The following is a 50,151-nucleotide window of genomic DNA, read 5'->3' on the forward strand; positions in this document are numbered from 1 at the left end:
ATGCGATGGCGCTTCTGTTCCTGGTACGTCATCCGGACATTGATCTCATCGGCATCACCACGACGTTCGGCAATGCCTCAATCAACACCACGACACGCAATGCCCAGTTCCTGAAGCGCGAGTGGCGCATTTCCGCGCCGATCGCCAAGGGCAACGGCCACAAATATTCGCTCGGCCACGAAGTCGAACGCTATCCGACCTACGTCCATGGCGATGACGGGCTTGGCAATATCGGTCTGCCGGCGACGATCGATGGCGTGCCGCTCGATCCCCGTTCCGGCCACCAGTTCATCATCGACACGGTTCGGGCAAATCCCGGTGAGGTCACCATCGTCGCCGTCGGTCGGATGACCAATCTCGCCAATGCCCTGAATGAGGCGCCGGAGATCACCGATCTCGTCAAGGAAGTGGTGATCATGGGCGGCGCTTTCGACGTGCCCGGCAACGTCACGCCGGCCGCCGAGGCCAATATCCATGGCGATGCACTGGCCGCCGATGTGGTGATGACCGCGCCGTGGAAAGTGGTGATGATCGGCCTCGACGTCACGCTCAAGACGACCATGTCGCGTTCGAAGTTGGCGGAACTTGCGGCCAAGGGCGGCCCGGAGATGCAGCTGCTTGACCGGATCTCGCAGTTCTACATTGACTTCTACGACAACCAGGCACCCGACAGCATGGTCGTGCATGACACCTGCGCCTGCGTCTATGTCGTGGCACCCGAACTGTTCACCACACGCTCCGGCTCGATCCGCGTGGTGACGGAAGGGGTTGGCGAGGGCAAGACGATCCAGAAGCCGGACGGCATGGTGTTCGGCAAGAGCGTCTGGGACGATGCACCCAGCCAGAAGGCCTGCACCGATGTTGAAGCAGAAAAGCTGATGGCGCTGGTCGAGGAGACATTGCTGCGGCAATGAATGCCGACTTCGCCGGCGGATCAGGTCATGCCGTTTTGAGGCTCAGGCCAGGCGACGGCATGCCTTAGCCTGGTTTGCATTTTCCCCTTTGCCGGCTTAGGAACGGGCATGGACGACATTTTTTCCGATCTTCCGGCATTCCTGCCCGGAACCGTGTGGCTGACGGGGGCAGGTCCCGGCGATCCCGGCCTGTTGACGCTGCTCGCGGTCAAGGCTTTGCGGGAAGCCGACATTATCGTCTATGACGCGCTGGTCGACGAATCCTGCCTGAAAATGGCGCGCCAGGGTGCGATCCTCGAATATGCGGGCAAGCGTGGCGGCAAGCCGTCGGCGCGGCAGCGCGACATCTCGCTCAGGCTGGTGGAACTGGCGCGCGCGGGAAAACGTGTCCTCCGGCTCAAAGGCGGTGATCCGCTGGTGTTCGGGCGCGGCGGCGAAGAGGCATTGACGCTGGTCGATCACGGCGTTGCCTTCCGCATCGTGCCCGGCATTACAGCAGGTATCGGCGGGCTCGCTTATGCCGGCATTCCCGTGACGCATCGCGAGATCAATCACACGGTGACTTTCCTCACCGGCCACGATTCCTCTGGCCTCATGCCGGATCGTATCGACTGGCAGGCGGTGAGCCGCGGCTCGCCTGTCATCGTCATGTATATGGCGATGAAGCATATGGGCGAGATCGCGCGACAGCTGATTGCCGCCGGACGTTCCTTGTCGGAGCCGGTCGCTTTTGTCTGCAATGCCGCGACCGAGGCGCAGCGGGTGCTGGAGACGACGCTCAGCCGCGCCGAGGAAGATATCGCAGCCTCCGGATTGGAACCGCCGGCGATCGTCGTGGTTGGCGAAGTGGTGCGGCTGCGACAAGGGCTCGACTGGCTCGGCGCGCTGTCCGGCAAGGTGCTGGTCGGCGATCCCTTTGGATCGCGCGGGCTCAAGGATCCCGCATGAGCGGGCTCCTGATTGCGGCGCCGACATCGGGTTCGGGCAAGACGACCGTGACGCTCGGCCTGCTCAGGGCACTTCGCAACCAGGGCATCGCCGTCAAGCCAGGCAAGGCAGGCCCCGATTATATCGATCCGGCCTTCCACAAGATCGCTTGTGGCCGCGCGTGCCTGAATTTCGATCCCTGGGCGATGCGGCCCGAACTGCTGGCTACTCAGGCGGCAGCGGATGGACCGATGATCGTCGAGGCGATGATGGGCCTCTACGACGCCGCTGCCGACCATACCGGTTCCCCGGCCAGCCTGGCGAAAATGCTAGGCCTCTCCGTCGTGCTGGTGGTCGACTGCGCGCGCATGTCGCATTCGGTGGGTGCCGTCGTGCGCGGCTATACGGCCTATGACCTGGATGTCGAAATCGCCGGGCTGATCCTCAATCGCGTCGGCAGTGCGCGGCATGAATCGATGCTGCGGGCAGGGCTTGCGGGCGCAGGCATTCCCATTCTCGGCGTGATCGGCCAGGACAAGCAACTCGGCCTTCCCGAACGGCATCTCGGCCTGGTCCAGGCCGGCGAGATTGCCGGCATCGAAGCCTTCATGGACTATGCGGCGGATGCGGTCACCAGGACCTGCGATGTGGCAAGGCTCGCCGAATTGGCAGAGCGTCATGCATCCGACCCGCGCAATCTCCTCTGCCGCGTGCCGCCGCTTGGCCAGCGGATCGCGATTGCGCGGGGCGAGGCCTTTGCCTTCGCCTATCCGCATCTGGTCGATGGCTGGCGTGCGGAAGGGGCGGAGATTTCGTGGTTCTCGCCGCTTGGCGACGAGGCGCCGGACAATACCGCAGATGCTGTCCTCCTGCCGGGCGGCTATCCGGAACTGCATGCCGGCAGACTGAGTGGTGCCGAGAACTTCCGTCAGGGCATGCTGGAGCGTGCCGCGGATGGTGCGGTGATTTACGGGGAATGCGGCGGCTACATGACTCTGGGTGAGGTTCTGGTCGACGCGGCGGGTGAAAGCCACCCGATGCTTGGGCTTCTGCCGCTCGGCACCTCGTTTGCGGCGCGCAAGCGGCATCTCGGTTATCGCAAGGTCAGAGGGCTGGCCGGCCCATTTGCCGGCATGGCGCTGACGGCGCATGAATTCCATTATTCGACGGTGCTGCAGGAAGGTCAGGCGGAGCGGCTCTTCGATGCCGTCGACGCGGCTGGCGAGGTAGTCGGGCCTGCGGGGCTTTGCCGGGGGAACGTGTCCGGGTCCTATATGCATGTGATCGACCTTGCCGGGGCCGCGGCCTGATGGCTGGCATCGTCCATGGTGGTGGGCTGACAGCGGCGATCGCCCAATATGGCGGCGCCCGCGAGGACTGGCTGGATTTGTCGACCGGCATCAATCCGAACATGCCGGATTTGCCGGAGATCCCGGCGGAGGTGTGGAACCGGCTGCCCGATAAGGGGCTGGTGGAGGAGGCGCGGGCGGCGGCGCGGGAGTTTTACCTGGGGGCTGCATCCGGGGGGATTTCTGAAGGGTTTCTGCAAGAATTACCCCCCTCTGCCCTGCCGGGCATCTCCCCCTCAAGGGGGGAGATTGGCAAGCAGCACGCTTCTTGCCCCAAATTACTGTTGAGTGCTGAACAGGCGGCAGAAGATTGGGGCGAGGCAGCGCTCCATCCGATCTCCCCCCTTGAGGGGGAGATGCCCGGCAGGGCAGAGGGGGGTATTTCGGGCTCAGGTCCGGCAAAGATCCGAACCCCCAACACTCTCCCGCTTCCAATCCCGGGAACCCAATCACTGATCCAGATTCTCCCGCGTCTGGTGCAGCGAGGGAAGCTGGTGGGCATCGTTTCGCCTACCTATGGTGAATATCACCACTGTTTCGAAGGTGCCGGTTTTGCCGTCGATCATCTCGCGTCGGCCGACGATCTTCGTCCCGACCATGGGACGCTGATCGTCGTCAATCCCAACAATCCAAACGGTTTGCTGCATGCGCCGCAGACACTTCTTCTGCTGCACAAGATACTCCACTCCCGCGGCGGCCACCTCCACGTCGACGAAGCGTTCGGCGATACCCGCCCCGAACTCAGCATCGCGCGCGAAGCCTCCGAACTTCCTGGCCTCACCGTCAGCCGCTCTTTCGGCAAATTCTTCGGCATGGCCGGTCTCCGGCTTGGCTTCGTTTTCGCCGAGCCATCGATGCTGGAACGCATCGAGGCCGAGCTTGGTCCCTGGGCAGTGTCCGGCCCGGCGCTCTACATCGCCCGCGAATGGATGCAAGCCGATCGAGCGAAAATCCTCGACCGAATCCTCGAGCGCAAGGCAGGCCTGGATGCCGTCCTCAAGGGCGCAGGTCTCAAGCTTGCCGGCGGCACCGAACTGTTTGCGCTTGTCGAGCATTCCGATGCCGGTCGCCTCTTTGAACATCTCGCGCATTCCCATATACTGGTGCGCAAGTTCGATTATCGTCCGGATTGGTTGAGGGTCGGGCTTGCAGGGGATGAACAGGGGGACCGGAGGCTGGCGGCGGCGCTGGCGTCCTTCAGGCCATAGATGCGGACATTGATTAATCTTGCCATCGCGCTGGTCGTCGACCGGGTCGTGGGCGATCCCGATTGGATGTGGTCGAAAGTGCCGCATCCGGTGGTGCTGTTCGGCAAGGCGATTTCCTTCTTCGAGAGCAATTTCAACGGCAAGGGTCTCAATGATCGTGCCCGCCGGTCCTATGGTATTCTCGCCATTGCCGCGCTTTTGCTGGCGAGCGTGATGATCGGCTGGCTGATCCATAGCCTGCTTGCCCATCTCGGCAAGCTTGGCACGATCGTCGAGATTCTGATCGTCGCGGTGCTTCTGGCGCAGAAGAGCCTGTCGGACCATGTCGCGGCGGTCGCCAGCGGCATCAGGCGGGGTGGGCTTGCCGGCGGGCGGCGGGCCGTGTCTATGATTGTCGGCCGCGATCCTGAGCATCTCGACGAGGCGGCCGTCTGCCGTGCGGCGATCGAGACGCTGGCGGAAAACTTTTCGGACGGCGTCGTGGCGCCGGCGCTCTATTACGCCGTCTTCGGGCTGCCGGGCATCTTTGCCTATAAGATGCTCAACACCGCCGACTCGATGATAGGCCACAAAACGCCGCGCTACCGGCATTTTGGTTGGGCTTCGGCGCGGCTCGATGATTTCGCCAATTGGCCGGCAGCGCGGCTTTCGGCACTTTTGATCGTCGCCGGCGCCTTCATCCAACGCGGCCGCTGCGCGGCGCATCGGTCGCTGACGACGGCGCTCACCGACCATGGCCTGCATCGTTCGCCCAATTCCGGCTGGCCGGAATCGGCCATGGCCGGCGCACTCGACGTGGCGTTGGCAGGCCCGCGCATCTATGCCGGCGAGCGGGTGCAGGAGCCGCTGCAGAACGGCGCGGGACGCCGCGCGGTCGTGCCGGACGATATCGATGCTGCGATCGCCGTCTATGCTTCGGCCAGTACCGTGTTCAACGTCGCTGCCGCGATCGTCGCCATGTTGTTCATTGCGATCTTCTGACGGACGGAAGTATTGCCGTTCTGCGCAGATGAATCCGGGCTCGATTGCTTTGATTCAATCTTGCTTTACCAAGCCTTTTAAACGGATATCATCATCTTCCTGCTAAACATGGTCTCGTCAGATTGAGGCGTAGGGGATTTCGCGCCATTCAGGGGAGACTTTTATGCGTAAGATGCTCGTGGCCGCTACGGCCCTGTTTGCGTTCTGTGTCACGGCGGCCGCCGCCCATGCCGGAACGATCGTTGCCAGGGTGAATATTTCCACCCAGACCATGACCGTGACGGAAAACGGCTGGGAAAAATACAAGTGGAAGGTCTCTACCGCCCGTCCAGGCTATGTGACGCCGACCGGCCAGTGGCGCGCTTACCTCGCCTCGCTGCACCACCGCTCGCGCAAATATGACAATGCGCCGATGCCCTATGCGATCTTCTTCAACGGCGGCTATGCCATTCACGCCACCTATGAGGTAAAGCGCCTCGGCCGTCCCGCGTCGCATGGCTGCATCCGGCTGCTTCCGGAAAACGCCGCGATCTTCTTCGATCTGGCGCAGAAATACGGCCTCGGCAATACCAAGGTCGTCGTGACCGAATAATCGGCTGCATTACCAACTGCGATCGCGCCGCCCGGTTGTTCGGGCGGCGCCTTTGATTCCACGGTATTGCTGCCGCGGTGAAGAGGCGCTTCATCCAGCCTCGAAATGCGGCTAAGAGGACTCGCAACGCTTAACGATGGAGTAGCCTGTGCCGTTGGATGAATTGCTGGCCGCCGTGCATTCGGATATCGCGCCCCAAATCGGCGAGGGCAAGGTGGCCGACTATATCCCGGCGCTTGCCAAGATCGATCCGAAGAAATTCGGCATGGCGATTGTCACCGTCGACGGGGATATCCACCGCATCGGCGATGCGGACGAAGCCTTCTCCATCCAAAGCATTTCCAAGGTGTTCACGCTGACCTTGGCGCTTGGCCGCATCGGCGAGGGCCTGTGGAAGCGGGTAGGGCGGGAGCCTTCGGGAACAGCGTTCAATTCCATCGTCCAGCTCGAGCACGAGCAGGGAATTCCGCGCAATCCGTTCATCAATGCCGGCGCCATCGTCGTTGCCGATACGCTGCTGTCAGGCCACCAGCCGAAGGAAACGCTCGGCGAGATCCTGAGCTTCGTGCGCTATCTCGCCGATGACGACGAGATCATCATCGATGCCGAAGTGGCGCGGTCGGAACAGATGACCGGCTTCCGCAACGCCGCTCTCGCCAACTATATGCGCTCTTTCGACAATATCCGAAACCCCGTCGAGAAGACGCTCGGCGTTTACTATCACCAATGTGCGCTGTCGATGAGCTGCGTGCAGCTTGCCAAGGCCGGGCTCTTTCTCGCCAATAGCGGGCGCATCGCCCGTAGCGGCCATAGTGCGGTGTCGGCCGAGCGTGCACGGCGCATCAATGCGCTGATGCTGACCTGCGGCCACTATGATGCATCAGGCGATTTCGCCTTCAAGGTCGGCCTGCCGGGCAAGAGCGGCGTCGGCGGCGGAATCCTGGCGATCGCCCCGGGCAAAGCATCGATCGCGGTCTGGTCACCCGGACTTAACGCGAACGGCAATTCCGCAACCGGCACCAAAGCCTTGGAAAGCCTTGCCAAACGAGCCGGATGGTCAATTTTTGGGCGCTGATTCCACCAAGTCGTATGACGAAATTATTACAATATACTGAAATAATTGGGTATTTTGTCGCAGACAAAAATAGCGGAGGAAAATCAATAAGAAAGCATTACTTTTCACGATTACGTGAAGTTTTGAGACTTTGGTATACTTGAAGCATTTCCACGGGCTCCCTAGCTGTTTGGCGTAAGGACGAAAGAGTCGCCCTGTCGTCAACAAATTTCGAACAATTGGAGTCCACCATGCGCAACAAGATCATCGCCGCGGGCGCTTTCGCCGCTGCCATCCTCACCGCTTCCACTGCTTCCGCCGGCGGCATTGGCATCTATTATCTCAGCGATCTCGGCATGTCCTGCGCCGCTTTCATCAAGACCTTCGGCACCAAGGCCAACGCCAAGGCCGCCCAGGATGAGATCGCCGGCAACCCGGCCGCTCAGGAGGCGCTGCGTGCTCAGGGCATTTCGATCAAGAACGTCATCCTTGCCAAGGATGCAGCCGACGGTTCGCGGATCTTCTACGTGAAGTAATCGATCGATATCGATATCCAAGCCGGGACTGCCATGACAGCGGCGTTGCCGCGTCTCGCAGTCCCGGTTTGCATTTGCCAACGCGGTTTTCCGACGCGACAGCAAGTCGCACGACCTCTCGTCACTGTGCTTGAAGATGGGCGCATATGTTTGTAAACCCAGCTTCAGCGAGATCATGATCAGGAGGACCGGCCGTGTCCAATCCCTATAGCAATTTGCCGCCCGAGCACTATTGGCGGTCCGGCGTCGCCGACGTCAATGCCACCGCAATGCAGGGCATGTACCGGAAGAAATTCGACATCGGTTTCGAGGACAATATCGTTACCGCCGGTTCCTGTTTCGCGCAGCACGTCGCCGCCAACATGAAGAAGAACGGCTACAATATCCTCGAAGTCGAAACGCTGCCGAACTGGATCGACGACGATCTGGCCAAGGAATATGGCTACCGCATCTATTCGGCGCGCTACGGCAACATCTATACCGCCCGGCAACTCGTGCAACTGATCAAGGATTGCCGCTCCGGTACGGTGAGAGCCGACGATGTCTGGGAAAAGAAGGGCCGTTTCTACGATGCGCTGCGGCCCTCGGTCGAGCCGAACGGGCTTGAAAGCGTCGAGGAGGTACTGGCGCACCGCAGGAACCATTTCGACAAGCTGTCGGCGATGCTCGAAGCCGTCGACGTCTTCGTTTTCACGCTCGGCTTGACCGAAGCGTGGGAACGCATCGACAGCGGCACGGTCTACCCGACCTGCCCGGGCGTCATTGCCGGCACCTTCGATCCGTCGGTGTTCCGCTTCGTCAACTTCAATTTCTTCGATGTCTATAATGACATGGTCGAGGCGCGCAGGCTGCTTCTGGAGATCAATCCGGACATGCGATTCCTGTTCACCGTCTCGCCCGTGCCGCTGACAGCGACGGCGTCGGGGGATCATGTCCTGGTTGCCACCACGCGCTCCAAGTCGATTCTGCGCAGCGTCTGCTCCGCCCTGACCGACCAGTTCGACAATGTCGACTATTTCCCCTCTTACGAAGTCATCACCTCGCCGAGTGCGCGTTCCTTCTTCTATGAGAGCAATTTGCGCTCGGTGAGCAGTTTCGGCGTCGAGACTGTCATGAAGATCTTCTTCTCGGAACATCCGCCAAAGTCAGGCCTCGCCGTGCCCGAGGCGGCTCCTGCGGCCACCGGCAAACGGCGCAAGGGCGGCGGGGAGGACAAGCCACGCCAAGCTGGCCGGAAGCAAAAGGCAGGTCGCAACAAGGATGATGTGGTGTGCGAAGACGCTCTGCTCGAGGCTTTCGCCCAATGAGTCAACGCGTCTGTTTCATCGGCGACTCGCATGTCGCCGCACTGCGTCTTGCCTTGATGTCCGAGAAGTTTGCCGCCCGACGCGGTGACGTCACCATATTCGGTACGATCCGGAGCACGCTTTCGGGTCTCGCACTGCGTGACGGCAAGCTTACTTCCGACGCTTCCGAAGTCCGCGAGGCCTTGCGTTTCACCGGTGGCAGCGAGGAGATCGACCTCGCGGCCTACGACATTTTCTGTGTCGTGGCCTGCGGGACCAATTTCTCGCCCGCCACCATGGTGACCCAGGGTACCACGACCTATGCCTTCAATCTGCCGGACAGGCAGTTTGTGTCGCAACAGCTTCTGGATGCGATGGCCGTCAGCGCCTACCGGCAAACGGTCGCCTATAGGATCGCCGACATGCTGGCGTCAGCGACGAACAAGCCGATCTTTCTGATGCCCGATCCGCTCTGGGCGCCTTCGGTCCTGCAGCGTCCGCGCAGTGCCCTGCTGCGCAAGGTCTTGAAAAAAGTCGATGGCGGGGTCTATGCGGATTGGGTTTCCAAGATTCTCTCCGCCGCCTTCAGCCCTGCGGCCACAGTGTTGAAACAGCCCGCCTCGACGATAGAGCAAGGTTGCTTCACACGGCAGGAATTCGCCAAGGGTTCGGTGCGACTCAGGCAGGAAGTRGTCGAGCACGAAGATTCCGACTTCGCCCATATGAATGCCGACTATGGCGCGCTCATGCTCGACACTTTCTTCGAAAGGATCGAGACGGCGAAAGCCGCCTGACCTGCGGCTGGCAGACTGTTGTTTTCCCGCCGGAAAGGCGCCTCCGCGGCCTTGCCTCTTGCGTCGGCCCGGCTATAGTCCGGGCCAAACAATCCAGCCAAAATCGCAAGGGAGACCGGCATGGAACAGGCGGAAATCGGATTGATCGGACTAGCGGTCATGGGCTCCAATCTGGCGCTCAACATCGCTGAAAAAGGCAACCGGATCGCAGTCTTCAACCGCACACCGGCAAAAACCGACACGTTCATGGAAGAGGCGGGCGATCTCGCCGGCCGCATCGTGCCGTCCAAGACCTTGGAAGAATTCGTCGCCTCGATCCGTCCGCCGCGGCCGGTGATCATCATGGTCCAGGCCGGTGCGCCGGTGGACGAACTGATCGCCACGCTGCGCAACTATCTCTCGCCTGGCGACATCATCATCGATGCCGGCAACGCCAATTTCCGCGACACGATCCGCCGCTTCGATGGCCTCAAGGATTCGGGTCTGACCTTTATCGGCATGGGCGTGTCGGGCGGCGAGGAGGGCGCGCGCCACGGCCCGTCGATCATGGTCGGCGGCACCGAAGACTCCTGGAAACGCGTCGAGAAGGTGCTGACCTCCATCGCCGCCAAGTTCAAGGACGAGCCCTGTGTTGCCTGGCTCGGCGAGAACGGTGCGGGCCATTTCGTCAAGACCATCCATAACGGCATCGAATATGCCGACATGCAGATGATCGCCGAAATCTATGGCATCCTGCGCGATGGTCTCGGCCTTTCGGCCGAGGAATGCTCAAAAATCTTCGGCAAGTGGAACAAGGGCCGGCTCGAGTCCTACCTGATCGAGATCTCCGAGCTTGTACTTTCCAAGACCGATCCGATCACCGGCAAGCCGATGGTCGATATGATCGTGGACAAGGCGGGCCAGAAGGGCACCGGCAAGTGGTCGGCGATCGAGGCGCAGAATATGGGCGTGCCGGCGACCGGCATCGAGGCAGCCGTGGCCGCCCGCAGCCTGTCGTCGTTCAAGACGCAGCGCGAGAATGCCGAGAAGATCCTCGGCCTGCCGGGCAGCGGCAAGATCGCCGGCGCCGACAAGGACAAGCTGATCGCCGATCTCGAACTGGCGCTGCTGGCCGGCAAGATCGGCGCCTATGCGCAGGGTTTCGCGGTCATGGCCGAAGCGTCGAAGGAATTCGGCTGGAAGCTGCCGATGCCGACCATCGCGCAAATCTGGCGCGCCGGCTGCATCATCCGCTCGCAATTCCTCGACGACATTACCTCGGCCTTCCGCGCAGCGCCCGACGCCGACAATCTGGTGATCACACCGGCCTTCGCCGCGCTGGTCAAGGAAACCGATGGCGCATTGCGTCGCGTCGTCTCGACGGCTGCACTCAATGGCCTAGCGGTCCCGGCACTCGCCTCGGCGCTCGGTTATTTCGATAGCTACCGCCGTGGTCGTGGCACCGCCAACCTGATCCAGGCACAGCGCGACTTTTTTGGTGCGCATGGTTTCGATCGGGTCGACGGCGTCGATAAGCATCATGGGCCTTGGGGCTCGGGCCTGGCCGATTTCTGATCTGCGAAGCTTCTGTGAGAGATGGCGGCGCCGAACAAGTCGGCGCTGTCATCCGGCGATAGGCTCATTCCACGGCACAAGCGCTCAGCTCGCGGCTCGCATCACGGTTTCCGGAGCTGCGTTGAACGCCGCGGCAAGGTGGGCCGTGTCGACATGGCCTCGCCAGGCGGTCACCAGGCCGCCATCGAGCGTGAAGATATTCAGCCAGTCCTGCTCGCCGCCCAACCCGCTGCGGCGCATGCGCCACTGCCACTTGCCCCAGACGAAAACCCTGTCCTCGGCAGCGAGGAATTTCTGCGGTTCGAAGAGCGTTATCTCAAGCGTGTCCGTCAGCTGGCGGAAATATTCGGCGGCGCCGTCCCGACCCTTGCGAAGGCCGGCAAAAGGCAGGTCCTGCTCGCGCCCGACGAATGCCCAGGTCGAATCCGGCGACAGGCCCTGTATGACCGTTGCCGTATCGCTGCGCAGGAACGCGTCATAGAGACTGCGGACAATTTCAATATTGCTGCTAACCATGATTACCTCCCGGTTTGGGTTTTTCCTCATCGATAGACTGCGCGATGGCATCGCTGCCGAGTCGTCCTCCTCCGGACATGTCGGCCTTTATCCATCGCCAATGGTACGCAGCCTGCCCGGCCCAGATCATCATGTAGTAAAATATCGTGGGGTGATGGTCGCGCCGGCCTCTCCACCCGGCTGTTTTGGACCATGTCGATATCTGCGCCGCCGATGGCGCTCGCTGCCTTCAACGAAGGTGCTGGAGGCAGCGTCGTGCCGCTGGCGGGCAGGGATCAGCCGGCCATGGCCTTTTTCGTGGCCACCTGTGGCTCGCCGCGCAGGGCGGCGGCCAGCAATGCGGTGTCGTTGTGGCCGCGCCAGGATATGCACTTGCCGTCCTTGAAGGTGAAGACATGCAGCCACTCGTTCTCGCCGGAAATGCCGGTGCTGCGCATCGTCCAGCTCCAGTGGCCCCAGACGAACACCTTGTCCTCGGCTGCCAGGAAGGTCTGGGGCTCGAAAGAGGTCATGTCGACTGTTTCGGACATGATGCGGAAGAAGTCCGCAGCGCCGGCCTTGCCGTGACGCACACCAGCCATCGGCACATCCTCGGGACGGCCCATCATGCCCCAGGTCACATCCTCGCTCAGTTTGTCGAGCACGGCCTGCAGGTCGCGCCGCTTGAACGCGGCGTAGGATTCCTTGATGACGTCGATATTGTCGTTGCTCATGATAACCTCCTCAGTTGCGGCCATTGCCGTAGCCGGACCGTACGCAGTCCTGCGGGGCCGGACATGAGGAAGATTCCCTATATTTCCACACTCGCCAGTCCGTGTTCGATAGCATAGAGGGTGGCGCCGCCACGCGTCCTGACGCCGATCTTGGTGTAGATGTTCTGCATGTGGTTGTCGACGGTCTTGGGCAGGATGCCGAGGCTGTGGGCGATCTGCTTCATCGACTGCCCACGGGCGATGGCGCGCAGCACGCCGATCTCGCGCTCCGTCAGCCCGGCCATCTGCTGCTTTCTGATCGGCACCGCATGCCCGGCAGCCGCAAGCACCGCTGCGACCGCGTCGGCATCGAGCCTGCCCTCGCGGACATCGCGTCTGAGCGCATCAGCGGCTCCCTGCGGCGAAAGCGGTGGGCGATGCGGCCGTGCTTCGATCTTGTTCTGATAGGCTTCGGCGGCGGCGAGCAGCTTGCCTTGTGGCGTCAACGCACCGGCATTGGTACCGCGATGATAGCCGGAGCCGTCGCAACGCTCGTGATGCTGGGCGATGATGGCGCCGAGCCGCGCCAGCGCGGGCGGCCGGGCAAGCACACGCTCTGCGTAATAGGGATGCAGGCGGACCTGTTCCCATTCGGCGTCAGCGAAACCGGTCGGCTTCTGCCAGATACGCGCGGCAATCGCCACCTGGCCGATATCGTGCAGCAGGCCGGCACGGCGTAGATCGACCGCATCCTCGGCCGGCAGGCCGTAGCGTCTGGCCGCGTCATGAGCGAGCGCGGCGACGGCGCGGGAATGGCCGGCCGAGTAAGGTGTCTTGAGGTCAGCGAAATCCGCCATGGCAAGGCAAGCCTCGTCGAACTGACTGTTGGTCATCATCGCCAAAGGCTGCGGTTCGATCGCGAGCACGTCCTGCCACCCGGTGTCGTCGAGACCGGCGATCAGTTCGTCGGCGCGCTTGAGGAACCGGTCGACCAGCTGTGGCTCGTAGGCGCCGCCGCGCCGGGCCTCGATCTTCGCCACCGCCTTGTCGGCGCCGAAGGCGGCATGAAGCACGATGACATCCTGCGCAAACGAGACCACGCGCACGGCGGGCGCAATGGCGTCGCCCTTGAGGCCGGCGGGCAGGCCGCGGCCATCCCAACGCTCATAGATCTGACCGAGATTGCGGCAGACGGTGTCGCCGAGTCCAAGGCGTTCGGCCAGCCGTTGCGCCACTTCGCAATGGCCGCAATGGCGCTTGCCGCAGTTGAAGGACTGGTGAGGAAGCCGCGTGCGACGCTTGCCACGAAACCGAACATATCGGCGCCGGCATTGGCGCGGCGCAGATAGGTGAAAACCAGTGCGGCCATCTCGCTGGCCCGTCCCGGATCGATGAGCGCGAAATCGCGGCGGAAGTCGAGTTCGTCGCCGAAGAGCGCGGTCAGCGCATGGGTTTCGGCGTTGCAGCCGACATAGCGCAACAGCGACTGGAAATAGATCTCATCGAGCTCCGCCGGAGCCATGGCCAGCATGCGGCCGATGCGTGTCGCCAGCACGCAAGATCTGAGCGCGAATTCCACCGGCTGGCCCATGGCAAGATCGGTTGCCAGCGACAATGCTGCGATGACCTCGCCCAGCTTGATGCCGGAAGAGTTGTCGGCCGTGGTCTGCGCCGTTTTCTGCATGGAATGCCGCCCTGCCTCGTCGGTCCCGCGCCTCGTCTTATAGGCCATTCGCCCGATAGGCGGATATACGAATCTCGCGTCCATGCGGATGCCTGTCCCTGATGAGCATTTGGAAGAAGGTCAGCCGCCGGCGTGAGCGTTTCGGCACCAAATCTGACGGGAGCGCGCATATTGAGGCTGGCGCCTGGCCGATAATCTTTCTTCATCGACACCGAAGAAAGGAATGACGATGAAATTCGGTTTTTACGCCGTTGCGGCCATGCTGGTCGCTGGCGGCGCCCAAGCGGGTGAGTTCAAGGTCGCGAGCGACGATTTCGCCGGCGGCGTGCTCAAGCTGGCACAGTATGCCAACATTTTCGGCTGCAGCGGCGGCAATGTCTCGCCTGTCATCCGCTGGTCGGGTGTACCGAAGGGCACGAAGAGCTTTGTCGTGTCGCTTTATGACAAAGATGCGCCGACGGGCTCCGGCTTCTGGCACTGGGAAGTCGTCGACATTCCTGCCGACGTGACCTCGCTCGATGCGGGCGCGGGTAGCGATCCGTCCAAGCTGCCGAAGGGCGCGCGCATGGCGCAGAACGATGCCGGAATGAACGCTTTCCTCGGTGCCTGCCCGCCGCCCGGCCAGACGCATGAATATCGCATCACCATCAAGGCCGTGACGCTCGACAAGCTGCCGGTGCCTGCCAATGCGTCCGGTGCTCTGGTGGGTTTCGTTTCCAACATGAACAAGCTCGCGGAAGCCTCGGTTGTCGCTAAAGCCAGCCGCTGATGGTAGGCTGGCCGGCGCGCCTTGCAACGAATGAAAGCGATGATCCATGGATCAGCAAATCAGGCACATGATCGCTCAAAAGCCGGGAATCGGTGCCACCGGCCACATCACCCAGGCGACGCGGCTGAACTTTACCTCGCTGACGACGAGCGAGCCGCTGATCATCGTCATTCGGCGCGGGCACAAGGTGATCCGGTCGCCGGGCTATCAGTTCGAGCTGCAGGCCGGCGAGGCGATCGCCATCGCCCAGGGGCAGGTTTTCGACTTCGAAAATATCCCGGCCGGGGACGGTGACTACGAGGCGCGCTGGCTGACCATCGATCCCGACCTGATCGCCGCTTTCGGCGATCCGGACGGCACCGCGCCGGTCTCTCCAGCGCATCTGCTCGGGCGGATGAGCGACGGCCTGTCCCAGGCGTTCGAAACCGCCGTTGCTGCGCTGCTCGACGAGGGCGATCTGCCCGATCTGGTGATCCGGCACCGGGTCACCGAACTGCTCGCCTGGCTCAATGCATCGGGGCATCGATTCTCTCTCGTCGCACCCGACAGCTACGCGGCACGCATCCGCAGGCTTACCAGCCGGCGGCCGGACCACGCTTGGTCCGCCGGCGAAATATCCTCCACGCTCGGCGTCAGCGAAGCAACGCTGCGCCGAAGGTTGCAGGAGGAGGGGACGAGTTTGCGCGAGGTGCTCACTGATATTCGCATGACGCATGCGATGGGGCTGTTGCAGTCTTCCGCAATGTCGGTGTCGATGATCGCGGCCAGCGCCGGCTTTGAATCGCAGAGCCGGTTTGCGGTGCGGTTTCGCAGCCGGTTCGGTTTTCCACCAAGCGCGATCCGGGGACACAGGCGAGGTGGGGAAGAGGCGAGGGGATAACCTCAACTCGGATAGACCAACCTCCCATCCGGCAGGCTTACGCTCTGCAGCCGCTCCGCCGGCACGCCCTCTATTCGGCCGATGACGGCCTTGGCGAGTTCGCGGCCTGCCAGCCGGATGTCCTCGGCCACGGTCATGATCTCCGGCTTCATGAAGCGCAGCAGATCGGCCGGCTGTTTCGAGACCATGTCTATGTCAGTGCCGACTTTGCGCCCGCTCGCCTCGATTGCCGAGGCGATCGCGACTGCTCCGGCGCTGGAGCCGCAGATGATTGCGTCGGTCTCGGGATGGGCGGAGAGCATGGCGAGTGTGGCGTCGTAGATGGTTTGCAAGGAATCGTGAATACTGGCGCCGGGCAGTTCGACCTGCGTGCCGCCGAATTCGCGCAATCCCTTGAGGAAGCCGGCATGCATATGATGGTAGAAAGTGAATTGCGGCAGCGGCTCGATGATGGCGATCCGGCTGCGGCCCCTTTCCGCCAGCCGCTGCACCGCCTCATAAGCATAAGCTTCGTTGTCGAAATCGTGATAGGGGTGGACGATGCCCATCTGCGTTCGGCCATGGGTGGCAAAGGGCAGATTGCGTTCGGTGAGCAGCCGGATGCGCGGGTCGTCGGGTTCGGTCGAGGAGAGGATGACGCCGTCGGCCGAGCCGGTGTCGAGGATGTAGCGGACCGGCGCCATCGGATCGCGGTCGGTGCCGTAGGGTGTGACGATCAGGTGGTAATTGGTGCTCGCAAGAATTTCGGTGATGCCGTAGACGATATGCGAGGTGAGCCCCATCAGCTCTTCATTGATGCTGAGGATCAGGCTGATGACATTGGTCTTGCCGGTGCGCAGGCGCACGCCGGCGCGGTTTGGATGATAGCCGATCTGGGTAGCGACCAGGCGCACCCGTTCCTTGGTCTCCTGGCTGATGTCAGGCGCATCCTTGAGCGCCCGCGACACAGTGGTGACCCCCAGCCCGGTCATATAGGCGATGGTCTTCAGGGTTGGCCGTTCCCCCGGCGCCAGCCCGTGACCTAAGTGCTGATTATGCTTCATTTTTGCCTTCCCGAACGCATGCCGCGCTGTCTAGGTGATCTTGCACTATTGCGCCATGCCTTCCTCCACCCGGGCAAAAATCTGTAACGATACAGGAGAAATGTCGAGCGGTTTTTTAGGCGTGAAGAGAAAATCAATTCCAGGCTGCATCGCCGTGCGTTGCGGAAAAATTTTGCGCCTGCGAGATGGAAATGTATTTTAAATTCGTCATTTGTACAAAATAAGTATTTGATATTATGAGATTTAACTCACATTTTCGTATTGTGGAGTATGCGCATATTTTAAACGATTTAAGAAAATTCTTGCCGTTTAATCACCCTTTGGTTGTATTATTTCGGACTGCGAAAAATTTTTTTCAGAAGCCTGTTGCGGCGTCCGGACATTTCGCATAAGTTTTTCCGGCAACGTTTCAGTGAGGGAGGAAAACTCATGAAAGTCCGTTATTTCGCAGCCGCGCTCGCGGCCTCGGTGGCGCTTGCCGGCGCTGCGCATGCGACCGATCTTGAAGTGACACATTGGTGGACATCCGCTGGCGAATCCGCGGCGGTGAAGGAATTTGCCAAGGCATTCGATGCGACGGGGAATAAATGGGTCGACGGCGCTATTGCCGGCGGCGGCGACACGGCTCGCCCGATCATGATCAGCCGCATCACCGGCGGCGATCCGATGGGTGCGACGATGTTCAACCACGGCCGCCAGGCGGAAGAGCTGGTGCAGGCCGGCCTGATGCGCGACCTGACCGATCTCGCCAACAAGGAACATTGGGCCGAAGTGATCCGCCCCAAGAACCTGCTCACCGAATGCATGGTCAACGGCAAGGTCTATTGCGTGCCGGTCAACATCCATTCCTGGCAGTGGCTGTGGCTCTCCAACGCCGCCTTCCAGAAGGCCGGCGTGCCGGTTCCGAAGAACTGGGACGAATATGTCGCCGACGCTCCCGCGCTCGAAAAGGCCGGCATTGTTCCTCTGGCGCTCGGCCGCCAGTCCTGGCAGACCTCCGGCGTCTTCAACGTGCTGATGCCAGCCATCGCCGGCAAGGACATTTATCTGAAGGTCTACAAGGACAAGGACGCCAAGCTGGCGGCCGGCCCGGAAGTTGCCAAAGTGTTCAAGGCGGCGGACGATGCCCGCAAAATGGCAGCGAAATCCAACGTGCAGGACTGGAACCAGGCGACCAATATGGTGATCACCGCCCAGGCCGGCGGACAGATCATGGGCGACTGGGCGCAGGGTGAATTCCAGGTGGCCAAGCAGGTTGCCGGCAAGGATTATACCTGCCTTCCGGGCCTCGGCGTCAACGCGCTGATCTCGACCGGCGGCGACTCCTTCTACTTCCCCAAGCTGAATGACCCGGAAAAGAGCAAGGCGCAGGAACTTCTTGCCTCCATCATGCTGAGCCCGGCGACCCAGGTTGCCTTCAACTTGAAGAAGGGCTCGGTGCCGGTGCGTGGCGACGTCGACCTCAATGCAGCCAATGACTGCATGAAGAAGGGTCTCGACATCCTCGCCAAGGGCAACATCATTCCGGATACCCCGCAGATGCTGACCGAAGACACCAACACGCAGATCAATGACCTGTTTGCCGAGTTCTTCGCCAAGCCGGAACTGACGCCGGAAGCAGCGCAGAAGCGCTTCGCCGACATCATCGCAAGCGCTCAGTAAGCGCGAGCTCCTCCCAAGGTCCCGGCGCCGTCATGCGGTTGCCGGGACATTTTCCGGGTGGCGGCGAGGCTGCTTCCTCCCGAGGTGAGTTTCCGGAGGCATCACATGGCCGATAAAGCCGCCAGGCGCCCGAGCCGGCTCCTGCACAATCTTTCCGCCAAGATCGCGGCTATACCGTTGATTTTCACGGCCCTGGTCGTCTTCCTGGGCGGCACGATATGGACAGTCGTCTATTCCTTCACCGATTCAAAGCTGTTGCCGCGCCTGCATTTCGTCGGGCTCGCGCAGTACGAGCGGCTGTGGGCGACGCCACGGTGGACGGTGGCAGTCGGAAATCTGTTCATCTACGGCGCCTGCATGCTGGTTTTCTCGCTGCTGATCGGCTTTGTCCTCGCCGTGCTGCTCGACCAGAAGATCCGTTTCGAGAACACGTTCCGCACCATTCTGCTCTATCCGTTCGCGCTGTCCTTCATCGTTACCGGCCTTGTCTGGCAATGGATATTGAACCCCGACCTCGGCGTGCAGCACATCGTGCGCTCGCTTGGCTGGACGAGCTTCGACTTCAATCCGCTCTATAATGCCGACATCGTCATTTTCGGCATCCTGATCGCGGCCCTCTGGCAGGGAACGGGCCTTGTCATGTGCCTGATGCTTGCCGGCCTGCGCGGCATCGATGAAGATATCTGGAAGGCGTCACGCGTCGACGGCATTCCGACGTGGCGCACCTATGTTTCGATCATCCTGCCGATGATGCGCCCGGTGCTGGTCACCACGCTGGTCATCATCGCTGCCGGCATCGTCAAGGTCTATGACCTCGTCGTGGCGCAGACATCAGGCGGGCCGGGCATCGCGTCGGAAGTGCCGGCAAAATATGTCTATGAATACATGTTCCATGCCCAGAATCTCGGCCAGGGCTTCGCCGCTTCGACGATGATGCTGCTGTCGGTGGCGATCATCCTGACCCCCTGGGCCTATCTCGAATTCGGACGCCGGAGGAAAGCATGACGGACGCGACATTTTCAGGCCCCTCCGGCCCCAAGCCCAAGCCGTTGATTTCGGGCCGCAATATCTTCGTCTACGGGCTCTTGATCATCGTTTCGATCTACTATCTCGTGCCGATCTACGTGATGATCGCCACCTCTCTCAAGGACATGGACGAAATCCGGCTCGGCAATATCTTCTCGCTGCCGCAGCATTTCACCATCGAGCCGTGGATAAAGGCCTGGGCGGAGGCCTGTACTGGGCTGGATTGCACCGGTCTCAGCAAAGGCTTCTGGAATTCGGTGCGCATCACCGTGCCGTCGGTGATCCTGTCGATCGTGATCGCCTCGATCAATGGCTACATGCTGGCGAACTGGCGCTTCTGGGGCGCGGAAGCGGTATTTTCGGTGCTGTTGATCGGTGCCTTCATCCCCTACCAGGTCATGCTCTACCCAGTGGTCATCATCCTGCGCACTTTTGGCCTCTATGGCTCGCTGACCGGCCTGATCGTGGTCCACACGATTTTCGGCATGCCGATCAATACGCTGCTCTTCCGCAATTACTTCTCGTCGCTGCCGCCGGAACTGTTCAAGGCGGCGCGCGTCGATGGCGCGGGCTTCTGGGGCATCTATTTCCGCATCATGCTGCCGATGTCGATCCCGATCTTCGTCGTCTCGATGATCATCCAGATCACCGGCATCTGGAACGACTTCTTGTTCGGCGTGGTCTATACCCATCCCGACACCTATCCGATGACGGTACAGCTCAACAACATCGTCAATTCCGTCCAGGGCGTGAAGGAATATAACGTCAACATGGCGGCGACGCTGCTCACCGGTGCTGTGCCGCTGATCATCTACTTCATTTCCGGACGGCTCTTCGTCCGCGGCATTGCCGCCGGCGCGGTGAAAGGTTGAGAGAATGAACACCAACAGTGTCAGCGTTTCCATCAAGGATCTGTCGCTGAATTTCGGCGCCGTCAGCGTGCTCAAGGACCTGAACCTCGAGATCCACGACGGCGAATTCCTGGTCCTGCTCGGCTCGTCCGGCTGCGGCAAGTCGACGCTGCTCAATTGCATTGCCGGCCTCCTGGAGATCTCGGAAGGGCAGATCTTCATCAAGGGCAAGAACGTCACCTGGGAAGAGCCGAAGGACCGTGGCATCGGCATGGTGTTCCAGTCCTACGCGCTCTATCCGCAGATGTCGGTGCGCAAGAACCTGTCCTTCGGCCTCTCGATCGCCGGCCTGCCGAAGGCCGAGATCGAAAAGCGCGTCGCACGAGCGGCGGAAATCCTGCAGATCCAGCCGCTCCTCGACCGCAAGCCGGCAGCGCTTTCCGGTGGCCAGCGGCAGCGCGTGGCGATCGGGCGTGCCCTTGTGCGCGATGTCGATGTCTTCCTGTTCGACGAGCCGCTCTCCAACCTCGACGCCAAGCTGCGCTCGGAACTGCGCGTCGAAATCAAGCTCCTGCACCGGCAGCTGGAGAACACCATGATCTATGTCACCCACGACCAGATCGAGGCGCTGACGCTGGCTGACCGTATCGCCATCATGAAGAGCGGCATCATCCAGCAGCTCGCCGACCCGACGACGATCTACAACAAGCCGAAGAGCCTGTTCGTCGCCGGCTTTATCGGCTCGCCGTCAATGAACTTCCTCAAGGGTACCGTCGAGGCGGGCGAGGGCGGGCCGGTGGTGAGCACAGGCGGGGTGCGCATTCCGCTTGCCGGCTATCATGCCGAGAGCGAATTGACGCCGGGCCGCAAGGTTGTCCTTGGGGTACGGCCGGAACATATCGGTGTTGATGAGGTTCAGGCGAAGCAGACCTTTGACGCCGTCGTCAATATCGAGGAGCCGATGGGCGCCGACAACCTGCTTTGGATGGAATTCGCCGGGCTGAGCAAGGTCGGCGTCCGCATCGCCGGCGCCCGGCGCTATGCCGCTGAATCGAAGGTTAAGCTTTCCTTTGATATGGGGTTGGCGTCATTGTTCGATGCAGAGACGGAGTTGAGGATTTAGCGGGGAGTGCGGGGTTTACCCCCTCTGCCCTGCCAGGCATCTCCCCCCTCAAGGGGGGAGATCGACTCGTGGCGGCCGCTCGTGCCAACCTCGACGTTTTCGATGGGGCGGTGGGCGCGCCGCTTGCAAATCTCCCCCCTTGAGGGGGAGATGCCCGCCCTTCGACAAGCTCAGGAGGGCAGAGGGGGGTGCCACATCCTCCCGACGATGATCTAACGACGCCGAACGATGTGAACCGAGACGTGAGAATGCCATGCCCGACACCGCACCCATCGACCTTTCCGGCACCTGGTCGCTTTCCGCGGAAGGCCAACGTCCGGACCTGACGATTGCACTGCCCGGTGACATCTATTCGGCCCTGCAGGCCGAAGGCGTTATTCCTGACCCGTATTTCGGCAAGAACGAGACCGCCGTGCGATGGGTGGCCGAGCGACAATGGACGGTCGCGCGGAGTTTTGCCCTTGCCGATATCGACATCGGCGGCCACTGGTATCTCGACCTCGATTTCGTCGATACCGTCGCGACCGTGCGGATCAATGGCGTGGTCGTGCTCGAGGCGGACAATTGCTTCCGGCGCTATCGGCCGGATGTTTCGGGCACGCTGAAAGCCGGTGAGAACGTCATCGAAGTGACGCTGCACTCGCCGATCTCCGAGGGCAAGAAAGTCTATGACGCACAGCCCTTCGAAGTGCCGTGGATTGCCGCGAACTCACCGATCCCCTATGGCAACATGCTGCGCAAGCCGGCCTGTCATTTCGGCTGGGACTGGAACATCGCGCTGGCGCCCTCGGGCCTCTATGGCACGATCGCGCTCCGCAAGCTCGATCCGGCCCGGATCGAGCATGTCACCACAAGGCAAATTCATCAGCCAAACGGCTCCGTCGATCTTGAAGTCGCTATCACGCTGTTTGCCGTCGAGCCGGAGATCGTGCCGCTGGAACTCGACTTCGGCGGCGAGAAAGCCAGCCTGAATGCGCATATTGGCATCGGCGAGACGATCGTCCGCCATAGCTTCTCCGTCTCCAAGCCGAAACTCTGGTGGCCGGCGGGCAGTGGCGAGCAGCATCTCTACGCGCTGGTGGTGGGCATCCCGGGGGAGACGGCCACCCGACAGATCGGTCTCCGCAAGATCGAGCATCTGACTGACAAGGACGAGGCCGGTAACCGTTTCGCCTTCCGCGTCAATGGTCGTGAAGTATTCTGCAAGGGTGCCAACTGGATTCCGGCCGATGCGCTCTTCTCCCGCACCAGCCCGGAAAAGACCGAGGCGCTGCTGCAATCCGCCGTCGACGCCAACATGAACATCATCCGCATCTGGGGCGGCGGTTTCTATGAGCACGACTGGTTCTACGACATCTGCGACCGGCTCGGCTTGCTGATCTGGCAGGACTTCATGTTCGCCTGCAATCTCTATCCCTCGACGCCGGATTTTTTGGCCAATGTCGAGAAGGAGATCGACTACCAGGTCAAGCGCCTGCAGCACCATGCCTCGATCGCACTCTGGTGCGGCGACAACGAACTGGTCGGCGCGCTCACCTGGTTCGACGTGTCGAAGAAGGACCGCGACCGCTATCTCGTCTCTTATGACCGACTCAACCGGACGATCGAAGTGGCCATGCGCAAGGCCGATCCGGAAGCGATCTGGTGGCCATCGAGCCCGTCCTGCGGCTATCTGAATTTCGGCGATGCCTGGCACGCCGATGGTGCCGGCGACATGCATTTCTGGTCGGTCTGGCACGAGAATAAATCTTTCGATCACTATCGCACCGTCAAGCCGCGCTTCTGCTCGGAATTCGGCTTCCAGTCCTACACGTCGAACCTGCTGATCTCGAAATTCGCCGACAGGAAAGACGTCAACATTGCCTCTCCCGTGATGGAGGTGCACCAGAAGAATGCCGGCGGCAATGAGCGGATCGCGGGCACAATGTTCCGCTATTTCCGCTTCCCCAAGGATTTCTCCAATTTCGTCTATCTCAGCCAGATTCAGCAGGGCCTGGCGATCAAGACGGCGGTGGAATATTGGCGGTCGCTGAAGCCGCATTGCATGGGCACGATCATCTGGCAGCTCAACGACACCTGGCCCGTGGCCTCCTGGGCAAGCCTCGACTACGGCGGCAACTGGAAGGCCATGCATTACCAGGCGCGACGTTTCTTCGCGCCGGTGGCGCTGTTTGCCATCCCATCACCGAGTGGTGACGTGCTCGATATGGTGATGATTAATGATATTGAAGACAATATCGAGATCGGGGCGGCCTTCTATACGGTCTCGCTCGACGGCAAGGCGTCGCCGCTGCAATCGGCCAAGGCCACCTGCCGTCCCGACAAGGCGATGACGCTGGCCTCGCTTCCGCTGCAGGCCATTCCGGAAAACCACCTGTTGTTCTGGGATGTCCATACCTCTTCGGGCGCCGAGAGCAGGGGTCACCATGTGGTGAACACCTATAAGGCGCTCGACCTGGAGCAGTCCGGGCTCAGCCATACCGTGGTGGCGATTGATGGCCGCTACGAGATCACACTGGCATCGGCTGGCCTGTCCTTGTTCATAATGATCGAGGCCGATTGCGAAGGCTGTTTTTCCGACAATGCCTTCGACATGCTCGCCGGCGAGAGCCGGACAATCATCTTTACGCCGCAGGAAGAAGGCATGACGCCGAACTTTATCGTGCGCGACCTGCAGTCCTGCCAGGCAACGGAATAAACATCAGGGCAATCCCGGCCCGCATCAGAAGGAACGAACCTATGACAGACGTCTCTTTCCAGCTCTATAGCGCCCGCAACTATCCGCCGCTTTCCGACACGCTGGCGCTGCTCGGCTCGCTTGGCTACAAGGAAGTCGAAGGCTTTGGCGGCATTTATGCGTCGCTCGATGCCGATGGTGTCAAGGCGCTGAAGACCGATCTCGATGCCAATGGCCTGACGATGACCACCGGCCATTTCGGCATCGACCAGCTCGAAAGTGAGCCGCAGCGCGTCATTCAACTGGCGAAGACGCTCGGCATGGATTCCATCTATGCGCCCTTCCTGATGCCTGAAGACCGGCCGAAGGATGCGGATGGCTGGAAGGCGTTGGGCGTCCGGCTGCACCAGGCGGGCAAACCGTTCAAGGATGCCGGCTTCGAATTCGGTTGGCACAACCACGATTTCGAATTCGTAGCACTGCCGGACGGCTCCTTGCCGCATGATCGCATGTTTGAATCCGCTCCTGGACTTTCCTGGGAGATCGACGTCGCCTGGGTCATTCGCGGTGGCGCCGATCCGAAGAAATTTTTGAATGACTACAAGGACCGGATCACCTCGATCCATGTCAAGGACATCGCGCCGGCTGGCGAGAATGTCGACGAGGGCGGCTGGGCCGATGTCGGTTATGGTGTCGTCGACTGGAAGGATCTGTGGTCCGCCTGCAAGGCGACCAAGACGCGGCATTTCGTCGTCGAGCATGACAATCCGTCCGACCTGGTGCGCTGCGCCAGCCGCTCGATCGAAACCATCAAGACATTCTGAGGAACATCCCATGACGAAGGAATATGGCGTCGGCATCATCGGCTGCGGCAATATCTCTGCCGCTTATTTCCGGCTGATACCGCTTTACAACAATCTCAAGATCGTCGCCTGCACCGACATCAACATGGCGGCCGCCAAGGCACGGTCGGAAGAATTCGGCGTGCCGGCGCAGGAAATCAGCGACCTGCTCGCCAATCCGGATGTCGACGTGATCGTCAACCTGACGATTCCCGACGCGCATTATCCGGTCTCCCGGCAGGCGCTCGAAGCCGGCAAGCATGTCTATTCGGAAAAGCCGTTCGTGCTGACGCTGCAGCAGGGCGAAGACCTGCGCAATATTGCCGCCGCCAGGAACCTGCGCGTCGGCTCGGCCCCGGATACCTATCTCGGCGGTTCGCACCAGTTCTGCCGCCACCTGATCGACAGCGGCAGGGTCGGCAAGATCATGTCGGGCACTGCGCATGTGCTCGGACCGGGCATGGAAATGTGGCATCCCAATCCGGACTTCTTCTTCAAGCCCGGTGGCGGTCCGGTCCTCGACATGGGGCCATATTACGTCAACAACCTGGTGAACCTGATCGGCCCGGTGAAGCGCGTCACGGCCCTTGCCAACAAGACCAAGCAGGAACGCACCATCTCCAACGGCCCGCGCACTGGCGAAAAGGTGCCGGTCATCGTCATGACCAATGTGCATGCGATCCTGGAATTCGTCTCCGGCGCGCAAGTGGCGCTGATGGCGAGCTGGGACGTCTGGGCGCACCGCCACCAGAACATGGAGCTCTACGGCACCGATGGTGCGATCTTCGTCCCCGATCCGAATTTCTTCGGCGGCAAGGTCGAAGTGGCCGGCACGGATCGCGATCCCAAGGAAGTCGAGGTCTGGGACCATCCGTTGACCGCCAAGAACTATCAGTTCGATTGGGGCACGCAGGCCAATTACCGCGGCGTCGGCCTGTCGGACATGATGGCCGGCGTGGAGGATGCCCGCGACTATCGCTGCTCGCTCGACCGGTCGCTGCATACGATCGACGTGCTGACCTCGATCCTGAAATCGGCGGACGAGGGCAGGGCAGTCGACATCGCGACGAGCTGTAGCCAGCCCGCAGCCTTCGGCATAGACGAAGCCAAGGCGCTGCTGCGCTGAGCAGGTGATAATTGTGTGACAACGGCTTTCCCTCTTGTGGGGGAAAGCCCGATGGCGCTAAACAGGCTCATTCCTCATACAATTGGAGAAGACTCATGGCCGCCTGGCAACCCGCCGACACTCGCTACGACAAGATGAAATATAACCGCGTCGGCCGCAGCGGCCTGAAGCTGCCGGCGGTCTCGCTTGGCCTCTGGCACAATTTCGGTGACGACACGCCGCATGAGCGCAAGCTCGACATGTGCCGCACCGCCTTCGATCTCGGCATCACCCATTTCGACCTCGCCAACAATTACGGCCCGCCTGCGGGCACCGCCGAGTCCGCCTTCGGCGAAATTCTGCGCACCGAATTTGCCGGCTTGCGCGACGAGCTGATCATTTCCTCCAAGGCCGGCTACGAGATGTGGGACGGGCCCTATGGCGAATGGGGCAGCCGCAAATATCTCGTCGCCTCCTGCGACCAGAGCTTGGCGCGCATGGGCCTCGACTATGTCGATATCTTCTATTCGCACCGCTTCGACCCGGAGACGCCGCTCGAAGAAACCTGCGGCGCACTCGACTATATCGTCCGCTCCGGCCGGGCGCTCTATGTCGGCATCTCCTCCTACAATTCGCAGCGCACCCGCGAGGCGGCCAAAATCCTCAAGGAGATGGGTACGCCACTGCTGATCCATCAGCCCAGCTATTCGATGCTCAACCGCTGGGTCGAGGATGACAAGCTACTCGACACGCTCGATGATGTCGGCGCCGGCTCGATCGTGTTCTCGCCTTTGGCGCAGGGCATGCTGACGACCAAATATCTCAGCGGTATTCCGGACGATAGCCGCGCGGCACTGAACCACTTCCTCAAGCGCGAATTCATCCGCCCCGAGATCATCGACAATATCAAGAAGCTCAACGACATTGCCGGCCGGCGTGGCCAGACCTTGGCGCAGATGGCAATCGCCTGGGTGCTGCGCGGCGGCCGCGTCACCTCGGCGCTGATCGGCGCCAGCCGCGCGTCGCAGATCGTCGATTGCGTCGCAGCGCTTGACAATACCGAGTTCACCGCCGGTGAGCTGAAAGAGATCGATGTCTACGCCAAGGAGGCAGATATCAATCTCTGGGCCAAGTCGGCCGAACGCGCATAAATCGCGAATGCCCGGGCGGAAACGTCCGGGCATATTTCGCCAGAATTCTGATGTACGTACCGCATGTTGGAGGAGATGGTAAGATGATCCGCAATCCCATTCTGCCGGGCTTCAATCCCGATCCGTCGATCGTGCGGGTCGGCGAGGATTATTACATCGCCACTTCGACCTTCGAATGGTTTCCCGGCGTGCAGATCCACCATTCGCGCGACCTGGCGAACTGGACGCTTGTCAGCCGGCCGCTGAATCGCAAGGCGCAGCTCGACATGCGCGGCAATCCCGACAGCTGCGGCGTCTGGGCGCCGTGCCTGTCCTATGCCGACGGCCTGTTCTGGCTGGTCTATACCGACGTCAAGCGCTTCGAAGGCTCGTTCAAGGACACGCATAACTATATCGTCACCGCAGCGTCGATCGAGGGGCCGTGGTCCGATCCGGTCTATGTGAACTCCGCCGGTTTCGACCCGTCGCTCTTCCATGACGACGATGGCCGCAAATGGTTCATCCAGATGCAGTGGAACCATCGTAAGAGGGCATTCAATACGCCCGGCTGGCATCCGGCCTTTGACGGTATCCTTTGCCAGGAATGGGATGCGAAGACGAAGCGGCTTGTCGGTCCGGCCCACAACATCTTCGGCGGCACCGATCTTGGGCTTGTCGAGGGCGCGCATCTGTTCAAGAAGAACGGCTGGTACTACATCACCGCCGCCGAGGGTGGCACCGGCTATGAGCATGCCATTGCCATGGGCCGTTCGCGCGACGTCACCGGACCTTATGAAACGCATCCGGAAAAATATCTGCTGACCTCCAAGGATGCGCCGGAGGCGCCGCTGCAACGCGCCGGCCACGGTCAATATGTCGAGACGCCCGACGGTGAGGTCTACGTCACCCATCTCTGTGGCCGGCCGCTGCCGCCGCAGCGGCGCTGCACGCTTGGTCGTGAGACCGCCCTACAGAAATGCGTTTGGGGCGAGGATGGTTGGTTGCGGCTCGCGCATGGCGGGCTGGTGCCCGCGGTCGATGTGCCTGCGCCGGGCAATGCGGAGACCAAGGCAAAGCCCAGGATTGTTGTCAGTGATTTCGATGCGCCGGACCTGCCGGCGGATTTCCAATGGCTGCGGACGCCGGAACCGGAGCGGTTGTTTTCGCTCGGTGAACGCGCGGGGCACCTGCGCCTGCATGGCCGGGAAAGCATCGGCTCCTGGTTCGAATTCGCGGCTGTCGCGCGCCGGCAGGAGGATCATTGCTTCCGTGCCGAAACGGTGGTCGAGTTTGCGCCGGACACCTACCAGCAGGCTGCCGGCCTGACTTATTACTACAATCGTTACAAGTTCCACGCGCTTGCCGTCACCTGGCATGAGGAGCTTGGCCGGTCATTGACGATCCAGTCATGCCCGGGAGACTATCCGGCCGGCAGGCTCACCTTTCCGGTCGAAGATGGGATCGCGCTGCCGGCAGGCCGCATCCATCTCGCAGCAGAAGTGCGAGACAACGACTTGCAATTCTTCTGGCATGCCGACGGCGAGACGGCGTGGCAGTCGCTCGGCCCGGTGCTGGATGGCGGCGTGGTGTCGGACGAAGGCGGCGTTGGCGAGCACGGTTCCTTTACGGGAGCCTTTGTCGGCATGTTCGCCTATGACACCAGCGGCAGGGCGCAATATGCCGATTTCGATCGGTTTTCCTATGAGCGTCTGTGACGACGGACACCGCGCGATTAGACATCGAAATGATCGGGCGGCAAGCCATTTTTTGCGCGTTCGGCCATCTGTGCGTAGGCGCTTTCCAATGCCGTGGTGAAAGCCTGCGGATCGAAGAGCGGCGCCGTCGGCCGAGCCGCGACAAGACGCCGCCGCAAGCTGCCGAGATGCTGGCGGCCCGTCGCCAGTTCGACGGCGAAATCAGCGAAATGTCTTTCGTCGCGCGCCACCAGTTCCGGCAGGCCGACGGCGTTCAAAAGGCTTTCCGAGACTCGTGAAGCGAAATTCGTGCCGCGCTTGGTCAGCACCGGCAGACCGGCCCATAGCATGTCCGAGGTCGTCGTGTGGCCATTGTATGGCCAGTTGTCGAGGCAGAGATCGGCGGCCTGGGCGCGGGCAATATGCGCTTCATAACCAGTGGCGTCGCAGAAGATGACACGATCGGGCGCGACGCCTTGTTTGGCGAGATAGTCGCGAAAATTCGTGCGGCCGAAATCGTGATAGATCATCGCCCAGAGCACTGAATCCGGTGCCCGACGCAGGATCTCGGCCCAGAGATCGAGATTGCTTCGCGTAATCTTGCGGTTGGAGTTGAAGGTGGCGAAGACAAATTTGTCTTCGGGCAGGCCGAGTTCGGCGCGCGGCGCCGCCGGCGGCAGCGGACGGTGGCCGCGGTCGTTGGGCTGGTAGCTCGCCGGCATGCGGACGAATTTCTCGTGGTAGAACGGCTTTGAACTGTCCGGCAGGAGGACGTGGTCGCCGATGACATAGTCGACATCGACGCCCGTGGTCGAGCCGGGAAAGCCAAGCCAGGCGACCTGGATCGGTGCCGCGCTGTGATTGAGCGCATGGCAGCGGGAATCACCGGTATGTCCCTTGAGGTCGACGAGGATGTCGATGCCGTCGGCGCGAACGCGCTCGGCGATCGCCTCGACGCCGAGCGGCCGGACTGGCACGATCCTGCCCCAATCGGCGCGACCGCCGTCGTCGCGCTCGATCAGACTGTCGGACGTGTAGCAGTAGAGCGTCACGTCGAAACGCTGGCGGTCATGCAGTTCGAGCACGTTGCGCACCAGCCGCATCGTGGCATGCGTCGAACCGAAATCGTTGGACAAATAGCCGATGCGGAGTTTTTCATCCCAGCGATGCGGCATGGTGCGACGGCGGGCCGTGGCCTGGGGTGAGGGGTCGCCCTTGATGCAGATATTGTTGCGCGCCAGCCGGTTGAGCCTCTCGTCCTCGCAATGCAGCAAGTTGGCGAATTGCGTCTGGCCTTCGAACACCCATTCGCGGCCGGCTTTGATCTCACGTTCCAGCCAGGCCTCTTCGGCGGCGACTGTATCGTAGTCGCAGAATTCGCGCGCCACCGACATCAGCTTGAAATGGGTGAAATGATCGTCCGGATAGTGGGCGATCAGTTTTTTGAACAGGCCGAGATTGAAGGGATTGCGGGTTTCGGCGCTGATCAGTTCGGCGGCGAGTTTGAGATGTTCCGGATTGTCGCTGGCCGTCAGCCGGTTCTTGAAATGCTCCAGCAGTTCCGCCTCGCCGCGGGCGCGAAAAGCCTTGACGAGGACGAAGATCACGTCCGGATCGTCGGGGATGCGCTTGTTGGCCTGCATGGCATGCAGGAAGGCTTTTTCCTCGTTGCCGGCTCTGTCGGCCGCCTGCATGGCCTGTTTGAAATAGCGGTAACCGGCATCGCTGTCCGTGGTCCGGTCGGCGGCCATTTCATAGGCTTCCGCCGCCTCGGCAGGCATTTCGGATTTCACCAGCGCGTGGCCGAGCAGTTCGAAGATTTCCGGGTGTCGGGTGGCGGGGGACTGCATCGCCTCGTTGATCAGGGCGAAGACGGAGGGAAGATCGTCGGCCTGGTAGGCATCGAGGGCTTGTCGGTAAAGCTGCATCGGCGGTTCCCGAGAAATATCTGTCGGTGGCCGCGGTTGAATGAACGAATCGCGGCATGGTCCGCTCAATAAAGACGCTCAGCCTTGTGTTGAGGTGACGGGATGTCTCCAGACCGCGGCCTGCGTGGTGAGTCGCGCTTCCCCCTGACGCAACGCGTTCGTCAAATGGCTGGCGAGGAAATCCAGGAGGATGCGCACATGTTGCGCCTTGCGCAGCCGCTGCGGCGCCAGCGCCCAGACTTCCTTGCCGCTGCTCACCGGCAGCGGCATGCAGCGGACGATGTCCGGATCAACTGCGGACAGCATATCGGGGCAGGGCGAGACGCCCAGCCCGGCCCGCATGTTGGAATAGATGGTCATCAGGCTGTTGTGGCGGAAAGCGAACCTTTCCTTTGGCACATGCGATCTGAGCCACTCGCTGACCGGGCCTTCGAAGCGGCCCTCGATCACTGTGATCACCGGATGGTGATGCAGCTCGTCGAGCGTACGCGGAATTCCATTGCGCTCAGCGTAGGCTCTGCTGCAGCAAATACTCCATTCGTCGCCGGCAATCCGGCGGCCGAACAGCGACGGTTCGGTCGGCGGATCGCTGGCGCGGATGGCAATATCCGCCTCGCCGCGCGTCAGGTTGAGAAGGGCGTCGCTGGTGTACAGCTCGACCTCGATCTCCGGATGCTCCTGGGCAAAGGCGACCAGCGCGCTGCCGACGAAATGGGTGATCAGCAATTCGGGTGCCGTCAGCCGCACCTTACCCTTCATACTGCGCCCGGTATGCGCCGCTTCATCTTCGAAGGCGGCATGCGCCGCCTCGATCGCTTCGAGCTGCGGCAGCAGCGCTTTCAACGCATCGGTGGGAACGTAACCCGTGCGTCGCTTCTCGAACAGTTCGTAGCCGAGTACTTTCTCGAGCGCGGCAATGCGGCGCATCACCGTCGTCTGGCTGATTTTCAGCACCTGGGCGGCCGCCAGTGTCGAGCCCTCGCGGACGACATGGGCGCAATATTTGAGATCGTTCCAGTCCATGTCTGTCGTTATGCATTATTGCAGAATGATTTTGCAAATTGAAATTTTGATTTCATCCGTAATGCAAAGCAGGAGAGTGCTCCGAAACAAGTTTTACAAATGAGGCTCACAATGCAGTTGATTTACGATCCCGCGTCGACATCGTCGCGCATCGTCACTTTCTTTCTCCATGACCATGCCATCGAATTCGAGGGGAGGAAGATTTCGCTTGCCAAAGGCGAGCACCATGAAGCCAGCTTCGGCGCCGTCAACCCGAACCGCGAAGTCCCGGTTCTTGTCGAGGACTGCGGCTTCCGGCTCGCCCAGAGCACGGTCATCATCCAGTATCTGGCGCAGCAGCGTGGCCTGGATGTTTACTCGGCTAATCTTCGTGATCGCGCCAAGGTCGATGAGGCGGTCAGCTGGTTCAAGACCAATTTCCATATCTATCACTGCGCGCTGCTCTCCTATACCCACATCCTGCCGGCCTTCCTGTCGATGGATCCAGCCACGCTCGGCACGGTGCGGGCGATCGGCAAGAGCGGCAGCGACAAATATCTGAAAGTGCTCAACGATCACATGATCGGTCCCAATGCCTATGTCTGTGGCGATCGGATCACGTTGGCGGACTATGTGGGTGCTGCAAACGTGACGCTCGGCTATGCCGCCGGCATGAACTTCGCCGACTATCCGAACATTCGTCGCTGGTTGAGGACACTCCGCCACCACAAGGGCTGGGCGCCGGCCTATGCGACCTTCGAATCCATGCTGGCGCAGGCGTCGGCCCAGAAAGTCGCTTGAGGGGGAATCGATGAGAAAATGGCTATTGCGAATTGCCACGGCTCTCGCGGCGATCGTGCTTCTTGCCGTCTCCGGCGTCTATGTGATGTCGGAGCTCAGGCGCACCCGAACCTATGACGCGCCGCTCGTCGCCTTCGATGCGACGAAATTCAGCTTTGCGCCCGGCGAGGCAGAGCGTCGGGCCCGCAGCATGATGTGCCTTGGCTGCCACGGCGAGGCGGGCAATGTCATCTTCCAGGCCGACAATGTCGGCCGGCTGGTGGCGCCCAATCTTACGCGGATGATTCCGCAATATACCGACAGCGAATTGGAGCGGCTGATCCGCCGCGGCGTCAAGAAGGACGGCACCGGCGTCATCGCCATGCCGGCCGCCACCTACGCCAATCTCTCCGATGATGATATTGCCGCCATCATCACCTTCATGCGAAGCCGCAAGCTGTTGCCGGATCACCAGCCGAGCGCAAGCGAATGGGGTCCGCTCGGCCGCGTCGCGCTGGCCACCAACCAGATCCCCTATGAGGCCGACCATGTCCGTGTCTTCGAACAGGGCAGGAGCAGACCGGCGGATCTCGGTAAATACCTAGTCAGCGTCACCTGCTCGCATTGCCATAATCTCGACAGCGAACATGACAACGGTTTTGGCATGAAGACGCCGCCGCTCAGGACGATGGTATCGAGCTATACATTCGATGAGTTTTCGACGCTGTTCTCCACAGGCAAAGGTAAGGGCGGCCGCGACCTCGGACTGATGACGGAGACGGCACGCAACGAGTTCTCGCATTTTTCCGAAACGGAGCGGCGGGCACTCTATGACTATCTGAATAAAGAAGAATAGCGCGGAGGCGAGTTAGGCCGTCGCCAAAGCGGGAGAGGCGGGCACGATGGTCTCGCCGATCCCCACCGCCGCGAAAGCACGCGCAATCACCTCCGGTCCCGCGTCTCGGCGTGTGGCGTCGGATGACAGGATCTGGCGGTATTTGCGGGCACCGTCGACACCGCTGAACAGGCCGATCATGTGGCGCGTGACATTGGACAGCCGGCCGTCGGCGGAGATATGGCGGGCGGCGTGCTCCATCATCGCATCGCGAATGAAAAGCCAGTCGATCGCGGCGACCGGCTCGCCGTGGAAGCGGTGATCGACTTCGCCGAGGATCGCCGTGTCGTGATAGGCGGCGCGGCCGAGCATGACGCCGTCGACATGGCCAAGATGCGCTTGCGCCTGGTCGAGGTCGGCAATGCCGCCATTGATACCGATGAAGACATGCGGATATTTTTGTTTCAGGCGATAGACGCGGTCGTAATCGAGCGGAGGGATGTCGCGGTTTTCCTTCGGCGACAGGCCCTGCAGCCAGGCTTTGCGGGCATGCACCCAGAGCGCATCGGCGCCGGCATCGAGGACGCGGGCGGCGAGGTCGTCGAGAGCGATTTCCGGATCCTGCTCGTCGACGCCGATCCGGCACTTGACGGTGACGGGAATGGAGACGGCTGCCTTCATCGCCGCGACGCCGCGCGCCACAAGATCGGGATCGCGCATCAGGCAGGCGCCGAACGTGCCGGACTGGACGCGGTCTGAGGGGCAACCGACATTGAGATTGATCTCGTCATAGCCGAAATCGGCGCCGATGCGTGCGGCTTGGGCGAGTTTCGCCGGATCCGAGCCGCCGAGCTGCAACGCCACCGGATGTTCTGCTGCATCGAAGCCGAGCAGTCGGTCGCGCTTGCCGTGGATGGCTGCGTCAGCGACGATCATCTCGGTGTAAAGCAGAGACTCTCGGGTCAGCAGCCGATGCAGGAAACGGCAATGCCGATCCGTCCAGTCGAGCATCGGCGCGACTGAGAAGATCTTCTGTCCGGTTTCGAGTGCCGCGGCATACATGGTCAGTGTCCCGATACCGCACCCGAGATCAGCGGGATGTTGGGAAGCGCACCGCCGAACACCTCGTCGGCGCCGTCATAGATCATGCGGATCGCGACGAAGACGATGATCAGGAAGCCGATCCAGGCGATCCACTTGTAGCGTCCCAGAAGCTTGGCGATGACTGCCGAGGCCGCGCCCATCAGCACGACCGAAAGGCCGAGCCCGAAGATCAGCGCCCAGACATGTTCGCGCGCCGCGCCCGCGACTGCCAGCACATTGTCGAGCGACATCGAGACGTCGGCAATGATGATCTGCGTCACCGCCTGCCGCAGTGTCTTGGTGCCGGGGCGGGCGCCGACCACGCCATCGTGGTTGTCGTCCCTGCCAGCAAGCGCTTCTTGCGCCTCATGCACCTTATGCTCGGGCGTGGTGAGCTCGCGATACATCTTCCAGCACACCCAGAGCAGCAGGATGCCGCCGAGCAGGATCAGGCCGACAAGCTGCATCATCCAGGTGGCGGCGAGCGCGAAGACGATCCTGAGCACTGTTGCGGCGAGAATACCGATGAGGATGGCTTGCCTGCGCATGCTCGACGGCAGGCCGGCGGCGGCCATGCCGATCACGATCGCATTGTCGCCTGCGAGCACGAGATCGATCATGATGACCTGCATCAAGGCGACGACTGCGGCGTAATCCAGTCCAAGCATGGGGAAGCGAAACTCCGTTTCAGGGCTGCGATCGGGTTGACGTCGTGGCTCAGCCACTTGGACGGAAACGCGGCATGAGTCAACCGCGGCGATGAAGGGCCCTAAAGCGTATCGCGTGAACAAGGATTCGCACGACGCGCTTCAGGTTTTTGTTTGCGCATGCCTTTTTCGCGAAACCGCTGCACAGTTTCGCGAGACATGCTGTAGGTCGCCAATTGGGGAGTTGTGATAGAATTTCAAGCGCCTATGATGCAGAAAATTCGTCTGCGACGCCATTGTTGGTCATGGCGTCCGACGCCTGTTTGGAGGAAGAGAGCAGACATGCCGCTTTATGCACTGGGCGACGATAGACCGGTAACCCTTGGCGAAGACAATTACTGGATCGCGCCGGGTGCGCATGTGATCGGCAAGGTCACGATCGGCTTTGACGTCGGCATCTGGTTCGGTGCCGTTGTCCGCGGCGACAACGAGCTGATCGCCATCGGCGCGCGCACCAATCTCCAGGAGGGCGTCATGGTGCATACCGATATGGGCTTCCCGGTGACCATCGGAACGGGTTGCACGATCGGCCATCATGCCATCATCCATGGCTGCACGATCGGCGACAATTCACTGGTCGGCATGGGCGCCACGATCCTCAACGGTGCGAAGATCGGCAGCAATTGCCTGGTCGGCGCCAATGCGCTGGTGACCGAGGGCAAGGAGTTCCCCGACAATTCGCTGATCGTCGGTTCGCCGGCACGGGTGATACGCAGCCTGGACGAAAAGGCGGCCGAGGGCCTCAGGCGCTCGGCGGAGAGCTATGTGCAGAACTGGAAGCGTTTCCGCCGCGACCTCAGAGGGCTTTAAGCAGGTTCCGGAAAAGCGTCCCGCGGTTTTCCGACGAGAACCTGCTTAGACTTCACGCGATCTTCCGTTCGGTTTCCTCGCCCAGCATGGCATAGGTCGCCTCGGCCGGCATCGGTTTGCCATAGAAATAGCCCTGGGCGATGCCACAGCCGAGATTTCTGAGCGTCTCGGCCTGGGCTGCGGTTTCCACGCCTTCGGCGGTCGTCACCATGCCGAGGTCGCGGCAGAGATTGACCACGGCGCGCACGATGGCCAGCGATTCCGGATCATCGCCCATGTCGCGCACGAAACCCTGGTCGATCTTGATCTTGTTGAACGGGAACTTGCGGATATAGGACAGGCTCGAATAGCCGGTGCCGAAATCGTCCATGGCGAAGAGGACGCCGATCGCCTTGATCTGGTTGAGCGCCGCCATGGTCTGTTCGGTGTCGTTGAGGAACACGCCCTCGGTGATTTCCAGCATCAGCCGGCCGGGATTGAGCCCCGACTTCTTAAGCGCCGCAAGCACTGTCAGCGGCAGTTGGCCGCCGTTGAATTGCAGCGGCGAGATATTGACCGCGACGCTGACATGTTCGGGCCAGAGCGCGGCCTGTGCGCAAGCAGTGTCGAGGATCCAGGCGCCGAGCTCGGTGATCAGGCCGGCTTCCTCGGCAACGGGAATGAATTCGGCCGGCGAGACGAAGCCGCGGGTCGGATGTTCCCAGCGGATCAGCGCCTCGAAACCAACCAGCGCCTCGGCATCCAGCGAAACCAGCGGCTGGTAGTAGAGCTTGAACTTGCGGCCGGCGATCGCCTCTCGCAGGTCGTGCTCCATTTCGCGCCAGTCGCGCATGCGACGGTCCATGTCCGTCTCGAAGAAGCGGAACGTGCCGCGGCCTTCCTGCTTGGCGCAATAGAGGGCAAGGTCGGCATTCTTGGAGAGATCGTCGGCATCGGCGCCATCCTGCGGCGAGATCGCAATGCCGATCGACGTRCCGACGACGATGCGGTGGCCGTGAACCTGGAAGGGCTCGGAGATCCGCTCGATCACCTTGGTCGCCAGCTGTCGGGCTGCTTCGGGCTGGGCGGCACCGCTCTGGAAGATGGCAAATTCATCGCCGCCAAGGCGAGCCGCGAAACAGTCCGGACCGATGGCGGCGCGCAGCCGTTCGGCGACCTGCACCAGCAGCGCGTCCCCGACCGGATGGCCGAGCGTGTCGTTGACGATTTTGAAGCGGTCGAGGTCGAGGAACAGCAGCGCCGACTCGCGATCGGCGGCGCTTGCGGCGTATTCGGTGATGTGCTGGCGGAACAGCGTGCGGTTGGCGAGATTGGTCAGGCTGTCGTGCATGGCGAGATGCGCGATCTTTTCCGAAGCGGCCTGCTTTTCGGTGATGTCTTCATGGGTGACGACAAAGCCGCCGTCCGGAAGCCGCATCACCGTCATGGTCATGACGCGCCGGTCATCCAATTCGACCACGCGCTGCGAGGTCTGGTAGGTGCCGCCATGGGTGTGTACATCGGAGAGCACCTGATCGGAAATGGTGCGCCTGACACCGGCGCCCATGGTGCGGCAGAGCCCGATGAAATCGTCGACGGTCATGCCAAGCAGGTCGACCTGGCTGCCGAGATTGTAGATTTCCTGCAGGCGCCGGTTGGCAATGGTGATCCGTCCCTCGCGGTCGAGCATGTAGAGGCCCTGTGGCATGTTCTCGATCGCGCCATGCAGCCGGTCGCGCTGCAGCGAGATTTCCGCGCGCGATGTCTCCTGCAATTCGCGGCGTGTCTTGGAGAGCGCATTGAAGGTACGCGAGAACTGATTGGCGAGGTCGCCGATCTCGTCGCGGCGCGTCAGGAGCTTGGCGTCGATAGGGTCAGTCTCGTTGCGCATTGCAAGCCCGAGATTGCTGACATTGATGGTCAGCGCCTCGATCGGCGTGGTCACGGCGCGGCGGAAATACCAGCCGATCAGCAGCGCCAGGATACAGGTGGCGAAGACGGCAGAGGCGATTTCCCAATTGCCGAGATTGGCCTGCTGTTCGGTCCTGAGCTGCGCGTTGCGATTGATGCGCTGCGCCACATCCATGATGTTGAGAAGGGCGACCGAATACTGGCCCTGCTCGCGCTGCAGCCTGAGCACCAGAGCCTGCTTCATCCGCTCATTGTCGAGCAGCGCTGCCTGGGAATTGAAGATCGAATGGTCGCCGAGATGCGACATGCGCTTGGCTTCGGCGACAAGCCCGAGCAGGGCCTGATAATCATAGATGCGGTTGTTGCGCTGGAAATAGGGCTGGAGATCGCTGACATTGCTTTCCAGCGACAGGAGCTTGATCCAGTAGCCCTTGCGCATGCGCTCGAGATCGTAGGGCTGGCTGACGTTGGAGAGCATGGTTCCGACATTGAGCAGTTCGGTGACCACGATCTTGAGCTTGTAGAAATCCCTGAGCCATTGCCAGGCTTCCCTGGTCCGGGCGTTGAGGCCGACGGCGCCGATCAGTTGAGCGCGCGTCGGCGAATAAACGTTGCCGGTGCTTCTGCGCCAGTTGTCGGCGATCTGGTTCTCCAGATTGAGGATGTTCATCGAGGCGGTGACGGAAATCAGGTTGGTCGTGGCGCGCAGCGACGTCTCCGACGTCGAGATATGGCTGCGTGCCGTCATCGACAGATGGCAGACGTCGAGCAGCGCCTGGCGTGTCCGAAAAATCTTGTTGCCGGAGAATTCGTAGCGGCCGAGCTCAGTCGCGGCATCGGCCTGTGATGCCAGCTTCTTCAGCATGGCGAGCTTGTTGCGCTGGTTGGTCTGGGACTGCTCCAGATAGTTTGCAGCACCCTCCAGGCCGGCGCAGTTCTTCATCACAGGATCGAAAATGCTCTGCAGCTTCTGATAGCTTTCCGACAGCGAGATGACGCCGATCAGCAGCGGCGAGGCGGCCTCCGCCGAGAAATTGACGGATTCCTCAACCTTCTGAATGTTGTAGCCCGCATTGAGGCCGGTGAAAACGGCGGCCATCAGAGTGAGGCCGACACCGAATGTCACCTTGTTGCGGAACCGAATGTTCGAGTCCCGAAACCGGCTGCCAAATCGATGCCCGCCAGGATTGCCCATCCTTCGCCCTTCTCAGCCTTGGACCCATGTCCCGCCAATCGCGGCAACTATATTTGGCACTGCTTGAAAATGAATTAATCAAATGAACTAAACGATTTAACCCGGAAAATCCGGCCTCGAACAGAGCGGCAGAGGGGCTTGTTTGAAACGTTTTCGGAAAAACAACGTGTTTTTATGCTACAGAAGAACACTTGTTGCAGGCGCCACGGATTTCGATCGTGGTTTTTTCCGGTCTGAAATGTTGCGCGGTCTGCCATTGCTGCAGCCGGTTTTCGATCGTGTGATCATGGAATTCGGTCACAGAGCCGCAGGAATCGCAGATGGCGAAGGCGGTGACGCCATGCGCATGCGCTTCGTGGTCATGCGGATCGGCGCAGGCGACGAAGGCATTGATGCTTTCGAGCCGGTGCACGAGGCCGTATTCGACCAGCTTGTCGAGCGCCCGGTAGACCTGCAGCGGCGCGCGAAAACCATCGCTGCGCAGCCTGTCGAGAATGTCATAGGCGCTGAGCGGATTGGCCGCGCCGGACAGCGTATTCAGCACCAGCGACTGGTTGCGCGTGAGATCGGGTGATGTCATGTGCCACCTCCCTGGCTGGCGGTTTCGGAGCGGATGCGCGTGGGCACGAGGCTCAGCACGAAGAGGATGAGCGCGGCGACCACGATCGACGGGCCGGAGGGCGTGTCGAACTGCAGCGAACCGTAGAGCCCGCCGATGACAGCGACAACCCCCACGACGGCAGAAAGCACCGCCATCACTTCCGGTGAGGCGGAGAAGCGGCGGGCCGTGGCGGCCGGGATGATCAGCAGCGAGGTGATCAGCAGGATGCCGACGATCTTCATGGCGATGGCGATCACCAGCGCCAGCAGCAGCATAAAGATCAGCCGCGCCCGCTTGGGATTGAGGCCTTCGGCCTCGGCAAGGTCTTCGGAAACCGTGGCGGCGATCATCGGCCGCCAGAGCCAGACGAGTGCCATTAAGACGAGAATGCCGCCGCCCCAGATGATGTCGATATCGCCTTCGCTGACGGCAAGAATGTCGCCGAACAGGAAGCTCACCAGATCGATCCGCACCCAGGTCATGAAGGCGAGGATGACGAGCCCGACCGACAGCGAGGCATGCGAGAGGATGCCGAGCAGCGAATCCGCCGACAGCGAGCCCGTCCGTTGCAGCAGCAGCAGCAGCAGCGACACGCCGGCTGCGACGACGAAGACGGCAACGATGATGTTGAGATTGAACAGCAGCGACAGCGCCACGCCAAGCAAAGCCGAATGCGCCATCGTGTCGCCGAAATAGGCCATGCGGCGCCAGACGATGAAGCAGCCGAGCGGTCCGGTGGTCAGCGCGATGCCGATGCCGGCGAGGATGGCGCGGAGGAAGAAATCATCAAACATCGCGGCCCGCCTCCTTCACTGTCTCGACGGCTGCGCTCGGCATGACCAGCCGGTTGTGATCATGGCCGCAGGCGCAATCGGGGCCGTGGACATGGTCGGCATGCGCATGGTCATCGTGGTGATGGCCGTCGCCGGGGAAGCAGGTATCGGTGATCGAGCCATCGGCATGCTGCACGCGACCGTCTGCGAGATGGGTGTGGTCGTGATGATGGGTGTAGATCGCCAGCGCGCCGGCACCGCGGACGCCGAACAGGCGCTGATATTCCGGATGGTTCGAGACATCATGCGGTGTGCCGGTGCAGCAGACATGGCCGTTGAGGCAGACCACCGTGTCGGTCGCCGCCATCACCACATGCAGGTCGTGCGAGATCAGCAGCACGCCGCAGCCGGTACGGTCGCGGATCGCGCCGATAAGCTCGTAGAGCGCGATCTCGCCGGTATAGTCGACGCCCTGGACCGGCTCGTCGAGCACCAGCAGGTCGGGCTTGCGGGCGATGGCGCGGGCGAGCAGCGCCCGCTGGAATTCACCGCCGGAAAGATGCTGCACCTCGGCCTTGGCGAGATGGGTGATGCCCGTCAACGCCAGCGCATCGGCGATTTCCTTGGGGGGAAGGGGGCCGGTCAGTGTCATCAACCGCTCGACCGAGAGCGGCATGGTGCGGTCGATCGACATCTTTTGCGGCACATAGCCGACCTTCAGGCCGGCACGCTGCGCCACTTCGCCCTCGCTCTGCTCGATCAGGCCGAGCGCCATGCGCGCCGAGGTCGATTTGCCGGAACCGTTGGGGCCGATCAGGGTGACGATCTCGCCGCGGCCGACGGAAAAACTGACGCCGCGCACCAGCCATCGGCCCTTGCGGCTGACGCCGGCATTGTCGAGGCGGACGAGGATATGCGGTTCGAGCGTGCGCTTGAGCATGAATTTTTCCGGTCGCGAGGCTTGGCAGCCCTTATGGCATACGTTATAGCGTAACGCAATTTATGTAATAACATTACCTGTCCATTGCCAGGGATAGGTCGAAAGACAAAGGGATCAAGCCGATGCGGCGATTGCTCTGGACGGCAACTTTGCTCGCAGTGCTGCCGATGACGGCGCTGGCGGCGCCCAAGGTCGTGGTGTCGCTGAAGCCGGTGCATTCGCTGGTCGCGGCACTGATGCATGGCGTGGGCGATCCGGATGTCATCATCGACGGGGCTGCGTCACCGCACACTTACCAGATGAAGCCATCCGATGCCGCCAAGCTGGAAGGCGCCGACATCATCTTCTGGGTTGGGCCGGACATGGAGAAATTTCTGGAAAAGCCGCTGGCGACCCTCGGCGCCAATGCCAAGGTGGTCGAACTCGATCATGCGCCCGGCCTGATCAAACTGCCGGTGCGCGAGAGCGGCACGTTCGAGCCGCACGCCGATGACGGCCCGGCCGTGGCCGGCCACAAGGAAGCCGACCTGCATCTCTGGCTCAACACCGACAATGCCAAGGCGATGGCAATCCAGATCGAAAAGACACTTATCAAGGCCGATCCGGCCAACGCCAGGATTTACGCCAAGAATTTTGCCATCCTCGACGATCATCTCGATGCGCTCGCGGTGGAGATCGGCAAGACGGTGTCACCGGTCAGGGATAAGCCGTTCATCGTCTTCCACGACGCCTATCAATATTTCGAACGCCAGTTCGGCGTCACCGTTGCCGGCTCGATCACCGTCTCGCCCGAAACCCTGCCGGGGGCGGCGCGCATCGCCGAGATCCATGACAAGGTCAAGTCGCTGAAAAGCACCTGCGTCTTCGCCGAGCCGCAATTCGAACCAAAACTGATCGACGTGGTGCTGGAAGGCACCGACGCCAAATCCGGCGTGCTCGACCCAGAGGCCGGCACGCTGCCGAAAGGCGAGGGGCTCTATTTCGACATGATGCGCAATCTGGCCAAGTCGCTGAGGGATTGTCTGGGGAAGTGAAGTTTTCCCTTTCAGCCTGATGCCATGCAGTCCCGGGTGCTGACCGCGCGAAATTCTGCAGTGCCTATGCCAAAAGACCAAGCCGCCGGCCAAGGGCGGCTGCTTCGCCTCGGGACTTTGCATTCAGCTTGGCGAGGATCGACGAGATGTGATGGTCGACGGTTTTTGCCGAGACGAAAAGTCTGCCGCCGATCTCGATATTCGTCCGTCCCTCCTCGATCAGGCGCAGCACATCCATCTCGCGGCGCGTCAGGCCGGCTGAATTGGCGCGCGTGCTTGCTCTCGGTCCACGCGCCGCAACGCGGCCGTTTCTTTGGCGGATGACCGCTCTTGCATGGTCGGCGACCGCTGTCGCGCCGAGCGCTTCGAGCGTCGTCAGCGCACGATATTGCGCTTCCGGGTCGCCTTGCAGCAGGACGATCGCGGAGAGATAGGAGGCGCCTCTCGCGTCCCAGATTTTGGCCGCCGCCTGCCATCGCCCTTCCATCATGTCCACGACGGCCGGGTCGCATTCCAGGCGATCCGGGGCGAGGCCCCGCTCTCCCAGCATGTAGGCCCAGAAATAGATCGTCGAGCGTTCCATGTCGTCGACGGCGAGGGCGTAGGCCTGGCACAGGCGCTGCAGCGCCGAGGTGCGGTCGGCGAGCCCCAACCACGCGCGTTCCGCCATCAGTTCGGCATGGGCGGACAGCCGCTGGAATTCGAGGCCGTTTTCAAGGAACCGCGCCATTTCCGCGAGCAGATCGTCGGCCGGCTCGCCATGCCGGGTTCTGAGCGTTGCCAGCGCCGCAAGCGCGGGATAGCGGGACAAGGCGGGGGCATTCTGATTATCGACCACGGCCTGCGCCGCCATGGCCGCCTCCTGCCAGCGGCCGAGGGAGAGCAGCAGTTCCGACAGTTCGCCGCGCATATAGTCGCGCCAGGTGTCTATGTCGCGTTCCACGCAATAGGCGATGCCGCGGTCGAGGAAATCTTGGGCAATGCCGGGCGAATGAAGGCGCCTTTCCATCCAACCCCGGTTGGTGAAAGCGCGCGCGGCATGTTCCTGGAAATCGTGGTCGAGTGCGATTGCCAAGGCCCGATCCAGCAGTGCACGCGCCCGATCGGGCTGCTTGTGGTAGATCGCTGTCCCGACATTGTTCAGCGCGTGGCAGAGAATATCGGGCCTGTCGAGTGCTCCGGCCGTCAGCAGCGCGATGGCGCGGTCGCCATACTCGGTCGCGGCTTTGACATCGCCGGCCAGCATGCCCAATTGCGACAGGTTGGAATAGGCCATGGCGCGTTCGGCATGCGCCGGAACCGTTTCGAGAATGTCGACGGCCTCGTTGCCGAAGCGCTCCGCATCCTTGCGATGGCCTGCGAGATAGCTGAGCCTGGAGAGCCATCGCAAATTGTCGCCGACGCGGCCCAGATCTGCCAATTCCCGATGCAGGTCTACGGCGTGTTTCTGTGCCGCGATGGCGCGTTCCACCTGGCCGATCAGATGACATTCAAAGGCATAGCTTTCGTAGAGTACGGCGCGTTCGGCCTTGCCCAGCGCGGCGGCATGCGCCAGGGCCAGTTCATAGTGCCGCACCGCCTGCCGGTGGGCGCTCAGGCGTGCGGCTTCCGCCGCGGCCTGCGGTGCCAGTTCGAGGATCGCTGCGATATCCTGCGCTTCGTTGGCATGATGCACCATCTGCGCGATCGAAGCATCTTTCGTGCTGCGGAAGAACGCCAGCGCCTCGCCGTTGAGCGCACGCCGGCGCAGCGGCGGCAGCGACTGCTCGATCGCCTGGCGGGCGATCTCGTGGCGAAACATCAAGCCTGCGCCTGAGGGCACCAGGAGTCCCGAGGCGATGCAGGTTTCGAGCGATGAACGGGCCGCCGCGCCGCAGATCGCTTCGATCAGTTCGGGCACGAAGGCGTCCGGCGAGATCGACGCTGCCGCCAGCGCATCCCTGTCGGCTACTGAAAGCGTGTCGGCGCGCGCCAGGACGGCATCGCGGATGGTGGCGGGCAGGCGCTCGCTTTCGCCGGCCTCGACAAGTTCGGTGACGAAATAGGCGTTGCCGCCGGTGGCGTGGAATATCGCTTCGCCGTCGAGACCGCGCTCGCCGGCCAGATCGAGCACGGCCGTCCTGGTGAGCGCCGGGACGGCGATCCGCAGCCAATGCGCAGGCGGTATGTCGGCCAGCAATTGCCGCAGCCGTGCCTGGCTGGTCGTATCGTCATTTCGCGCCGTTATCACAAGCAGGATGCCGGTGTGGCGAATGCGCCTTCCGAGATAGCGGATGAGGTTCAGCGTCGCATCGTCGGCCCAGTGAATGTCTTCGATTACGAGCAAGGTGGTGGCGCCGGTCTCGTTCAAAAGACCGAGGATTCCCGAGAAAAGCGCGATCCAATTGCCGCCGAACGCATTGGCCAGCGTCCATCCGGCGTCGCGCGCCATGTCCCGCAAAGGACCGAGCGGCTCAGCCGTGCCGAAATTCTCGCAGGCGCCGTACAGCACATGCGTGCCGGCAGGAACCGTGCGCGAAAACGCTGCCGTAAGCGACGACTTGCCGGCGCCGGCTTCCCCTTCGAGCAGCACGACGCTGCCGCTGCCGTCGGCTGCCTGACGCAGCAACGACTGCAACTGCTCGAGATAGGAGGCACGCTCGATAAGTCGCATGAGAATGAATGTTTCCCCTCTGAACCCAAAGGTCACGTTCTAAAAATAGGGAATATTCACGAAGAAAATGGGGAATCACTCCGATGTGAACAGCCGTGTATGGCTGTAGCTCTCCCCCGGTAAATTCATCGATCCAGATCTGAGGAGTTCCGCATGCCCAAGTTTCTTATCGAGCGCAACATAGCCGGCGCCAGCAATCTGACCGCCGAGCAGCTGCGCGACATTTCCGCGGCGTCGAACGCCGTCGTCGCCCGTCTCGACGAGCCCTACAATTGGGTGACGAGCTATGTTGCCGGCGACAAGATCTACTGCGTCCATGAGGCCGAGAGCGCCGAGACCGTTTACCGCCACGCCCGCGAAGGCGGTTTCCCCGCCGATCTCGTCACCGAGATCGCCTCCGAGATCGGCCCACAGACGGCCGCAAGGGCGTAAGTCTTTGGCGCAACAGGCATTCAATCCGCGATGGATCACGCGGTGCGGCGTTTCGAGCGAAGCTCCGCACCGCGTTTGCCTGATCGCCGGTTGCGCCGCGAGACGCCCGGTCCGGTGCCACGAGCGCTTCTGGCGATTTCGGAACAAATCCCGCTCCCAGGCCTTTGCCCTTCGATCAACGGCCCGCAAGGAAAGGAGCGAGACGATGAAAACCAGGATTTTTGCCACGCTGGTGGCGCTTGGAGCGCTCGGCGCCGGACAGGCATTGGCAGGCGAAGTGGTGGTCGTGCCTGACGAGGTCGATCACTATGTGGTCGAACAGCCCTACGATGACGATGCCACGATCGACGGTGATGTCATTGTCGGCGATGAACTGCCCGATACGGTGATCGTCCACCGCGTGCCCAAATACGAAGATTATGACTATGCCGTGGTCAACCGGCACCGGGTGATCGTCGAGCCGTCGACGCGGCGCATCATCCGCGTCTATCAGTGACGTGAACGAAAAAGGGCGGCCCATCTGAGGGGCCGCCCTGGATCGCGCCCGGCGGTGGCGCGATCGTGCCTCTTGCAGGCCGTTTGCCTGTTCGAAGCAGTACCTACTTGGCGGCCGGCTTCAGGCTGCGCATGATATCGGTGATCTTGGCCTGGTCGGCGTCTTCGGAACCCTTGGTGCCCCAATAGGTGAAGACGAGGTTCTTGTCGGCGGCGACGGTCACGGCGGCGAGGCCGATGGTCACTGCGCCGTCCTTGTCGGTGCCGGCCCAGGAAACCGTGAACAGCGGCAGGCCGTTCAGCGTGCCGTTTTCCTGCTTGGCCGACTTGTCGTCGACGGTCACCCCCTGGTCGCCGAGATACTTGATCGCAGCCTTGACGGTGGCGTCAGTGTCGGCGGCGCTGGCCACGTCGACCGACAGGTAAACGGCATTGTCCGGCGACGTGGCGTCGATGCCGGTATCGGTTTCCTTCGGACCCCAGTCGTCCGGAATGGTCATGGTGGCGACCGGGGCGTCGCTCGGGAAGCTGATTTCACCGGCTTGCGCGGTACCGGCGAGCAGGAGAGCGGCGGCGGCCGCGAGAATGAGATTCTTCATTGGATGTCCTCCGATTGCACTGGGATTGTGCGGGAGGGGTTATGGCACAATGGGGTGGAGGCAGGGGGAGATTTTGGGGGTGCACCCAAAAATGGTCGGAGGGGGCTGGGGTGGGATGTATGCAATGAGAACGCGGCCCGATCTGTGTCCTTGCCGCCTCGATCCCGGGTCAGTCCACAGCAAGTTCCGCCCAAGCTTGGCGACATCCCCATCCCGTGCTATTGACGTGCGACATACTGTCGCAGTCCGAGATGAGCGCAACCCTTGCCATGGAGGCATTCCGTGCCGGTCTTCGAAATCCTTCCCAAGAACGACAACCAGGCTTTTTTGAGCGTGCCGGTGGCGCTGTCGAATGGCGGTTTTGCGGTGCTGGTCGACGACACCGATTTTGGCGATGGGACCTCCGAGCGGCATCTGATGCTGGTCGTCTACAAGTCCGACGGTGCCGGCGGCTTTGCGCTGGAGACGCGGACGGCGATCGAGGGTGACTTGCCCGGTGTGTTCTCCGCCCAGGTCGATACGCTGACGATCCAGCCGATGCCGGGCGGCAATCTCGCCATTTACTACAATCCGCTGTTCAGCGACGGGGGCGACATCAAGGAACATGTCGTGGGCAAGATCTTCACCAGCGACGGCCTGGTGCTTGGCAATGCCTTCACACTCATTCCCGACCGCGGCAGCTACCAGTTCCTGGAAAGCGACTTCGACCCGCGCGACCGCGACCTGGCGGTGATGTCGGCCCGGGACGAGAGCCTGGCGCAGTTCGACCTCTTTCGCTACGACGATACCGGCGACACGCTCAAGCTCAAGAAGATCGAGACGTTCGAGAATGTCGAGAACAGCCAGTTCTTCGCCTTTGACGACGGCAGCCTCTACGCAGCCGAGCCGCTCAATGATTTCCACATGACGCTGCTACACAAGGCCGCCGAGAAGGCGCCGGGCTGGTTCATCCCGGCTGATTCCGAGACGCTCTACGCCGTCGGCAACCGTATCGCCACCGTCACGCTCGGCGGTCCGGTGCTGCATGGCAAGCAGACGCTGAAGCTTTTCGAGCGCGGTGAGCAGGATGCGGTCGCCGTCAGAACCTTGTCGCATGCCGGCGATGGGCCGATCGTCAATCCCGGCCAGAATGCCCAGCCTCTCGTCCACGCGATCCATGGCGTCGGCTTTGCCGTGCTGCAGGGCGTCCTCACTGCACCGGACCAGGTGCAATACAGCATTGACGTTTTCGATCTCGACGGCGATCTGGTCAAGACCTTCGATCTTGATCTCGGCTTCGCAATCGACGGCTTCGACATGCAAGGCGTCGTCGTCGAGGGCAAGGATCAGATCAAGCTCGTCTATATGGCGATGGAGGAGATCAACGGATTCCAGTTTCATACGGAGGCGGCGAGCGTCAGCTTCAACCTGGCGCTCGACCTCGAAGGGACCTCGGCATCGGACGACATTTTCGGGCTTGGCAAGAACGACAAGCTCACCGGCTTCGAGGGCGAGGACCTGATGCGCGGCAATGCCGGCAACGACATCATCCGCGGCGGCGAGGGCGACGACAGGCTCGAGGCGGGCGCCGGCAATGACCGGCTGTTCGGCGATGATGGCGATGACACGATCGACGCCGGCCCGGGTGGTGGCAATGATGAATTGTTCGGCGGTGATGGTAATGATGAGATCCTCGGTGGCAAGGGCGATGTGCTGATCCGTGCAGGGGCCGGCGATGATTCCGTGCTGGCCAATGACGGCAAGGACAATGTCGACGGCGAGGCCGGCAATGACGAGATTCTCGGCTTCGACGGAGATGATCGCCTCACCGGCAGCGAGGGCGACGACAATGTGGTCGGCGGCAAGGGCAATGACAGGATCGACGGCGGCGAGGGCCACGACATCCTGTCAGGCGGCGCGGGCACGGATCGGTTGATCAGCGGCCAGGATGGCGACGATCTCACGGGGGGAGCCGGCAGGGATATCTTCGTCATCGACGACGACGATTTCGTTATCACCGTCATCCACGATTTCCGCCACGGCCAGGACAAGATCGATCTTTCGGCGCTCGACCTGTCGTTCAAGGCGCTGGAAAAGGCCGCGTCCAAGGGCCATTTCGAAATCGATGTCGGCGGCAAGGAGGCGGCACTGCTGCTGCTCAACAACGTGCATTCGGTTGATGAGTCGGATTTCATCTTCTGAAAGGTACGGAGGTGTCGCATGTATCTTGCCAGGATCGACCGAAAGCTATCGTCTCCGGGGCGGTGTCGGTATGTTCGGGCTGGCTGGCCGGCCATTCGCCTGCGCTCTGGGCATTTGAAACTGTCGTCGATTCACTGGATCGATTGTTCCGCTGCGCGGACCGCTCCTCGCCAAAACGCATCGCATTTCCGGATTCGGGCGACGCGCATCATCTCCTCGTTTCGTGCATGTCGTTATCCCGAAACCGGAACCGCTTTCGAGAGACATGCTTCGGCGCAGCTTATTGCACCGGCTTCAGCGAATTGAAGATGGCGCCGATCTCGTCGCCGTGCTTCTTCTGCTCTTCGGTGCCGCCCCAATAGGTGATGACCAGGGTCTTCTCGGCATTGGCGGCCAGCGCAGTGAAGCCGATCGTCACCGGGCCGTCGCTGTCCTTGCCCTGCCAGTAGACATTGTAGGCCTGCATGCCGTTGAGCTGGCCCTTCTCTTCCTTCTTGGTCGTTTCATCGACCGTGACCTTCTGGCTGTTGAGATAGTCGATCGCTTCCTTGAGCGTCTCGTTGGTATCCTTGGCGTCCTGCGCGTCGATGGAGAAATAGACGGCGTCGTCATCGGACGAAACCTCGATGCCGGAATCGGTCGGCGTGGTCTTCCAGGCGTCTGGAATGGTGATCGTGGCGACGGGTGCGTCAGCCGGGAACTTGACTTCGCCCGCATGGGCGGTGGTGGCGAGAAGCAGGGTGGCGGCGGCGGCGAGGATGAGATTCTTCATTGGGTGTCCTCCGATTGCACTGGGATTGTGCGGGAGGGGTTATGGCATAATGGGGTGGAGGCGGGGGCAGATTTTGGGGGTGTACCCAAAAATGGTCGGTGGAGGTGTGGGCCTAACATCGAAACTCTCTGGCTTGGGAGCCTGGTCAATGTGGGTAAAAGATAAGAGCAATGTCTGATTTCATAATTTGCAACTGAAGCGCGTGCGTGTAATTTTGGTTATGTAGAGAGGAAAGAACATGAGTCGCCCTAAATTTTTCCGTGACCCAGTCCATTTGCAAATTAGATTTGAATCGGTTGATCTTGCCGCTCCATCCATAGGGCTGTCCAAGGATCAGCAAATTAGCAGTCTGTTGCAGCGGATAATTGATACGGACTGTTTTCAGCGGCTTAGACTTATCAGGCAAAATGGGTTGGCAAATCTAGGCCGTAGACTCATAACGCGTTGATCCAGATGCGGGTAGCAATGATTTTGGCGGCGGCAAGGAAATTGGCTGGGTTCTTGTCGTAACGTGTTGCCATAGCTCGATATTGTTTGAGCTTATTGAAGAAG

General features: G+C 61.5%; 44 protein-coding genes and 2 pseudogenes (1 of these 46 running past the window's edge). 29 read left to right on the forward strand and 17 right to left on the reverse strand.

Translation table 11 applies throughout. The annotated features are described in order from the left end of the window. The 11 genes from AC1DYF_RS20270 to gndA form a co-directional block, all read left to right on the forward strand. Window positions 1-914: the 3' portion of a nucleoside hydrolase gene (locus AC1DYF_RS20270; RefSeq protein WP_477878563.1), read on the forward strand. Its footprint begins 40 nt before the window's first position; the window shows 914 of its 954 coding nt (coding positions 41-954); its start codon lies off the left edge, out of view; its stop codon occupies window positions 912-914. Window positions 915-1,022: 108 nt separating this feature from the next. After that, window positions 1,023-1,862: a uroporphyrinogen-III C-methyltransferase gene (cobA, locus tag AC1DYF_RS20275; RefSeq protein WP_477878564.1), complete on the forward strand. Its 840-nt coding sequence runs from the start codon at window positions 1,023-1,025 to the stop codon at window positions 1,860-1,862. Next, window positions 1,859-3,151 (forward strand): cobyrinate a,c-diamide synthase, encoded by a 1,293-nt coding sequence (locus AC1DYF_RS20280; RefSeq protein WP_477878565.1) that lies wholly within the window; start codon window positions 1,859-1,861, stop codon window positions 3,149-3,151. Before cobA ends, AC1DYF_RS20280 begins: the two co-directional genes overlap by 4 nt. Further along, window positions 3,148-4,398: a threonine-phosphate decarboxylase gene (locus AC1DYF_RS20285; RefSeq protein WP_477878606.1), complete on the forward strand. Its 1,251-nt coding sequence runs from the start codon at window positions 3,148-3,150 to the stop codon at window positions 4,396-4,398. Before AC1DYF_RS20280 ends, AC1DYF_RS20285 begins: the two co-directional genes overlap by 4 nt. Further along, window positions 4,399-5,379, forward strand: a complete 981-nt coding sequence (gene cbiB / locus AC1DYF_RS20290) for an adenosylcobinamide-phosphate synthase CbiB (RefSeq protein WP_477878566.1) — start codon at window positions 4,399-4,401, stop codon at window positions 5,377-5,379. Window positions 5,380-5,542: 163 nt separating this feature from the next. Next, a complete protein-coding gene (locus tag AC1DYF_RS20295) occupies window positions 5,543-5,971 on the forward strand; it encodes a L,D-transpeptidase (protein ID WP_477878567.1) in 429 nt (142 codons plus the stop codon). Between the two features lie 148 nt (window positions 5,972-6,119). After that, window positions 6,120-7,046, forward strand: a complete 927-nt coding sequence (locus tag AC1DYF_RS20300; protein WP_477878568.1) for a glutaminase — start codon at window positions 6,120-6,122, stop codon at window positions 7,044-7,046. A 230-nt stretch (window positions 7,047-7,276) separates the two neighbouring features. Beyond that, a complete protein-coding gene (locus tag AC1DYF_RS20305) occupies window positions 7,277-7,561 on the forward strand; it encodes a hypothetical protein (protein WP_477878569.1) in 285 nt (94 codons plus the stop codon). Window positions 7,562-7,755: 194 nt separating this feature from the next. Then, a complete protein-coding gene (locus tag AC1DYF_RS20310; RefSeq protein WP_477878570.1) occupies window positions 7,756-8,868 on the forward strand; it encodes a GSCFA domain-containing protein in 1,113 nt (370 codons plus the stop codon). Then, complete coding sequence (locus AC1DYF_RS20315; RefSeq protein WP_477878571.1) at window positions 8,865-9,641, forward strand: hypothetical protein; 777 nt, start codon at window positions 8,865-8,867, stop codon at window positions 9,639-9,641. Before AC1DYF_RS20310 ends, AC1DYF_RS20315 begins: the two co-directional genes overlap by 4 nt. Before the next feature lie 120 nt (window positions 9,642-9,761). Further along, a complete protein-coding gene (gndA, locus tag AC1DYF_RS20320; RefSeq protein WP_477878572.1) occupies window positions 9,762-11,195 on the forward strand; it encodes an NADP-dependent phosphogluconate dehydrogenase in 1,434 nt (477 codons plus the stop codon). Between the two features lie 84 nt (window positions 11,196-11,279). Here gndA and AC1DYF_RS20325 read toward each other — a convergent pair whose 3' ends face one another. The 4 genes and pseudogenes from AC1DYF_RS20325 to AC1DYF_RS20340 all read right to left on the reverse strand — a co-directional run. Next, window positions 11,280-11,711 carry a nuclear transport factor 2 family protein gene (locus AC1DYF_RS20325; RefSeq protein ID WP_477878573.1) on the reverse strand — a complete coding sequence of 144 codons (432 nt, stop codon included), beginning with the start codon at window positions 11,709-11,711 and terminating at the stop codon, window positions 11,280-11,282. A gap of 275 nt (window positions 11,712-11,986) precedes the next feature. Beyond that, window positions 11,987-12,424 (reverse strand): nuclear transport factor 2 family protein, encoded by a 438-nt coding sequence (locus tag AC1DYF_RS20330; RefSeq protein WP_477878574.1) that lies wholly within the window; start codon window positions 12,422-12,424, stop codon window positions 11,987-11,989. Window positions 12,425-12,501: 77 nt separating this feature from the next. Beyond that, a complete protein-coding gene (locus AC1DYF_RS20335) occupies window positions 12,502-13,476 on the reverse strand; it encodes an HD domain-containing phosphohydrolase (RefSeq protein ID WP_477878607.1) in 975 nt (324 codons plus the stop codon). Window positions 13,477-13,482: 6 nt separating this feature from the next. Continuing rightward, window positions 13,483-13,638 (reverse strand): annotated as a pseudogene (locus tag AC1DYF_RS20340) (HD domain-containing phosphohydrolase); the annotation flags it as partial. A gap of 672 nt (window positions 13,639-14,310) precedes the next feature. Here AC1DYF_RS20340 and AC1DYF_RS20345 point away from each other — a divergent pair. Next, entirely contained in the window at window positions 14,311-14,856 is a 546-nt protein-coding gene (locus tag AC1DYF_RS20345; protein ID WP_477878575.1) for a YbhB/YbcL family Raf kinase inhibitor-like protein, read from the forward strand. 46 nt (window positions 14,857-14,902) lie between these two features. Next, window positions 14,903-15,736, forward strand: coding sequence for a helix-turn-helix transcriptional regulator (locus AC1DYF_RS20350; protein ID WP_477878576.1), 834 nt, complete (start codon window positions 14,903-14,905; stop codon window positions 15,734-15,736). Window positions 15,737-15,738: 2 nt separating this feature from the next. Here AC1DYF_RS20350 and AC1DYF_RS20355 read toward each other — a convergent pair whose 3' ends face one another. Beyond that, complete coding sequence (locus AC1DYF_RS20355) at window positions 15,739-16,779, reverse strand: LacI family transcriptional regulator (protein ID WP_477878577.1); 1,041 nt, start codon at window positions 16,777-16,779, stop codon at window positions 15,739-15,741. Window positions 16,780-17,208: 429 nt separating this feature from the next. Between AC1DYF_RS20355 and AC1DYF_RS20360 the strand changes: the two genes are divergently transcribed. The 9 genes from AC1DYF_RS20360 (at window position 17,209) to AC1DYF_RS20400 (ending at window position 28,910) form a co-directional block, all read left to right on the forward strand. Then, window positions 17,209-18,441 (forward strand): ABC transporter substrate-binding protein, encoded by a 1,233-nt coding sequence (locus AC1DYF_RS20360; protein WP_477878578.1) that lies wholly within the window; start codon window positions 17,209-17,211, stop codon window positions 18,439-18,441. Between the two features lie 105 nt (window positions 18,442-18,546). Further along, the gene (locus AC1DYF_RS20365) at window positions 18,547-19,446 is read left to right on the forward strand and encodes a carbohydrate ABC transporter permease (protein ID WP_477878579.1); all 900 of its coding nucleotides are present in this window, start codon (window positions 18,547-18,549) and stop codon (window positions 19,444-19,446) included. After that, entirely contained in the window at window positions 19,443-20,339 is an 897-nt protein-coding gene (locus AC1DYF_RS20370) for a carbohydrate ABC transporter permease (protein WP_477878580.1), read from the forward strand. The genes AC1DYF_RS20365 and AC1DYF_RS20370 overlap by 4 nt, the downstream gene beginning before the upstream one ends. 4 nt (window positions 20,340-20,343) lie before the next feature. Next, a complete protein-coding gene (locus AC1DYF_RS20375) occupies window positions 20,344-21,441 on the forward strand; it encodes an ABC transporter ATP-binding protein (protein ID WP_477878581.1) in 1,098 nt (365 codons plus the stop codon). A 253-nt stretch (window positions 21,442-21,694) separates the two neighbouring features. Further along, window positions 21,695-24,139 (forward strand): beta-mannosidase, encoded by a 2,445-nt coding sequence (locus AC1DYF_RS20380; protein ID WP_477878582.1) that lies wholly within the window; start codon window positions 21,695-21,697, stop codon window positions 24,137-24,139. A 41-nt stretch (window positions 24,140-24,180) separates the two neighbouring features. Further along, a complete protein-coding gene (locus AC1DYF_RS20385) occupies window positions 24,181-24,942 on the forward strand; it encodes a sugar phosphate isomerase/epimerase family protein (protein ID WP_477878583.1) in 762 nt (253 codons plus the stop codon). A gap of 10 nt (window positions 24,943-24,952) precedes the next feature. Continuing rightward, window positions 24,953-26,086: a Gfo/Idh/MocA family protein gene (locus AC1DYF_RS20390; protein ID WP_477878584.1), complete on the forward strand. Its 1,134-nt coding sequence runs from the start codon at window positions 24,953-24,955 to the stop codon at window positions 26,084-26,086. Between the two features lie 95 nt (window positions 26,087-26,181). Further along, window positions 26,182-27,216, forward strand: a complete 1,035-nt coding sequence (mgrA, locus tag AC1DYF_RS20395) for an L-glyceraldehyde 3-phosphate reductase (protein ID WP_477878585.1) — start codon at window positions 26,182-26,184, stop codon at window positions 27,214-27,216. Between the two features lie 83 nt (window positions 27,217-27,299). Further along, window positions 27,300-28,910, forward strand: coding sequence for a glycoside hydrolase family 43 protein (locus tag AC1DYF_RS20400; RefSeq protein ID WP_477878586.1), 1,611 nt, complete (start codon window positions 27,300-27,302; stop codon window positions 28,908-28,910). Between the two features lie 17 nt (window positions 28,911-28,927). Here the strand turns inward: AC1DYF_RS20400 and AC1DYF_RS20405 are convergent, their stop codons facing one another. Both AC1DYF_RS20405 and AC1DYF_RS20410 read right to left on the reverse strand, forming a co-directional pair. Then, on the reverse strand, window positions 28,928-30,817 hold the full coding sequence (locus AC1DYF_RS20405) for an O-linked N-acetylglucosamine transferase, SPINDLY family protein (RefSeq protein ID WP_477878587.1): 1,890 nt from the start codon (window positions 30,815-30,817) through the stop codon (window positions 28,928-28,930). Window positions 30,818-30,895: 78 nt separating this feature from the next. After that, window positions 30,896-31,840 (reverse strand): LysR family transcriptional regulator, encoded by a 945-nt coding sequence (locus AC1DYF_RS20410; RefSeq protein WP_477878588.1) that lies wholly within the window; start codon window positions 31,838-31,840, stop codon window positions 30,896-30,898. 111 nt (window positions 31,841-31,951) lie between these two features. Between AC1DYF_RS20410 and AC1DYF_RS20415 the strand changes: the two genes are divergently transcribed. Next, a complete protein-coding gene (locus AC1DYF_RS20415) occupies window positions 31,952-32,620 on the forward strand; it encodes a glutathione S-transferase family protein (protein WP_477878589.1) in 669 nt (222 codons plus the stop codon). Between the two features lie 10 nt (window positions 32,621-32,630). Further along, on the forward strand, window positions 32,631-33,455 hold the full coding sequence (locus AC1DYF_RS20420) for a c-type cytochrome (RefSeq protein WP_477878590.1): 825 nt from the start codon (window positions 32,631-32,633) through the stop codon (window positions 33,453-33,455). A gap of 12 nt (window positions 33,456-33,467) precedes the next feature. On the opposite strand, the gene dusA is transcribed toward AC1DYF_RS20420, so the two are convergent. After that, a complete protein-coding gene (dusA, locus tag AC1DYF_RS20425; protein WP_477878591.1) occupies window positions 33,468-34,496 on the reverse strand; it encodes a tRNA dihydrouridine(20/20a) synthase DusA in 1,029 nt (342 codons plus the stop codon). A gap of 2 nt (window positions 34,497-34,498) precedes the next feature. After that, on the reverse strand, window positions 34,499-35,185 hold the full coding sequence (locus AC1DYF_RS20430; RefSeq protein WP_477878592.1) for a TerC family protein: 687 nt from the start codon (window positions 35,183-35,185) through the stop codon (window positions 34,499-34,501). A 321-nt stretch (window positions 35,186-35,506) separates the two neighbouring features. On the opposite strand from AC1DYF_RS20430, the gene AC1DYF_RS20435 reads away from it, so the two are divergent. Further along, a complete protein-coding gene (locus AC1DYF_RS20435; protein ID WP_477878593.1) occupies window positions 35,507-36,034 on the forward strand; it encodes a gamma carbonic anhydrase family protein in 528 nt (175 codons plus the stop codon). A 52-nt stretch (window positions 36,035-36,086) separates the two neighbouring features. Here the strand turns inward: AC1DYF_RS20435 and AC1DYF_RS20440 are convergent, their stop codons facing one another. The 4 genes from AC1DYF_RS20440 to AC1DYF_RS20455 all read right to left on the reverse strand — a co-directional run bounded on the left by AC1DYF_RS20440 (window position 36,087) and on the right by AC1DYF_RS20455 (window position 41,433). Next, entirely contained in the window at window positions 36,087-39,119 is a 3,033-nt protein-coding gene (locus tag AC1DYF_RS20440) for a putative bifunctional diguanylate cyclase/phosphodiesterase (RefSeq protein ID WP_477878594.1), read from the reverse strand. Between the two features lie 172 nt (window positions 39,120-39,291). After that, entirely contained in the window at window positions 39,292-39,699 is a 408-nt protein-coding gene (locus AC1DYF_RS20445; RefSeq protein WP_477878595.1) for a Fur family transcriptional regulator, read from the reverse strand. Then, complete coding sequence (locus AC1DYF_RS20450) at window positions 39,696-40,514, reverse strand: metal ABC transporter permease (protein WP_477878596.1); 819 nt, start codon at window positions 40,512-40,514, stop codon at window positions 39,696-39,698. Before AC1DYF_RS20450 ends, AC1DYF_RS20445 begins: the two co-directional genes overlap by 4 nt. Further along, entirely contained in the window at window positions 40,507-41,433 is a 927-nt protein-coding gene (locus AC1DYF_RS20455; protein WP_477878597.1) for an ATP-binding cassette domain-containing protein, read from the reverse strand. Before AC1DYF_RS20455 ends, AC1DYF_RS20450 begins: the two co-directional genes overlap by 8 nt. Before the next feature lie 113 nt (window positions 41,434-41,546). Here AC1DYF_RS20455 and AC1DYF_RS20460 point away from each other — a divergent pair, with 113 nt between their 5' ends. Beyond that, on the forward strand, window positions 41,547-42,467 hold the full coding sequence (locus tag AC1DYF_RS20460; RefSeq protein ID WP_477878608.1) for a zinc ABC transporter substrate-binding protein: 921 nt from the start codon (window positions 41,547-41,549) through the stop codon (window positions 42,465-42,467). A gap of 64 nt (window positions 42,468-42,531) precedes the next feature. Here AC1DYF_RS20460 and AC1DYF_RS20465 read toward each other — a convergent pair whose 3' ends face one another. Next, complete coding sequence (locus AC1DYF_RS20465) at window positions 42,532-45,120, reverse strand: ATP-binding protein (protein ID WP_477878598.1); 2,589 nt, start codon at window positions 45,118-45,120, stop codon at window positions 42,532-42,534. Window positions 45,121-45,273: 153 nt separating this feature from the next. Between AC1DYF_RS20465 and AC1DYF_RS20470 the strand changes: the two genes are divergently transcribed. Continuing rightward, window positions 45,274-45,552 carry a DUF4242 domain-containing protein gene (locus tag AC1DYF_RS20470; RefSeq protein WP_477878599.1) on the forward strand — a complete coding sequence of 93 codons (279 nt, stop codon included), beginning with the start codon at window positions 45,274-45,276 and terminating at the stop codon, window positions 45,550-45,552. Window positions 45,553-45,757: 205 nt separating this feature from the next. Beyond that, window positions 45,758-46,048, forward strand: a complete 291-nt coding sequence (locus AC1DYF_RS20475) for a DUF1236 domain-containing protein (protein WP_477878600.1) — start codon at window positions 45,758-45,760, stop codon at window positions 46,046-46,048. Between the two features lie 103 nt (window positions 46,049-46,151). Here AC1DYF_RS20475 and AC1DYF_RS20480 read toward each other — a convergent pair whose 3' ends face one another. Continuing rightward, window positions 46,152-46,646, reverse strand: a complete 495-nt coding sequence (locus tag AC1DYF_RS20480) for a histidine kinase (protein WP_477878601.1) — start codon at window positions 46,644-46,646, stop codon at window positions 46,152-46,154. 282 nt (window positions 46,647-46,928) lie between these two features. On the opposite strand from AC1DYF_RS20480, the gene AC1DYF_RS20485 reads away from it, so the two are divergent. Continuing rightward, window positions 46,929-48,827 carry a calcium-binding protein gene (locus AC1DYF_RS20485; protein WP_477878602.1) on the forward strand — a complete coding sequence of 633 codons (1,899 nt, stop codon included), beginning with the start codon at window positions 46,929-46,931 and terminating at the stop codon, window positions 48,825-48,827. Between the two features lie 280 nt (window positions 48,828-49,107). Here the strand turns inward: AC1DYF_RS20485 and AC1DYF_RS20490 are convergent, their stop codons facing one another. Both AC1DYF_RS20490 and AC1DYF_RS20495 read right to left on the reverse strand, forming a co-directional pair. After that, entirely contained in the window at window positions 49,108-49,599 is a 492-nt protein-coding gene (locus AC1DYF_RS20490; protein WP_477878603.1) for a histidine kinase, read from the reverse strand. A 434-nt stretch (window positions 49,600-50,033) separates the two neighbouring features. Next, window positions 50,034-50,151: pseudogene (locus AC1DYF_RS20495) on the reverse strand (IS5/IS1182 family transposase); the annotation flags it as partial.

It is taken from the genome of Rhizobium sp. P2_G9, from assembly GCF_056403475.1.

What these genes read in the sequence shown, in the direction of transcription:
- cobA (WP_477878564.1), top strand. Translation starts at nt 1,023, where the DNA reads ATGGACGACATTTTTTCCGATCTTCCGGCATTCCTGCCCGGAACCGTG.
- AC1DYF_RS20280 (WP_477878565.1), top strand. Translation starts at nt 1,859, where the DNA reads ATGAGCGGGCTCCTGATTGCGGCGCCGACATCGGGTTCGGGCAAGACG.
- cbiB (WP_477878566.1), top strand. Translation starts at nt 4,399, where the DNA reads ATGCGGACATTGATTAATCTTGCCATCGCGCTGGTCGTCGACCGGGTC.
- AC1DYF_RS20295 (WP_477878567.1), top strand. Translation starts at nt 5,543, where the DNA reads ATGCGTAAGATGCTCGTGGCCGCTACGGCCCTGTTTGCGTTCTGTGTC.
- AC1DYF_RS20305 (WP_477878569.1), top strand. Translation starts at nt 7,277, where the DNA reads ATGCGCAACAAGATCATCGCCGCGGGCGCTTTCGCCGCTGCCATCCTC.
- gndA (WP_477878572.1), top strand. Translation starts at nt 9,762, where the DNA reads ATGGAACAGGCGGAAATCGGATTGATCGGACTAGCGGTCATGGGCTCC.
- AC1DYF_RS20325 (WP_477878573.1), bottom strand. Translation starts at nt 11,711, where the DNA reads ATGGTTAGCAGCAATATTGAAATTGTCCGCAGTCTCTATGACGCGTTC.
- AC1DYF_RS20330 (WP_477878574.1), bottom strand. Translation starts at nt 12,424, where the DNA reads ATGAGCAACGACAATATCGACGTCATCAAGGAATCCTACGCCGCGTTC.
- AC1DYF_RS20345 (WP_477878575.1), top strand. Translation starts at nt 14,311, where the DNA reads ATGACGATGAAATTCGGTTTTTACGCCGTTGCGGCCATGCTGGTCGCT.
- AC1DYF_RS20350 (WP_477878576.1), top strand. Translation starts at nt 14,903, where the DNA reads ATGGATCAGCAAATCAGGCACATGATCGCTCAAAAGCCGGGAATCGGT.
- AC1DYF_RS20355 (WP_477878577.1), bottom strand. Translation starts at nt 16,779, where the DNA reads ATGAAGCATAATCAGCACTTAGGTCACGGGCTGGCGCCGGGGGAACGG.
- AC1DYF_RS20360 (WP_477878578.1), top strand. Translation starts at nt 17,209, where the DNA reads ATGAAAGTCCGTTATTTCGCAGCCGCGCTCGCGGCCTCGGTGGCGCTT.
- AC1DYF_RS20365 (WP_477878579.1), top strand. Translation starts at nt 18,547, where the DNA reads ATGGCCGATAAAGCCGCCAGGCGCCCGAGCCGGCTCCTGCACAATCTT.
- AC1DYF_RS20370 (WP_477878580.1), top strand. Translation starts at nt 19,443, where the DNA reads ATGACGGACGCGACATTTTCAGGCCCCTCCGGCCCCAAGCCCAAGCCG.
- AC1DYF_RS20375 (WP_477878581.1), top strand. Translation starts at nt 20,344, where the DNA reads ATGAACACCAACAGTGTCAGCGTTTCCATCAAGGATCTGTCGCTGAAT.
- AC1DYF_RS20380 (WP_477878582.1), top strand. Translation starts at nt 21,695, where the DNA reads ATGCCCGACACCGCACCCATCGACCTTTCCGGCACCTGGTCGCTTTCC.
- AC1DYF_RS20385 (WP_477878583.1), top strand. Translation starts at nt 24,181, where the DNA reads ATGACAGACGTCTCTTTCCAGCTCTATAGCGCCCGCAACTATCCGCCG.
- AC1DYF_RS20390 (WP_477878584.1), top strand. Translation starts at nt 24,953, where the DNA reads ATGACGAAGGAATATGGCGTCGGCATCATCGGCTGCGGCAATATCTCT.
- mgrA (WP_477878585.1), top strand. Translation starts at nt 26,182, where the DNA reads ATGGCCGCCTGGCAACCCGCCGACACTCGCTACGACAAGATGAAATAT.
- AC1DYF_RS20400 (WP_477878586.1), top strand. Translation starts at nt 27,300, where the DNA reads ATGATCCGCAATCCCATTCTGCCGGGCTTCAATCCCGATCCGTCGATC.
- AC1DYF_RS20405 (WP_477878587.1), bottom strand. Translation starts at nt 30,817, where the DNA reads ATGCAGCTTTACCGACAAGCCCTCGATGCCTACCAGGCCGACGATCTT.
- AC1DYF_RS20410 (WP_477878588.1), bottom strand. Translation starts at nt 31,840, where the DNA reads ATGGACTGGAACGATCTCAAATATTGCGCCCATGTCGTCCGCGAGGGC.
- AC1DYF_RS20415 (WP_477878589.1), top strand. Translation starts at nt 31,952, where the DNA reads ATGCAGTTGATTTACGATCCCGCGTCGACATCGTCGCGCATCGTCACT.
- AC1DYF_RS20420 (WP_477878590.1), top strand. Translation starts at nt 32,631, where the DNA reads ATGAGAAAATGGCTATTGCGAATTGCCACGGCTCTCGCGGCGATCGTG.
- dusA (WP_477878591.1), bottom strand. Translation starts at nt 34,496, where the DNA reads ATGTATGCCGCGGCACTCGAAACCGGACAGAAGATCTTCTCAGTCGCG.
- AC1DYF_RS20430 (WP_477878592.1), bottom strand. Translation starts at nt 35,185, where the DNA reads ATGCTTGGACTGGATTACGCCGCAGTCGTCGCCTTGATGCAGGTCATC.
- AC1DYF_RS20435 (WP_477878593.1), top strand. Translation starts at nt 35,507, where the DNA reads ATGCCGCTTTATGCACTGGGCGACGATAGACCGGTAACCCTTGGCGAA.
- AC1DYF_RS20445 (WP_477878595.1), bottom strand. Translation starts at nt 39,699, where the DNA reads ATGACATCACCCGATCTCACGCGCAACCAGTCGCTGGTGCTGAATACG.
- AC1DYF_RS20450 (WP_477878596.1), bottom strand. Translation starts at nt 40,514, where the DNA reads ATGTTTGATGATTTCTTCCTCCGCGCCATCCTCGCCGGCATCGGCATC.
- AC1DYF_RS20455 (WP_477878597.1), bottom strand. Translation starts at nt 41,433, where the DNA reads ATGCTCAAGCGCACGCTCGAACCGCATATCCTCGTCCGCCTCGACAAT.
- AC1DYF_RS20465 (WP_477878598.1), bottom strand. Translation starts at nt 45,120, where the DNA reads ATGCGACTTATCGAGCGTGCCTCCTATCTCGAGCAGTTGCAGTCGTTG.
- AC1DYF_RS20470 (WP_477878599.1), top strand. Translation starts at nt 45,274, where the DNA reads ATGCCCAAGTTTCTTATCGAGCGCAACATAGCCGGCGCCAGCAATCTG.
- AC1DYF_RS20475 (WP_477878600.1), top strand. Translation starts at nt 45,758, where the DNA reads ATGAAAACCAGGATTTTTGCCACGCTGGTGGCGCTTGGAGCGCTCGGC.
- AC1DYF_RS20480 (WP_477878601.1), bottom strand. Translation starts at nt 46,646, where the DNA reads ATGAAGAATCTCATTCTCGCGGCCGCCGCCGCTCTCCTGCTCGCCGGT.
- AC1DYF_RS20490 (WP_477878603.1), bottom strand. Translation starts at nt 49,599, where the DNA reads ATGAAGAATCTCATCCTCGCCGCCGCCGCCACCCTGCTTCTCGCCACC.